This window comes from Psychrobacillus sp. Z16_25 (assembly GCF_056856695.1).
In genome coordinates, this window is sequence record NZ_JBXEOV010000006.1 from 1 (window position 1) to 57,671 (window position 57,671).

The following is a 57,671-nucleotide window of genomic DNA, read 5'->3' on the forward strand; positions in this document are numbered from 1 at the left end:
TGGCAAAAGAAATAGGACAGCTAAGTGGGAGATCAACTGTCCCTAAAAGCCCGATTGGTTCAACTAATGATTGGTGGATGAAAGTAAACCTCCACCAATCAAAGTTTCACTTTATAGTAGAATAACTTCTTCTGTGTTAGAATTTCATCTGATATGAAATAAATAGAGAAGAAAGAATAAAGTTGAATGTACGTAAGAATAAAGTTTTGGGAGAGAAGTTAAGTCTATTTCATTTAACTTGGCCAATCTTTTTAGAAGTTTTTTTGTTTATGTTAATGGGTATTGCGGATACGTTTATGCTAAGCGCAGTTTCGGATGTGGCAGTATCAGGTGTAGGAGCAGCAAATCAATACATCCATATTGCGATCTTAGTGCTCGAGGTTGTTGGGAATGGAGCGGCAATCGTCGTATCACAATATCTTGGTTCCAAAAGATTTATAGAGGTCTCTAAAATTTCAGGTCTTGCTATTACACTAAACCTTTGTGTGGGAATTGTATTAAGTATTATCTTTGTTATATTCTCTAACTCAATGATGTCCGCTAGAGGAAATCATTGAGTTAGGTGCTTCTGTCCTTGTTTTAAGCTTTCTGTTGGAAACAGGAAGAACATTAAATATAGTAATCATAAATTCTTTGCGAGCTGCAGGAGATGCTAGTTTCCCAGTAGCAATGGGTGCATTGTCCATGGTTATGATGAGTCTACCTTTAGGCTATTTCTTTGTCTTCGTGCTGGATATGGGTCTTATAGGGATCTGGTTAGCAATAGCCGCAGATGAATGGACCCGTGGAATTATTATGTTCTTCCGGTGGAGGAGCAGAAAGTGGGAGCGATATTCATTAATTGAAAATCAGACCGAAAAAATAGGTCAAATTGAGAGCCAGACGATATAAGTCTAGGCTCTTTTTTCTATTTCCAACACTAGGGCATTATGTTTAAATTAAATCAAAGACAAGCAGGGGGTGAAGAGATGAATGAATCTCCTAATTTACCATTCATGCAGGTGTTGATGGAAGGGATTCAGGATATGGTGTTCATTGTCCAGATGGACGACGATAACCAATTTCGCTATCAATTTGTAAATAGTGCGGTTCTCTCCCATTTTCGTTCACAAGTAAATCCTATTAATAAAACCTTTCGTGAATTATTCTCTCAAGAACTTTCCGAGGAATTAGAAAGACAATATAACAAAGCCTTTAACCAAAAGGAAATAATTTCATTTCAATCTGTGATTTATGATCCAAAGGGCAAAGGGCATCAATATACAGAAACAAAATTGACTCCTATTATAGAACAAGACGGAAGCTGCAGGTATATAGTTGGAATAGCTAAGGATATTACAAAGGAAAAAAAGGCACATAAACTGTTGGAGGAAAAAAATCTTCAACAGCTTTCCTTGTATGAGAATAATCCGGATGCAATTTTTACTATAGATTTAGCTGGTTTTATTCAGAATGTAAATGAGATGGCAAGTCAGCTATCTGGTTATATGAAGAAGAATTTGCTCGGCTCTTTCTTTTTTGATTATATAGACAAAGAAAATAGAGAGGAAGCTTATTCGTGCTTTAAGGAGACCTTTCATAAACCTACCAAAAGCTTTCGATTTAACTTTTTGAACTCTAAAAATGTAAAAATCGGATCTCTTATACAATTTGTGCCTATTAAAAGCGCAAATAGAATACTTGGTTTTTTTGTAATGGTAAAAGATATGCGTGAGATGGACAAGCTGGCAGATCAATACATCGAAGTAGAGAAGAACTTTCGAGTAATAGCCGAAAATGTTCAAGAGGTAATTGTGTTAATGAACGACCAAAAGGAATGTCTATATATCTCTCCATCTAGTAAAAAAATGTTAGGTTTGACTGAAGATGAAATAAGAAATAGGTATCTCCCTATTAATGTTCACCCTCAGTATAAACAGAAGGTAGAAACTGAATTTGCAACATCTATTATGGATGGGAAGCCATATAGCATGCAGCTACAGTTGAAACATAGGGACAAAGGGTGGATTTGGACTGAATTGACAGGAACTCCTGTGTTCAATGAGCAACATATATTTCGACATATGGTCCTTGTAATCCGTGACATCACCTCTCAAAAGAAAAATGAAGATCAGTTGCAGTATTTTGCCTATCATGACTCGTTGACAGGTCTAGCAAATAGAAGATACTTGCAGGATAAATTAACGGAAATGATTGGAAGAAAGGAAAAAGAGGGAATCAATTATGCTGTCATCTTGTTAGATATCGATGACTTTAAATCTATTAATGATACATATGGGCATGAGGCTGGTGATTCTGTCATCTTAGAATTTGGGAAAAGACTTAAAGAAATTGCACCGGAACGAGGACTAGTTGCAAGACTTGGCGGCGATGAATTTATTATATGTGTTGAGCAAATGGAGAGAGCGGAGCTAGAGGATTTAGTGGAACTGATTGTGAGTTCCATCGGTGCTCCTTGGGAAATAGGTGGAGACACACATACGATCACTACGAGCATAGGCATTGCTGTAGCAGAGGAAGAAAATCTTTCGTCCACCGAGATATTAAAAATGGCAGACGAGGCTATGTACGAAGCTAAAAATGCAGGGAAAAATGTGTATCAAATTTATTATGCATAATAAATATGCTATATGGAGGCATTCCGCTCGAACGAATAGTAACAAACAAAGGGGGTGTCCTATAAGTGAAAGCTTATGGGACACCCCTTCCTTCTTTAATAGATATCGACTATGTATTATTCCTCCTGTGGCGATCGTATCAAAGTGCCACCATCCTCGTTGCGAAAGTGCCGTCTCAGAATGACTTTTCAGACGACCCCATTGTCTGTAAAGCTGTGGTTTGTTGAATTAGATCTCACTTTACTTAAAGACTTAGAGAGTCAGTTCTTCGAGAAAGAGGTTAAATCGGTGAAAGCTCTGTATCTCTAATTTGAAGCTTACTTAGCTGTTCCAAAGCTTTCTGAAGTACTGGAATATCTTGAACTAAAGCTATTCGTACATGTCCTTCACCAGCAGAACCGAATACAGTCCCAGGAACCAGAACAACACCTGCTTGTTTAATTACCTCGAAAGCAAAATCTTTATCGTTTAGAGAGTAAGGATACTTAGCCCAAACGAACATGCCCCCTTCTGAAGGTGCAACTGTCCAGCCTAAGTCTCTCAAGCCGGTCATCAGCACATGATGCCTAGCCGCAAAGGTTTCTCTTAGTTTATCGGTAATAGCCTCTGCATTATTCAATGCAACAATCCCAGCTTCTTGTATAGGAGCGTATATACCGAAATCTAGGTTAGATTTCAGCTGCTTCATAATACTGATCATTTCTGCATTCCCGGCAATATAAGCGATTCTTGCGCCTGCTAAACTAAAGCTTTTAGAAAGGGAGTTAATCTCCATCCCTACTTCCATTGCTCCCGGCGTAGAGAGAAAGCTGAAAGGGCCGTCTCCGTTAAAATAAAATTCAGAGTATGCCGCATCATGTAACACAATAATATTATATGTCTTTGCAAAGGCTACCACTTGCTCAAAAAACTCTCGATTCGGCATTGCAGGAACCGGATTTCCCGGAAGATTTAAGATCAAAAGCTTTGCTTTCAAGGCGATTTCTTCTGGGATAGCCGCTAGGTCTGGTAAATAACCATTTTCTTCAACTAGATTCATAAAATAAGGGGTGGCTCCGGCTAGCTTTATCCCAGCATCGTACGCTACATAGCCGGGGTTGGTAGTGAGAATAATGTCTCCTTCATCACAAAAGGCTATTGGAAGATGTACTAAGCCTTCCTGTGAGCCCATCGTTTGAACGATTTCTGTTTGTGGATTAAGTTCAATTTGATAGCATCGTTTATAGTAATTGGCAACTGCCTCATAAAATCTACTTGTTCCAGATAATGTGTAGCCATAGGATGTTTCTAAATAGCTCTGTTCGGAAAGCACCTTTCTTATTTCCTCTGTGGGTGGTATATCTGGACTTCCTAAGCTTAAATCATATATATCATATCCAGCAGCTTTTTTCTTGGCAGCTGCAGCTTTTAAATCTCCAAAGATAGCAGGCTCAAATCGACTCATTTTAAGGGAAGGCTTAATAATCAACCTAGTCACTCCTTTTCCAACCGAATTTTTATGTACCATATTAGCATAAAAACTATCAATTTTGTGATAAATATATTAAAGGAATAAAAAAATGACCTGCCATCTACTTTATATTGGCAGGTCATCATATTATTGGGTGGCTAGAGGGTCCTTTTTTTCAATTTTCTTCTTTGTTTCTTCTTTTAAGACTCCATCTCTCATGACAAATACTTTGTCGCAAAAGTCGATGAGTCGAGTATCATGCGTAACGACAATAGTTGTAGTTTGGTTATTTTCTGTTTCTTTTTTTAGTAGCTTCATAACCTCATATGCTCTTTCCGAATCAAGAGAGGCTGTTGGCTCATCCGCTAACAGGATGGAAGGCTTGCTGTATAATGCCTTTGCAATGGCCACTCTTTGACGCTCTCCCCCGGATAAATCAGAAGGGTACTTCTTTCTTAGCTCAGTAATTCCAAGGTTATCGTAAAGCTTTTCTAATTCGCTCTTATTCATATTCTCATTCTTCACACGATCTAAAAGCTTCATCTGGTTATCAACAGTAAGGAATGGAACCAAATTGGAGGCTTGTAGAATAAAGCCGATTTCCTTAAGCCGAATTTTCGACCGCTTCTTTTCATTTAACTGTGATAAGTTATGACCGTTTATAATGATTTCCCCCTCCGAAGGAGTTTGAAGTCCTCCTGCTATGGTGAGAAAGGTACTCTTGCCAGAACCAGAGGGCCCAATTACGGCAATGAGCTCCCCTTTATTTGCGGTAAAATGAGTCTCCTTCAATGCCTCTACTTTTTTGTGATCGGTGCCAAAGGTTTTTTGGACACCCTCTAATTTTAAAATTGCCATACTGTTAACCTCCTATCGCTTTTAAGGGATCTACTTTCACAATGGTTAATACAGAAAATACAGCTCCAAGAATTGCAACAATAACTAATACCACTCCATATAAGATCATTGTTCCGAAGTCAAAAGAAACAGGGACTTCGTTTGGAAGGAATTTTCCTGTCAAAATAGTTAAGCCAAACCCAATTGTCACTCCGATGAAGGCTAGTAAAAACGTTTGTGCTATGACAGATATGGATAGGTAAGTATTCGATATCCCTTGTGCCTTCATAACACCGAACATACTAATTTTTTGTACGGTAAGTACGTACAAAAAGATGGCAACTATAATGGAGGAAATCGCAAATAAAAAGTAAATCATAAAATTCAAAGTGAGAGACTGTTCTGTATAACCGGGAAGACTTTCGATAAAGCTTTCAATCTCGATAATTTCTAATTGCTCATTAGAGGTAGAAACAGTCGAGAAGCTTTCATCTGACACAACAATGCCATTAATCATATCCTTGTTTGCCTCAGCTCCTTCACCAAACTTAACCTTTTGCAGCGTAACTAAATCTGTATACAAAACAGGTGCAGCATTGAAACGAGAGCTGTCTGTAAAACCGACTATGGTTAATACTTCGTCCGAGGTTGCTAACTCTAATTCATCACCAATAGAAAATCCTTCATCCTTTAAGGAGTCACTTGCTATTACTTCGTTCTCCTTAGTGAACTCTTCTCCATCTGTAACGTTAGGCATAATAAATTCTTCCTTGTCTATTCCGAAAATAGCTACATTCTGTTTGGAATCCCCATTGGAGGCAATGGCGTTTATCTGCCCGAGCACAGCTAATTCATTTGCTTCTACATTAGCTGTTTCTTCTTTGGAGAAAGAGGATTGCGGGAGACTCTTATCGGATTCTTCTGTAAGAATAATAGCGGTGGCATTCCATTTATCCACGGCTTCTCGATTCAAATTTGCTAAACCGGTGGCTAGACCGGACAAGAAAAAGACTAAGTAGGCTACTAGCATTAGGACTCCAATAATTAAAATAAATCGTAACTTGTTCTTCTTGATTTCATTCCATGCTAAAAACATAAAGGCTCACATCCATATAATTTATTTAAAGCTGAATGGCAGTTTGATACAGCTCATCAGCAGTAAAAGCCACATTATTCGTATCTGTTGAAATGCTATTGATGACTTGAACAAGCTCTGTGATTTTTCCTTCTATCTCATCTATATAGGTATTATTTTCTTCTATAGAGCTGAAAATTTGATTGAATCTTTTATTTGTTTCTTTTGAGCTTTCTAGCCCGACTTCTACACTCCTCTTCATAAAAGTAATAGTGGTTCCGGCATCATTGGTTAGTTTTGTGGAATTATGAACTAAGTTGGTAATTTGACTAACAGAGCTTTTAGACTGTTCTGCTAGCTTTCTTACCTCTTGGGCTACTACAGCAAAGCCTTTTCCATGTTCACCTGCCCTAGCAGCCTCTATAGAAGCGTTTAAGGCTAATAGATTTGTTTGCTCTGCTATTTGCTTTACAAGGCTAATAATTTGAGAAATCTCCTGAGAGGATTGCTGAAGGTCGCCGATCATATCCACCATCGAATCATTGTTGGATGAAACTGCCTCCATTTGAAGCTGTAAGTGTTCAATCAACTTAGTACCGTCAGTGGCATCAGCCTGAATTCCTTTACCTCTTAAAAGATTTTGTTTAACTGTTTCTCTAATGGTAGAAGCATTTATCTCTACTTGCTTGATAGAAGTCGTTGTTTCTTCTGTAAGGCTTGCAAGGTTTTCGCATATAGCAGAGATATTGCTTTTCAGCTCTGCTTTTACTAGATCATATTGCTGCTTCCTAAGCTTTTCATTTTCCTTTTCGTATTCTTCTAATACTATTTGCATTTCAAAGTTAATGAGCTTGGAGACAGTTTGGATTGTCTTCTCCTTCAAACGAAAGCTGGTAACTTCTTTGTTAATTAAAGAAATAATTATATGTTGGATTTGGTGGAAGGTTCCCATATACCACTTAGGCTCTAGCCCAATTTTAAAATGCATTTGGGCAATCTTTCTTTTTTTCTCAATAGTTTGTTCTGTGAGATTTCCACTAAACATGTCAATCATATAGGCACCGACAGTTTGTTTTAAACGCTCAATTTTGGTTCTTTCCTCAATGATTCTTTTTAAAGAGGGGACAGCTAATACTCTTTCGTAGAAAACAGACACAATGTCGTCGATACCCTTTTCCACATATGGCTGAAACGTTTGAATGCAGTGGAAATCCTCTTTCGTTAGACCAATCAGGCTCATTTGTAATTGGAGCTCAGGATATTTGCTAAGTTCAATAACCGGCTCCTTATCATTCTTGTTTGTTTGCAGTTCGTTTTCTTCTTGCATCCATCTTCTGAATAAAAGCGACACTTTCCATTCCCCTTTTGTTAAAAAATTTATATTCTTCTTTATATTATTAGCATGGTGTAGAATTATTGTCAAATGTTTGTATAAAGTTAAAATAGATTGTTTGTATATCCTTTTAGGGAATGCAAGGTAGCGGTAAATAAAATGGTGAATATACAGCCAGGGGAGAGGGCTTGGATATCAAGGATAAAGGAAAGGAAGAGTAGTTTTACATATTGGATTAATAAGTGCTACAAGAAATATTCCTGTAAAAAGTTAAGTTATATGTAGTAGTTATACTTGAATAAGTCAGTTTTTCTTTCTATAATTGTCAAATAGTTGTATAATGTTTTGGAGAATGATTCATTTTGGAATATACACCTAGTTGGTGCTGAAAGGATGGGCATTTATGCAAGCGGGCTCAAGTGGCAATTATAATATACAGCAGGTGTCTAGCGTTACAGGCTTGTCTAAGCAGGTAATACGGAAATGGGAAGAACGCTATAATCTTGTTCATCCTAAGAGGCTGGAAAATGGTTATAGAATATATAGCGAAGAAGATATCCGAAAGCTTTTAAAGGTAAAGGCTTTGTCAGAACAGGGCTACTCACTGAAGCAAGCTGCCATGCTTGTGGAGGAGGAACCTCCTGAAAGGGACGTGCAAGCTGAAACTGTTTCTTCTAAGTTGTTGCCAGACTTTAATGACTATGTTCTTCGTCTTCTAGAAAAGGGAACTACCTGCAATGAAATAGAATTAAATTATATTCTGCAACAGGCTTATCATCGATATGGCTTAGAGGATTTTTTAGCTCAAGTAGTACAGCCATTTCTCCTCGAAGTGGGAAATAGGTGGGAAAAGGATGAATGGGATGAATACCAAGAAGCTGTATCCAGTATGGTGGTCCGAGATTATTTAGTGCAGATTAGACGCAATTTTAAATATCGAGATGATGCTCCCATAGTGATTGGTAGCTGCCTACCACATGAGGAGCATGAGGTTCCCATTCATATCCTATTGCTACAATTCATGATGAAGGGCTGGAAATCGATTCTAATTGGAGCGTCTCCTGCTCCTGGTTCTATAGAATCGATGGTAGAAAAAATCAAGCCTCAGCTTGTCCTTCTATCTGCAACTACTACTATTCCATTCGAAAGGAATCCCAAGCTGTTAGCTGGTTTGGATCAGTTTGCAGAACAGCACCCGCATATTGAATTTTATATTGGTGGGGCTGGAGCCATACAATACTTTGCTTGTAAGAATTTGAAGCATATCCGTTTGGCCAACTCTATGGAGGAAGTATTAGAGAATAGAAAGAAATATTTATGAGCTAAGGGCCGTTCTGAAAAGTCATTTTTAGAGGGACCTTTGCGACTCCTACGGGAGCAAGGTGGTAGGCAAGACAGTACGACCACACGCGTAAGCGTTGTGTGCTGGCTTGCCACGCCCCCGTGGAAAGTGTCCGACGCAGCAGATAACCTGAGTCTCCAGAATAGTTTTAGCACTTATGATAGCATCGTAAGTGCTAATTTTTATTTATCGCAACTACTTTTTATTATCTATGGCATTACATCTCTAGATCAATTGAATACTGACTTACGGAGAATGAGTAATCCGGTTATTTCCTCCTTATATGTTAAAGTAGCTATTGATACCTGCACAGTTCTTAGAGGGTTAAAAAGATAGTAGAATATTAGAAAAAATGTGGTATGATTAAATTAGTAACAGGTGCTAATAACAGGTATGAAAATAGGGGGATTCATGATGAAGGATCTTATTCAGTTAAAGGATAAAAATATAGTAGTGATGGGTGTGGCAAACGAGCGCAGCCTTGCATGGGGAGTCGCGAAATCTCTTGTAGGGGTCGGGGCAAACGTTATTTTTACATACCGTAAAGAAAGATCTCTGGGAAAAATAGAAAAGCTAGTGAAGGATCACGAGCTTGGAGATGTCTTAGTGGTTGAGTGTGATGTGAATAGTGATGAAAGCATGAAAGCTGCCTTTGAAAAAATTGGGGCAGAAGTTGGGGTCATCCACGGAGTTGTTCATTCTGTTGCCTTTGCCCATGCAGAGGATTTAAAGGGAGACTTTGTACAAACGAGCAGAGAAGGCTATGCGTTTGCTCAAGATACAAGTGCTTATTCTTTAATAGCAACAGCACGAGAGGCGGCACCGTTCATGACAGAGGGTGGCTCCATTGTTACAATGAGCTACCTTGGAGCAGAAAGAGTACTAGAAGGCTATAATGTAATGGGAGTGGCTAAAGCCGCATTAGAATCAGCGGTAAAATATTTAGCTTTTGACTTGGGTAAGCAGAATATCCGAGTGAATGCTATTTCTGCTGGTGCTGTTAGAACATTGGCTGCTAAAGGAGTTCCTTCGTTTAATACAATTCTGAAGAAGATTGAAGAAACCTCTCCATTAAAAAGAAATGTTACACAAGAAGAAGTTGGAGACATGACAGTTGGTCTGCTCGGACATTTATCACGAGGAGTCACTGGAGAAATTGTGTATGTAGATTCTGGATATCATATTATGGGTTAAAGTATTGGCTGTCCTCTATTGCTTAGAGGATGGCTTTTTCTATTTAAGAGAGCTATTTCTTGGAATTATGATAAAAAAAGTTTTAGGAGTACGGAGGAGGGTATTTGAACAACAAATGATTCTGTAGGAGGTATATATAGTGGACAAGCATGTAAATGAAAATAGCAAAAATGAACAGTTAGAGAAATTTAGAGTCGTTGATAAGGATCAGGCGATGACAACGAACCAAGGATTGAAGGTTTCAGAGGATGAATTCTCCTTGAAGGCTGGGGAGCGAGGTCCAACCTTGATGGAGGATTTTCATTTTCGTGAAAAAATGACGCACTTCGACCATGAGCGTATACCTGAGAGAATCGTTCATGCAAGAGGCTTTGCAGCTCATGGAGTATTCGAGGTTTATGAGTCGATGAAGCCATATACGAAAGCAAAGTTCTTGCAAAATCCAGGTTCTAAAACGCCAGTTTTCGTTAGATTTTCCACGGTAGCTGGATCTAGAGGCTCAGGAGAGCTGGCACGCGATGCTCGTGGCTTTGCAACAAAGTTTTACACGGAGGAAGGGAACTATGACTTAGTAGGAAATAACATACCGGTTTTCTTTATACAAGACGCTATCAAGTTTCCAGATTTAATTCATGCCCTTAAACCAGAGCCGCATAACGAAATACCACAGGCTGCATCCGCGCATGATACATTCTGGGATTTTGTGGCCAATAATCAGGAAACAGCGCATATGATTATGTGGGCGATGTCAGACCGTGCAATCCCTCGTAGCTTCCGTATGATGGAGGGCTTTGGTGTGAACACCTTCCGTTTTGTAAATGAAGAAGGAAAGTCTCACTTTGTGAAATTCCATTGGAAGCCTCTCTTAGGAACACATTCTGTTGTTTGGGATGAAGCACAGAAGATAAACGGAAAGGATCCTGACTTCCATAGACGAGATCTATATGAATCGATTGAGAATGGAGACTTTCCAGAATATGAATTAGGTGTACAGCTAATCGCAGAAGAGGACGAGTTCGCATTTGATTTCGATCTTCTAGACACTACGAAAATATGGCCGGAGGAAGACGTGCCGGTGAAAATTATTGGGAAAATGACATTAAATCGAAATGTGGACAATGTATTCGCAGAAACGGAGCAAGTAGCATTTCATCCAGGGCACGTAGTACCTGGTATTGATTTTACTAACGATCCGCTACTGCAAGGTAGATTGTTCTCTTACACAGATACACAGCTTCTCCGTCTTGGGGGCCCTAACTTCCATGAAATCCCGATTAACCGTCCGGTTTGTCCTTTCCATAACAACCAAAGAGACGGATTTAGTAGACAGACGATTAATGTAGGACGAGTAAGCTACCATAAAAACTCCCTAGCAGGGAATACGCCTACACCAGTAAGTGCTGAAGAGGGCGGTTACACACACTACCAAGAAAAAATAGATGCTCGCAAGGTAAGGGCAAGAAGCGAAAGCTTTAAAGATCATTTCTCCCAAGCGACTTTGTTCTGGAATAGTATGAGTAAGCCGGAGAAAGAGCATATCATAGAGGCATTTAGCTTCGAGCTAGGAAAGTGTAAGGAAAAGTCTATAAGAGTTCAAGTAATTGAAATGATTGCAAATATAGACTTTGATCTTGCTAGTAAGGTGGCAGAAAATTTAGGTCTTGTGGTACAAGGCACTGTTGAAAAATCCAATACGAAAACCTCTCCAGCATTAAGTCAGTTAAATACTGTGATGAAGCCAGATACTAGAAAAATAGCAGTCTTAGTAGGGGATGGATTCGATGAAGGGTTATTGGAGGTATTAGACGGACTCAAAGCAAAAGGAACAATGCCAGAGGTAGTAAGTGATCATGCTGGTACAGTTAAAGGTGTGGGTGGCTCTACACTAGAAGTTGACCATACTTTCCTTACGGCAGATTCTGTGTTGTTTGATGCTGTCTATATCGTTAGTGATAAGGGAATGACCCCGATGTTTAAGAAGCAAGCCATGCTATTCATTCAAGAGGCGTATACTCACTACAAGCCGATAGGCTCCTCCTTTAGCGGAGATCAAGTCATAACAGATCTTCATTTAGATGGACAAGTGGGTGTATTTACGAGCGAAAAAGGAATTACCTTTGTAGATACTTTTATCCAAGCGATAGCGAAGCACCGCTTCTGGGATAGAGCGGTATAGAAAGAAATAGATTGCTAAACAAAGAGATAGGAATAGGGTGTCTAAAGTTATTACTTTTGGGCACCCTTTTGGGTTAGGCGAGGTGTTCAAGTATATTCATTTTAACAATGGGAGAATAATGAATAAGGAATGGGGGAAATCATGTGCGATATGTAATTATTGGTGGGGATGCAGCAGGAATGAGTGCGGCAATGGAAATTGTCCGTAATGATCCTACGGCGGAAATTACTACACTTGAAAGAGGCCAAATCTATTCTTATGGACAGTGTGGTCTACCATACGTAGTAGGTGGTCTTATTCCAGATACCGGGGACTTAATTGCCAGAACGGTAGAAACTTTTCGAGAGAAATATGGAATAGATGCAAGGGTTAGACATAAGGTGACAGGCGTAAATCCTGATAAGAAGACCGTTGAAGGGACAAATTTACTTACAGGAGAGAGCTTTGAATACTCTTATGATCGATTGTTAATTGCAACAGGGGCAAGGCCAGTAATTCCCCATTGGAGTGGCTACCAGCTTGAGGGTGTACATACGATTAAAACAATCCCGAGTGCGGAAGCCATTATAAAGGATTTAGAATTAGTAAAGCAGGTTACCATTATTGGTGGTGGATATGTAGGATTAGAAATGGCAGAGAACTTTGTGAGCGCAGGGAAAAAGGTCCGCATTATACAGCGTGGAGACCAGCTTGCGGATATCTTTGATTCTGATATGGCAGAGTTTGTTTATCAAGAGGCTATCAAGAATAAAATAGAGGTTATATTAGAGGAAGAAGTAGAAGCCTTTCAAGGAAATAAAAGAGTGGAAAAGGTAGTAACGGACAAAGGGGAATACGATACAGACATGGTGCTGGTAGCCGTTGGAGTAAAGCCTAACACAGGCTTTTTAAAGGATACAGGCATTACGCTACATTCGAATGGAGCAATTATTGTTAATCCATTCTTGGAAACAAATATTACCGATATATTTGCTGCTGGAGACTGTGCTACTCATTACCACAGAATCAAGCATTTAAATGACTATATACCACTAGGCACTACCGCTAATAAGCAAGGAAGACTAGCAGGGTTGAATATGATAGGAGTAAGTAAGGAGTTTAAGGGAGTGCTTGGTACATCCATTATGAAATTTTATGATTTAAACCTGGGAAGAACGGGATTATCTGAAAAAGAGGCAGAACGAATAGGTATTGCTTACGAAGTGTATACCTTACAAGCAAATGACATAGCTGGTTATTATCCTGGGAAGGAATTGATGCAAATCAAGCTACTCTGTCAGAAGGAATCTAAGCTCCTACTGGGAGGGCAAATCATTGGCGGTAATGGTGTTGATAAAAGGACAGACGTGCTAGCAATGGCTTTATTTCATGAAATGTCCTTGTACGATTTAGTTGATATGGACCTTTCTTATTCTCCGCCTTTCAATGGTGTTTGGGACCCCCTTCAGCAATTGGCTAGAAAGGAATCAAAAAATTTAAGTATTGACTAAATTTAACATAATGGCATATACTATAAAAAATTTAATTGGACATAATCAGCAAGGAAAAGGACAAGAATCATTTCTTCGCTTTCTGGAAAGAGAACAGGGTCATCGGCTGAAAGCCCTTCAGAAATAAGAGTGATTTACCACCTTGGAGCTATTACGGGAAAATGATAACCGTAATCGGGAAACCGTTATCTTATTTGAGTGCAGCTACTTTACGCTGCGAAATTAGGGTGGAACCACGACCACATTCGTCCCTTATATGGGATGGGTGTGGTCTTTTTTTATCCCGCATTAAGGGACAGTAAGACTCCCACTTCCAGATGGTAAAAGAAAGGCGACAGCGAAGTGGGAGATCAACTGTCCCTAAAAGCCCGATTGGTTCAACTAATGATTGGTGGGGAAGAAAGAACCCCCCACCAATCAAAGTTTCACTTTATTTAAATATGAAATGCAACGATAAGGATATGAGTAAATCATACTTTTCTTTACAGAGACCAGGGACACAGGCTGAAATCCCTGAGGAAAGTAGACTAACTTACCACCTTGGAGCAGTTGCAGGGAAAGCTTACTGGCGATTATCTGTAACCGGGAAACCGTTATCTTACTTGAGTGCAGCCTTCATTATGCTGCAAAATTAGGGTGGAACCACGACCACATTCGTCCCTTGTACGGGATGAGTGTGGTCTTTTATTATTCATAAATCGGGAGGAATTAACAATGTCAGTAAAAGCAGTGGAAAGGCTAAGTCATCAAAAGCTAGGCCAACAATTAGAATTATTTATGTCTATGGAAGAGGCACCAGGAATGCCGTTTTATCTTCCAAATGGGATGGTTTTGCGAAATCAATTAGAGAGTTTTTGGAAAGAAAAGCATAGGAAAGCGGGCTACCAGGAGATAAAAACACCGATTATGATGAAACAGGAGTTGTGGGAGAAATCAGGGCATTGGGATCATTACCATAAAAATATGTACTTTTCAGATGTGGATGACCAAAAGTATGCGATCAAACCTATGAATTGCCCTGGTGCAGTGCTGATTTTTAACAGTAAGCGAAGAGGTTATCGTGAGTTGCCACTTCGTTATGCAGAGCTTGGTCTGGTTCACCGCCATGAGCTGTCCGGGTCATTGAATGGATTGCTGAGAGTCCGTGCTTTTACTCAGGATGATGCACATCTCTTTGTACTAGAGAGTCAAATAGAAGAGGAAATCGCAAAGGTACTAGAGTTAGTGGATGAGTTCTATTCAGCATTTGGTTTTAGCTACAAAGTTGAGTTGTCTACACGACCTGAAGATTACATGGGATCATTAGATAATTGGAATCGAGCAGAGCAGGCATTAGAAAACGTTTTGCAACAACGACATGTGGAGTATCAAGTAAATGAAGGAGATGGAGCCTTTTATGGACCGAAGATTGACTTTCATATCTACGACTGGGTGGGAAGAAGCTGGCAATGTGGAACAATACAGCTAGATTTTCAAATGCCAGAAAAGTTTGACTGTAAGTACGTAGATGAGCATAATGAATTAAAACAGCCAATCATGATTCATAGGGCAATTTACGGCTCTATTGAACGGTTCATGGCGATTCTTTTAGAGCATTATCAAGGAAGCTTTCCACTTTGGCTCGCTCCTGTACAGGTAAAACTACTACCGATTTCAGACCACCAAATCAACTATGCTAGAGAGATTAAGCAGCAGCTGGAGGATAAAGGTTATCGTGTAGAAATGGATGATCGTGTAGAAAAAATTGGACTGAAAATAAGAGAGGCGTCTCTTCAAAAGCACCCGTATATGCTGATTATTGGGGACCAAGAAGTAGAAAAGAATGTGGTTTCTGTGCGGAAGCATAAGGTGGGTAGTATAGGGGAGATGGGGTTACATGAATTTCTATCACTTTTAAGAGGATAAGGAGATGTGAAAGGGATGAGGCTGGGACAAAATCTATTTCTTTCTTGATGGATTATGTCCTTTTTCAAATTTATTAATCAAAAATTATTTTTAGTAAGAAACTCTATTGGTTCGAAGCAGCGTAGGTGACTCCTGTGGGAACAGCAAATTTATTTGCGACGAAAGCGGAGCGACAGGAGCACCGAGGGAGAGTTAAGGAAGGAAAACTAAAAGCGTCACATTGTGTGACAACGTTTTCCTGACCAACATCCTGTTGGCCTCAATCCGTGCCCACGGAAAGCGTCCGACGTAGCGGAGAACCTGTGTCTCAAAATTCAAGAAAGCACTTATGATTCTAATCATATATAGAATCATAAGTCTTTCTTCGATCTATCCTAGACTCACTTTAATATCGCACCCAGCTAAGTCCTATAGTTCCTTCTCCGGCATGAACGCCGACACAAGCGCTTAGGGGTATGACAATTACGTTTAGCTCTGGAAGCTCAGCTTGCAATTCTTCTTTCCAAGCTTGAGCATCTTTTAAGTTGTTGCAGTTAATCACAGCCACCTCAGGTACTTTGGCTATTTCCATGTCTTTTCTAAGTAGATCCGTTACATAGTTTTTCGCTCGTTTGGTTGAACGGACCTTTTCCTTCATGACAACCTTTCCGTTATCAAAGGAGATGACAAGCTTGATATTTAGTAGATTACTTAGAAAAGCAGCTGTTCCTGAAACACGACCACTTTTATGGAGCTGTGAAAGGCTGGATGGAATAAAGGAAAGCTCTGAGTTACGTGTCATACCCTCCAATGTAGAGAGCACTTCCTCCATAGAGCTTCCCTTTTCTATCATGCTTTGACCAGTCTCTAGCATTTTCACCATAGGATAAGAGCCTATCTTCGAATCTATAGCATATACCGGGAAGTTTGCTAGTTTAGATGCTGTTTGGGAACTATGAAATGTTCCTGATAGATCACTAGATACGTGAATTGCTATTGCGCAATCATAGCCTTGTGCCTTTAAATCCTCGTAAAGCTTCACCATCTCTCCGATGGGTGGCTGTGAGGTTTTAGGGTGAACTTTGGCAGTTCTCAATTTATGATAAAACTCATCACTAGTAAGGTCGATTGTTTCGCGATAAGCTTTTTCTTCAAAAATAATATTTAAGGGTAAGACATGAATTTGGTGTTTAGTGATGAACTCTTCGTCTAATAATGCTGCAGTATCAGTGATCCAAGCAATTTTTTTGGCATTAGTTGTCATTATGTCACCTCGGTGTAGAATAGTCTTATCCGCAATGTATAACAGAAATGTTCGAAGTCATAGTGTTACTTGTCATGTTTTGTCGAAATTTCGGAGTCTGAAACATAATTTGAACATAATTTGAACAAATTTTGGAGGGATTGACCATGAAGATACGGTTATTAGAAGTGCAAGATGCAGCGACATATTGGGAATTAAGGCTGGAAGCACTACAACAGAATCCGGAAGCATTTGGAAGCAGCTATGAGGAGGCTGTTCAGCAAAAAGAACCAATTGAGAGAGTGAAAGCTAGATTTCAGACCGAAGGTAACTATAATTTCGGGGCATTTATAGATGAAAGGCTAATAGGTAATGTGACGCTTGTTCAAGAAAGTACCTTGAAGATGAAGCATCGAGCCAATATATTTGCTATGTATGTAACGCCTTCCGCCCGTGGTACGGGTGTAGGAAAGGCTCTTTTGTTAAGAGCAATAGAGCAGGCCAAGCAGAATGAAGAAATTGAACAAATTAATTTATCAGTCGTCACAAGCAATGAAACAGCAAAGAATCTCTATAAAAGTCTAGGATTTGAGGTTTTTGGAGAAGAAAAAAGAGCGCTGAAGGTAGGAAATCAATATTACGATGAACAGCATAGGGTGTTGAGAATCAGATAACCTAAGTGGCGAGGATGCTTGCAAAATGACTAGAGACAGAATCATAAATTTGTGATTCTGTTTTTTACATAGGAATGATTTTGTGTATTTTGCAACCAATCTTGTTCTACATTCGACTTTAATACATAACAGAAAGGGGAGTAGAAATGGATGTAGTAAAATTAGTACATAAAGCAAAGAAGGGAAATGACGAAGCATTCGAAGAGTTGATTAGTTCGGTTCGTGAAAAGCTGTATAGAACAGCTTATTCTTATGTGAAAAATGAACAGGATGCTTTAGATGTTTATCAGGAAACGATCTATACAGCCTATATTTCTATTAAAAAATTGAAGAAGGCAGAAAGCTTTTCAAGCTGGATTACGAAAATAATTGTTTTTAAATCCATTGACTTTATTCGAAAAGAATCTCGACATTTTACAACAGAGGATGAGGAGATGTTTGCTCGATTAATTGCGCCAGAGAAAAACGATGCAATCACCACTTCAATGGATGTTTCAGAAGCCATCAAAACCTTAAATCCATCAGCGAAGACAATTATCTTGTTGCGGTATTATCATTACTTATCTATTAAGGAAATTGCCGAGATTATGAATTATCCTGAAGGAACTGTAAAATCCCACTTAAATAGAGCTAAGAAAGAGCTTAGACCCATTTTAAAGGAGGACTATATGCTATGAGCGGTCAATCTAACGACAATATCATCATCCCTATAGATCAGTTAAAGGCAAGAGAAAAAAAGGCAATGTTGCAGGCGAAGAAAAAAAGAAAGACACGAAATACCATTAAGCGTTCCTTCCTAGTTGCATGTGGTCTATGTCTTTCGCTGCTTGGCTCAGGCTTCGTCTCTACAGGTATGGCGGAAGCCTTGAACAATATTCCACTCATCGGCTCTATTTACAAGGATTTTAGAGATATTGCCTCGGAAAAGGTGGAACGAGATAATTTAGCTACCTTGATTAATAAAAGTGACAGTCAGAACGGGATAACGATGACAGTAAAAGAGGCAGCCTATGACGGTTCTCGCCTAATGGTCTCTGTCATCTATACAGGGGATAAGGAGCTTGATATGAGTGGAGTAAATAGCTTTGGATATGTCACGATCAATGGCCAGCCTGTTCAAGTAGCAAGTGGGCAAGGAGGGCAAGATGATATAGACTCACATACCGTTATTGAGCATCGTCAATTGACGTTCGCTAACTATGACCAATATGGTGATGAAATAGAAGTAACAGTTCATGGTGAAGATTTATTTGGATATGAGACTAATTTAGAAGTATCCTTTGACCTTCAAAAAGTATCTGCAGAGGTTTCTGCTTTTTATCCAGAGGTATCTGCTACGACAGATGATGGATTATATACGTTGAAAACTGAAAAGGTGATATTTACACCTCTAGCTACAAGGATAGATTTGAGTGCAGATTATCCGTTGGAGTTGAATGAAAATGATAAATGGCCAGCATTTGAATATTATGTACAGGATTCAGAAGGGCGAATATATGACGGTCTGACTTTACAGCAGGGAATGGTTCCGGGAAACTATGGTCATCAAATCGTTCTTACATTGCCGCCTTTTGATGTAATCCCAACTTCATTGACTTTTGTTCCCCTGCGTACGAATAAGGAAGGGGAAAGAGAGGAAATAACAGAATTAAAACTAGTAGTGCCGTTACTGGAAACTGAATAATCACTGAATAGTCTAAGGTGATAAAATGAACGTATATTTTAAGTATACGTTCATTTTGTCTATTCTTTTTCAATTTTAGTTTGTTTTTTTCTCCAACTGATAAAGAAAATGATCAGCATAGCTGTTGCGGCTCCACTGGTATCCAGCAATACATCCTGCATACTAGCAGTTCTCCCTGGAGTCATAGATTGACGTAATTCATCTGCTATGGCCAAAAAGAATAAGATGATGATAGTGATTCCTTTGCGATATTTCCATTTAGGTAAAGCATAATATACAGCCAAGCTGAGAATACCGAAGAAAACAAAGTGAGTCCCTTTTCGAATTAAAAATTCTACAAAGGCATAATAGCCTCTTTCTTCTATAGATACTTGAGTACCCCAATAGGGAATGGAGAAATGAGAAAGAAATCCAGCAAGCGGCTTATCTGGAAGCCATTTTTGCAAAAGCATCTCCAAAGACTGCTGCTCAGCCGATTGACCAGAAGAAATAAAAACAATGATTAATAAACAGATAAGTGGTATTAGTCTTTTCATGTATCTAATAATACAGCTTTGTTTCGCATAAATGTAGGGATAAATAAGTATCGGTATGTATCTCTAGTGTGAGCAACCAGTTTCTTCATGGGCAAGTAAATAAAAGGCAATCGCAAGTTATCTAGGTCAAACGGGAAGTGAATCGCTGGGTATTGAAAATATTTCCTTTTTATTTACACTAAACAATTCCTCCACCACAAACAACTATCTGAATAATTTAAGTATTTTTTATCTAGTACCTTGCATAATACAATAGCGTTATGCTATTGTATATTAAACAGTACCGTGTAAAAAAGGAGAGTTGAAGATGAGTGTAGAGTTATACTTGCAACAGTTAGAAAAAGCTTTGTCTAGACTTAACGCCCCTGAAAGGAACCGTGTAATGAGAGATTTTCATCATTATTTTTTCGCAGGTAGAAAAGAAGGGAAAAATGATCAAGAAATAATGGATTCATTGGGGCCGGCAGATTATATTGCCGAAGAATTGTTGAAGGCATATAGCGAGGAAGAAATGATTCAGCCTGAAGCGTCTCCTATTCATATACAGGTGAAGATTAATGAACCTGATCTGACGAATAAAATCACTTCAGCTGTTGAAAAAGTCACAGTGGCTGCTTTGGAACGAGCATTCCGATGGAGCTGACATAAAAGGAGATGTTCTCTGTATATTGAACATCTCCTTTAACTTTTGTTATTTAAGGAGAATCAAATCTCCAAGTGATTAGCATGTAAACTGTCTATTAATACTCAGCTTGTACAGTTTTCCATTATGATTTTTACTAATTCCTTTGGTCGGAGATCGTAATTAGAAATGTCTGAAATAGATATCCACATTGGTTCATAGGTTCCTTTATCTAATGTCTGATTTAGATATTCTTCTCCTTTACCAGTCCCAAATTCTCCTGCTTTCATAGTGGCAAGGAAATAATATTGAAAGCCGTTATAGGGAAAGGTATGTAAGAGGCTATCGATTTCCACCGTAACCCCAAGCTCCTCTTGTGTCTCACGAATAGCTGCTTCTTCTGGCGTTTCATTCTCCTCTATTCCTCCTCCTGGGAAGACATAGTACACTTTTCCGGACCTTGTTCTTTTAATTACTGCAACTTTTCCATCTTGCAATATGATCGTACCGCTTCGATCTCTCATTACTCTCCACCTTTTTTCCTTATAGTATAGCAATAAAAGACTCAATACAACGTATGTTAGGGTTGAGCCTGGTGGCATGGCTTCTGAACAACAGGATGTTGGTCAGGAAAAGCTATCAAACGATGTGATGTTTTTGTTTTCCTTCCTTTACGAGACCCCGAAACAATTGGATTTTGGTATGAGTTACTTCTCTTATGCTGCAATCGTTAAAAAAATGCTGATTCTCAAGGAGTCACCAGCTGTCACTCCAACCAACTCGTTCTATCAAGGTCATCCTTGGCTTTTTGGTGAAAGTCCAATAAATGAAGAACATGGATATTGGATGTAAAGAATTCTTTACATAACTAGAGTAGTCTCCTATAATTATATGTAAAGATATATTTACATCCTGGAGGTTCAAATGACCAAGGTTATCAATCATATTAAGAAAATTCGAATGCAAAAAGGTATAACACAAGTAAAAATGGCAGAAGATCTCCAAATTACAAGACAAACTATTACAGCTATCGAAAATCACAAATATAATCCAAGCTTAGAGCTTGCTCTAAAGCTTGTGAAATACTTTGAAGTGGATATAGGGGAATTATTTTACTTGGAGGAGGAGAAAGAATGAAAAAAACAGTCTATGGATTTATCGTTGCTTGTATAATTGGGGGAGCATTACTTGGAAGCTACTACACGGGAGAATCTCAACTGCTTATTCCTATTTCCATTGGTGCACTTGTAGGATTTTTAATTTTTTTCCTATACTCAAACCGAAAAAATAGAAACATACCAGAAACGGATGAGAGGACTGTACATCTATTGCAAAAGTACTTTACAAGGGTGTTGTATGCCCTCCTTCTTGGAAGTGGAGTCGTCTTATTAGTCTTATATATAATGGAAATTAAAGCGATATCAGTAGAAATTCTTATCGTATATATGATGCTTCTTTATTTTGTTGTAGCTTTGGGAGCTGTTATCACTAAAAGGGTGTAATGAAATTATTTTAAAGGAAGGTAATATACATGATAAATGTGTTATTTGTATGCCTAGGGAACATTTGTCGTTCTCCAATGGCTGAAGCTGTATTAAAGGACATGATTCAAAAGGAAGGTTTGCTAGATTCAATATCTGTTGACTCCGCAGCCACTAGCGCTTGGCACATTGGCGATCCGCCGCATAAGGGGACGACTTCAAAGCTGATGGAGTATAATATCTCTACCAAAGGGTTGAAGGGACGTCAGCTTCAAGCAGAGGACTTTGAACAATTCGATTATATAATTGGAATGGATGAAAGCAATATTCGGGATATACGTCAAATGCTCGGGCAACCGGATCATCCCAAAATTCTTCGTTTTTTAGATTTGACTCATCATAAAAAAGATGTTCCGGATCCGTATTACACAGGTGATTTTCAGGAAACGTATGATTTAGTTGTGGAGGGTTGTAAAGCATTATTAGATAAAATAAAAAGAGAACATTTATAAGGTGGGGATTTAGTGATTGAGTACAGCTATTTTCAAGGTTTGCCAGATTCGGAAACGCTAAAAGGTGTTCTAGCTCTTCATAAACATGTATTTGATGAATCAGAGCTACCTGTTCAAAAGCTTCATGACAAGGACCATCCTATCATTTTTGTAGCAGTGTCAGAAGGGGAGGTAGTGGGCTTTAAAATAGGCTATCGTTACGCAGAAGATACTTTTTATAGTTGGCTAGGCGGAGTTCACACCTCATACCGTGGACAAGGTATTGCAAAAGAATTGATGGCCCGACAGCATGAATTAATTAAAGAACTGGGGTATCAAAAGGTGAGAACTATTTCACGAAACGTGCGTAGAGAAATGCTACTATTAAATATTAAGACAGGATTTGATGTAGTTGAAACCTTTGTGAGTGACAAAGGCAAGCATAAAATCGTTTTGGAAAAAGCGCTTTAATTGTCTATGAAATAATGGAAGTTACTGTATTTACTTTGCCTCCACCTATACCTGTAATGTATAATAGCACAGTATGAAAACAATGAACCAAAACTTAGTCGAAAGAGAGTGGGACTTTTATGGGTCGTAAATGGAATAATATTAAGGAAAAGAAAGCCTCTAAAGACGCAAATACTAGTCGTATCTATGCAAAATTTGGGCGTGAAATATATGTAGCTGCAAAGCAAGGAGAACCTGATCCAGTTTCCAACCAAGCGTTAAAGGTTGTATTAGAAAGAGCAAAGACTTACAGTGTGCCACGTCACATTATCGATAAAGCAATTGAAAAAGCGAAGGGCGGAACAGAAGAGAATTACGACGAGCTACGCTATGAGGGCTTTGGTCCAAGTGGTTCCATGGTAATCGTAGACGCTCTTACCAATAACGTAAATCGTACGGCATCTGATGTTCGTGCTGCCTTTGGGAAAAATGGCGGTAACATGGGAGTAAGTGGATCTGTTTCTTATATGTTTGATGCTACTGCAGTAATCGGGTTAGAGGGTAAAACTGCGGATGAAGTATTAGAGATTTTGATGGAAGCAGACGTAGATGCTCGTGACATCCTAGAGGAAGATGATTCTGTCATTGTATATGCAGAGCCAGATCAATTCCATCTTGTACAGGAAGCACTAAGAGGAGCAGGAGTGGAAGACTTTACAGTAGCAGAACTCACAATGCTTGCTCAAAACGATATTACGTTAGATGAAGCTGCTCAAGCACAGTTTGAAAAAATGATTGATGCCTTGGAAGATTTAGAGGACGTACAACAGGTATATCATAACGTTGATCTAGGAGAATAAGTTTTAGAAACCTCGGGTAATTTATCCGAGGTTTTTTGTGTTTTATTAGGTTAAATTTGCTATAATGATATGATGTTTAGTCTGAATATTTAGATATAAAGTTAGGGGGAAAAGGATGTTCAAAAAAATAGCTGGTTCATTTGCAATATGGATCATTGCTTTTGGGGCGTTGGTAACGATATTGCTTTTGCCAACAGAAACGCAGTTTGAAGTCGGTCAAGGAGGAAGTTTTCAAGGAGCGACGTACGACTATAGCATAGAGGCACATATACATAACTTTCAAATGTTGTGGAATCATCTTCGTGAACAAGGGGGGCTTGGACTAGATCAATATAATCGGCCCATAATAGGCAATTTGATGGAGTTATTCGGAAGAAGTATGAAAATAGTGCTGCCAGCTATCATTCTTGGTTTCTTTTTAGGTATCGCCAAAGGTGTTATTGATTTTCGGTTAAGGGGGTCAAAGGGAAAGGTATTCGGACATTCCTCTACAATAGGGCTATTATCTATCCCGGATTTTTCAATGATTGTACTTATTCAAGTTGGACTACTTACATTGATGAGCAAAGGCTGGCTTTTTCATATCGACCTATTTGGCTATGAGAAGCCCGAAAATGTCTTGATGAATATACTCTTTCTAACTATTTATCCAACAATCTATATTTCCAATATCACTTATCAAGCGCTAGCTTCAGAAGAGGGGGCAGATTACATCCGAACTGCTAGATCGAAGGGAATAAATAAGCTAGCTATTTTATATAAACATATACTGAAGAATAGTATTCCGCGAATTTTATCGCATTTTAATACGATGATTCTTTATATATTATCAAATCTTTTCTTAATAGAGGTTTTTACACAATATAAAGGAGCAGCTTACTATATGTATGAAACGCTAGGAAGCTCGACTAGTTTTTTTGTAGGAACAATCTTTTCTGCGGAGATCATTTCTTTAATTGGCTTTGTATTTTTATTTACGGTCATTATGCTGATTGCCAATATGGTTACTAGTATCTCAAAGGCTTTCTTAATAACAAAGAAGGGGGAGGCCTTTGAATGAATAAAACACTTTTGGCTGGTATTTGTATGACGCTAGTCCTTGCAATCGTAGTTATTTTTGGACCTTTTTTCCCAAAGGTAGATCCTAACTTAGAAGCTACTGTGGTATATCGTGATGCTGAAGGAAAGCTGATGGCTCCTCCTTACCCACCATCATCTGATTTTTTATTAGGGTCGGATAGGAAGGGGCAGGATTTGTATTCAAAAATTATTATAGGAGCAAGGGAAACCTTTTTAATACTTGGTGTAATCCTATTGATTAGAATTGTTGTATCTTTGTTATTAGCAGTGTTTTCGTTTTATATAAAACCTATAAGGCGATTCATGTTTTTTTGGAATGCACTTTTCTCTTTTATTCCACCTATATTTTTCATTCTTATTCTATTAGCAGTACCTGCGATTATGTTTTCTGGGACGAGATCACTTTGGGCTATACTAATCATTTCCTTGCTTGATGTAGGTAGGCTTTCTAAGATTTTTTACGATTTATTAAGAGACGAAACTCAAAAGCTTTACATAGAAGCAGCTATCGCGAGCGGCTGCAGCAAGTGGAAGCTATTTAAAAATCATTATTGGAAAGTGATGCAGACAGAGTTATTTATTACGACCTCTGGAGAAGCTGCGAAGGTCATGTTCCTTTTGGCACAGCTTGGGGTTATAGGGGTTTTTATCAATCAAGAATTTATGTCTCAGCTGACAAGAGGACTGTATCAAGCAGTGAACACCTCTCTTTACTGGCCAGTTCTTCTCGAATCTATTAGAGGTGATATATATACATATCATTGGATTCCATTCTCCGTATTAGGGGTAATCACCTTTACGATGATTGCTTTTTATTTACTTGGAGAAGGTCTTCGCAAACGGCAAAACAGCAAATTGAGAAGGTCCGTAACCTAAGAAACCAGCCTAAAGGGCTGGTTTTTATTTTACAATTGATTTTTGCTTACGACGATATTGCCACTGCTGAAACTGGAAACGCATAAAACAACCGATACAAAAGCCCATGAGAGCAATGGATGCTGCAAGCCCTACCATAGTGGTTGCTGCATTAAATAAGAGAGTCCAGTTCAGTAAATCACTAATACAGCCTATTATTAAGAAACTAACAGCCAACCATTGGTTAAAGCGGAGCTGTCCGTAGTCCTCTTGAATATATTGAGACATTGGCTTTCTTAAGAAAAACCTTTTTATAAGAAACAAAATAGGATGGAATCTAAATAGTAAACTAGATAGATTGGCTAGTAAAGGAATGAAAAGAATCCATGCTGATTGTGTAATTAAGGCAATCACGACAGCTAATACAATGGTCCACTGATTAGCTATCACTAATGGTTTTGCTATTGTTTTCAATTGGAAAACCTACTTTTCTTATTGGTTATTATGTATTATATTACACTATTTCATAGAGTATGCCAAAAAGAACGGTTTAAAAAACAGGAGCACGAGTGCTCCTGTTTTATACTAATAGAGTGGCTGACTGGATGCTCCTAAATTGGCATCTTCTTCTGGTCTTTTTTTCTGAATAAACCAGATAAGGGTTACTACAACCAAACCAATGAGACTGCTCAGTATCTCCGGAACAATTAAGAGAAGTCCTGCTAGAAACAGCACAATTCTTTCCCACATCTTTGAATTTTTAATTAGAAATCCAATTAGAGAGCTACTTACAGCAGCCATTCCTAATAATGCGCCTAGCACAGAAATGACCATGGAAACAGGTTCAACATCTACCATTACGAGAATGGGGTTATAAACAAAGACATATGGAACGATGAAGGCGGCGACCGCCAATTTCACTGCATTCATTCCTGTCTTAAAAGGATTTGCACCGGCTATACCTGCACCAGCATATGCGGCTAAACAAACTGGAGGAGTAATATCAGCAGCAATACCAAAATAGAACACAAACATATGGGCAGCTATCGGTGCAACACCAAATTCGTTAATTAATATAGGAGCAGCAATTGTTGCCGTCACTACATAGTTAGCTGTAGTTGGCAGCCCCATACCTAATACTAAACAAGCAATCATCGTAAAGAATAAAGCTAGGATTAAATGGCCGTTAGATAGAGAGATAACTCCAGCAGCAAACTTCCCGCCTAGTCCTGTCATACTTACTACCCCTGCAATGATACCTGCTGTTGCCACCGCGGCTATTACAGGTACAGCAACTCTCGTTCCTTGTTCAAGCACATATAAAACTTTTTTGAAAGACATTCTGGTTTCTTTTCGAATGAAGCTAATCAGAAAAGCGGAAAGTATACCAAAGAGAGCAGCACGCTGTGGTGTGAACCCTATCATTATCGTCACTATAATTACAACTAACGGAAGCAGCATGAACCAATTTTTCTTCAAAAGCTTCGGAAAGGATGGTAGCTGTGATTTTGGCAGTCCATGAATTTTTAACTTTTTAGCCTCAAAATGAGTGCCTATAAAGATACCTGTAAAATATAAAATAGCTGGGATAATGGCAGCTAGCATAATGACGCCATAAGAAACCCCTAAGTATTCCATCATGATAAAGGCTGCAGCACCCATCATTGGAGGCATTAGTTGCCCTCCCGTAGAAGCCGCGGCTTCAGTTGCTCCTGCAAACTCAGGCTTGAATCCTGCTTTTTTCATCATTGGAATCGTAAAGGACCCTGTGGCTACTGTATTTCCAACTGAGCTTCCAGAAACTGTGCCCTGAAGAGCGCTTGCCACGACAGCTGTTTTTGCCGTTCCTCCGGTAAAACGCCCGGTCAAGGAGAAGGCCAAATCATTAAAGAATTTCCCGATATTCGTTTGTACTAGCATGACACCGAAAAACAAAAAGAGGAATATAAACTTTGCAGATATTTGGACAGGTGTTCCGAAAATACCTCTCTCCTGAAACCAAAGATTATTAGTGGTTCGATCAATGGAAAAGCCAGGGTGAGATAAAATTTGTGTAGGGATATACTTACCAAATACAGCGTAAAGAATCGCTACACTAGCTACGATTACTATCGGAAGTCCAACTGTTCTTCTAGTAGCTTCTAGTACGAGTAGAATTCCTAAAATAGAAATGATTGTATCAAAGGTGCTATAACCTGAAATTCTACTTTGTAGGATAGACTCGTAGAAAAATATTTTGTGATAGGCAACGTACATGGCAGTAAAAGCTAGTAAAATATCATACCAAGGAACTCTCTTCTGAGTCTTTAACATTCCTTTTTTGAAAGGATACAGTAGGAAGATAACACCCACTGCTGTGCCGACATGAACAGCCCCTTGAATCTGTGATGGCAATATCCCAAAGTAGGCAGTATATAAGTGAAAAACGGTTAGAGCGATACCTAAAAAAGCTACTACATATGCCCATCTGCCGAGGGATGTTCGAAATTGATTTTCTTTATCATATTTCTCTAGTATTTCCTGTGCATCAATCGGTTTTTGCTCATTCATTTTTTCACCTCTGTAATTCCTATTTTATGTCTTCAAAGCTAGTAATCTCCGTTGTTTCTCTCGTAACTATTTGGATTACCTCTGGATAAATATGTCCTATAAAAGCAGCATTAGATACTCCATGACCATCAAACGGTCCACTTCCTTCAACAGCTTGTATAGCTGGTACGTGAACAGTCATTCCTAGATCCATGTTGCCATCTCGAATGCTTGATAGGTTCTCTACAGAAGCACTTGTTTCTGTATTTGTTAAGTTAAAATTATCTATATACTTATTCCAAATACTTGTCATCTCACCACCTAGAGGATAATAAGTTCCTCCTTGGCTTCCTGTCCCTAGGATAAACTCACTTTTCTCTTCCTCTACAGAAACCTCTGCTACAGGATTATCCACGGTAAGTCCTTGTTCTTCATAGTATCTTTTTGCCCCAGGGTGAATAGGCAATCCATCAGAGCCCCTTAGAGCATTTTCAAGAATCATTTCCCTTGCTTGGGCATGTGTATTTTCGCTTGCCTTTTCAATCATTACTTTTGTTATTTCGTAGCCTAGTTCCTCGCTTATCGTGTTGGTATTCGCCATTAATATTGCATAAGCAGTAACAGTATTAATGTCAGACTCTAAAAATTCATAAGTATCCTTAGGAATAACATGCTTCTTATAATTACTATGCTCTTCGATGTATGCTATCGCCTCATTGGACAGGTCAAGCATAACAATATCTCCTACGGATGCTTGTAAATTCTCGATGCTTGCCGCCGGAAGTCCCAATATTCCTATTGATACATCGATGTTTCCATCCTGTACTCCATCTGCAGCATCCCCAAAACCTTCTTTATAAGCCTTGTAATCACCCTCTTTAATTCCGTATGCCTCTAAGATTAATGTAGAAATTGCATTCGTTTCACTTGCTGGTGGTCCAATAGCTATATTTGTCCCTCCGCCGCTACAAGCTGCTAAGAAAATCACAGCGATCAAAAGATATACCCAGCTTACAAATTTCCTCTTTTTCCCCTTTTGCACATAAACATCCCCTTTTTTGTATTCCTCTATTTGTTAGCGCTTACATTTTAGAATATTTAAAATAAAACAAAAATAGAGGTTATCAATATTATACTTTTTCTGTTAATTATTACAATGTTAATAGAGATATTTCTGATAATTTTTTTGTGGAGAAGCAGGAAATCCAGAAATATTTAACCATTCCTGGTTAACTGTTCATTTCTTTATTTGTTTAATTGAATTAGTAAGTTGCATAAAAGTATAAAAGTGATCTATACGTCGCTTTAACATACAGACTAGTAAAAGTATTCGAAACTTAACAATAAGTAAGTGATTTTTTATAGAAATTCCTGTACAATTATACATATTTTGAGGAGGTTAGAGGAATGAAGCAATTAGACGCTTACGAAATTATTTCGTATATTCAGCATGCAAAAAAATCCACTCAGGTTAAGGTTTACATAAAGGGAAAGGGCATTGACAAGCTTTCTTTTGGGGAAAATACTAAGGTTTTCGGAGAAGGAAGCTCTTTCATTCTTTTTGGTGAATGGGCAGAGATTGAGCCTACACTCAACACATTTAAAGATCAAATTGAAGATGTGGTAGTTGAAAATGCAAGCAGAAACTCCGCTATTCCATTGTTGGATTTAAAAGGGATTAATGCTCGAATTGAACCGGGTGCAATAATACGTGACCAAGTGAGCATTGGAGACAATGCTGTTATTATGCTTGGCGCTGTCATCAATATTGGAGCTGTCATTGGAAAGGGAACGATGATCGATATGGGAGCGATTCTTGGTGGTCGTGCTACAGTAGGAGACAACTGTCATATTGGAGCAGGAGCAGTGCTTGCAGGCGTTATTGAGCCACCTTCCGCTACGCCAGTAATTATCGAGGACGACGTATTAATTGGTGCGAACGCTGTAGTTTTAGAAGGATGCCGTGTAGGAAAAGGCTCTGTAGTAGCTGCTGGTGCAGTAGTTACGAAGGATGTTCCACCGTATACAGTAGTGGCGGGAACACCGGCTAAGGTTATAAAAGAAATTGATGACCAAACTCGTTCTAAAACGGAAATTATGCAAGAGCTGCGCCAGCTTTAAGAGGACAAATCATTGAAAACGTTGATTGATATTCGTCGAGATCTTCATCGTATCCCAGAGCTTGGCTTTGCAGAGCATAAGACACAAGCCTATTTACTAGAGCAAATTAAATCGTTGTCACAGGAACGATTAGAAATCTACACCTGGAAAACAGGGATTGTGGTTAAAGTATACGGGTTAGCTCCTATAAAAACGATTGGATGGAGAACAGACATAGATGGACTGCCAATTGTAGAAGCAACAGAGTTATCCTTTGCTTCCAATCATCCTGGTAAGATGCATGCTTGTGGGCATGACATTCATATGACAGTCGCTTTGGGGCTTCTGAAAAGCTTAGTTGAAAATCCGATAAATGATGATGTCGTGATACTATTTCAGCCGGCAGAGGAGAATCCAGGTGGGGCACTTCCGATGAGAGAGTGGTTAAAAGCTGAGCATCCAGACTTATTGCCTGATCAGATATATGCCTTTCATGTGGCTCCAGAATATCCAGTAGGCACAGTAGCAACTCGTCCAGGTCTTTTATTTGCTAATACCTCCGAGTTATATATTGACTTATACGGGAAGGAGGGGCATGCTGCCTTTCCTCATAATGCTTCTGATATGTCAGTGGCTGCAGCAACGCTACTGTTGCAGCTACAAACCATTGTAAGTCGTTCCGTCAATCCAATGAAACCAGCCGTCGTAACTATTGGAAAAATGACATCTGGGAGCGTCCAAAATATTATATCTGGTCATGCCCGTCTAGAGGGGACGATACGTACGATGGATGCCGAGACAATGGTACTAATAAAACAGAAGATAGAAACCTTCTGTCGAGCAATGGAAACTGGTTTTGATTGTAGATTGGAGATAGATTACGGTTCCTCCTACTATCAGGTTTATAACACAGAGAATATTACAGAGGAATTTCTGGCCTTTACGGAGGGGCAGGAGGGAGCACATGCCATAAGATGTGATGCCGCTATGACAGGAGAGGACTTCGGATATTTTCTAGAGGAGATACCCGGGATGCTATTCTGGGCAGGTGTGAACTCTCCATATGGACTTCATCATGCAAAGCTTAATCCAGATGAGGGTGTAATCAATTTTCTTGTGCCATTTGTAGATGCCTATTTTCGAAAAATAAGTAAGTAAAGAGTCGCTTAGGCGACTCTTTTTCTATGGAAGGGAGGATGTTCGAAAACTTCTGCTAAATTAAGAACTGCTGAGACATACTCTCGTTCAGGGTAAGTTTACTCTCGGATAGGAAGGGTTTACTCTCGTATAGAGTAGGTTTACTCTCGGATAGCAAGACTTTACTCTCGTTTAGATGGAATACTCTCAAGTTACATTTACTCTCACATAGCCAGCTATTGCTCCCAGTCAAGCTTGTCTTAGCCAAAAATAAGAAGGGATGATCCCTTCTTGTTAGTCGACCAACTGAACCTGATAATCCTTAAACCAAATATGCATTTGCGCCAAATAGGCAAGAAGCTGCGGACCGGTCATTAGCTGGCCATACCATGGAACTTTGAAGGCTTCTCCGTTGGAATTGATTAAATCATGTAGCTTCGAAGGCTGGAAAAGTTCATGAAGCATGGAATGTTTGTCGAGTAGCATTTCCTTCAACATTAACTGCATTTTTGCAGAGTATACCGGGTTATGAGTTTTTGGATAGGGACTTTTCTTTCTATATAGCACCTCATTTGGGAGAACGCCCTCTAATGCTTTACGGAGGATTCCTTTTTCTTGATTGCCATACATTTTATATTCCCATGGAATATTCCAAGCGTACTCTACGATGCGATGATCGGCAAAAGGAACGCGCACCTCTAGACTAGCACCCATACTCATGCGATCCTTCCGGTCTAATAGAGTAGTCATGAACCAGGTCATGTTCATATAAAAAAGTTCACGTCTTTTTGCTTCCTCGCTGCTTTCACCAAATAACAACGGAGTTTCTGCTGCCGTTGTATCATATGCCTGTAAGATATAATCTTGGATATCTAACTTCTGTTGCCAGCTATCATTTAATAGAGAATTTCGTTCATCCTTGGAACGTATCCAAGGAAATGCCCTGTCTGCATTACCTATATTGTGAAACCAAGGGTATCCCCCGAAAATCTCATCTGCACATTCTCCGGAAAGACCCACTGTAAAGTCTTTTTTGATTTCTTCACAGAACCAGAGAAGAGAGGAGTCGATATCAGCCATTCCTGGAAGATCCCGAGCGTGTACTGCTGCTGTTAAATATTCTGCTAATGTATCCTGAGAAATGATAGAGAAATGGTGAGTTGTATTTAAATGCTTAGATACCATTTGAATGAAGGGGAAATCCTCCGTAGGCTGAAAGGTGTTTCCTTGAAAGTGTTGGTTATTATTTTCGTAATCAATGGAGTAAGTATGGAGGGGGCTTTTGCCGTCTCTTTTATAAGCACTAGCCGCAATGGCAGAAATTGCGCTTGAGTCAATGCCTCCTGATAAAAATGTACAAAGCGGTACATCGGAAACCAGCTGTCTTTCTATGGCATCTGTTACAAGAAAACGAACCTGCTCAATCGTATTTTCTAAGGAATCGGTATGCTCCTTACTTTCTACATTCCAATATCTCCAAACATGTAACCCATCCTTTGTAAAGGTAAGTGCATGCCCTGGACGTAGCTCATCAATGCCTCGATACACGCCATTCCCTGGCGTTCTAGATGGCCCAAGACCTATAATTTCTGAAAGACCCTGACGATTAATCTCGATAGGTACTTCGGGATGCTTTAGGATAGCTTTTAATTCAGAGCCAAAAATGAATCCATCATTTCTAACGGTATAGAATAAAGGCTTTACCCCTAGTCGATCTCTTGCCATAAATAGCTTTTGTTCTTCCTCGTCCCAGATAGCAAAAGCGTATATGCCATTAAAGTAATCAATACAATTCTCTTTCCATTCTATATAAGAAGTCAATAACACTTCTGTATCTGAATGTCCTGTGAATGTATGACCTAGCTTTAATAATTCCTTTCGTAAATCCTCTGTGTTATAAAGCTCCCCATTATAGCAAAGTGTATATTGCTTTGAATTAAAGCTCTTCACCATAGGCTGCTTACCGCCAATTGGGTCTACTACTGTCAGTCGACGATGACCAAAAAGAACGTGAGGAGAAGACCAAACATTATGGTCATCGGGGCCCCTTTTCTTTAATGTCTCTGTCATTTGTTGAACAACTGCCATATCTTCTCTTAAATCTCTTTTAAAATGTATCCATCCGGTTATCCCGCACATGTATGCATCCCCTCTTTCACCAATTAGTATATGCAAAAAAGTGCAGATTTGGTGACACATGCCTAGGATACGGACAATTAGAAAACGTGAAGGATTGCACCTTCACGTTCAACTACTCTATTAAGTTGTCATTTTCAATACAGTCTTAATTTTTTCGATTAACCCACCAGAGCTATAAGTTAATACACTTCGCTTGTAGAAGGAGAAGCTAACTGCAAAGGAAACTAGAATGGTCGCAACTAAGATGATGACAGAGAGCATTGGTTCCCAGCCTGCAATGTCAGTTGCTCCAATACGTAAAGGCATGACCATTCCCGATGTGAACGGGATATAAGAAAATACTTTAATGAGCATTGTATCAGGACTGGACATCCCGAAAAGTAGAACATAAAAACCTGCAAGTCCTAAAAACATCATTGGCATGATAGCCTGCCCAGCTTCCTCCACCTTAGACACAAGAGAACCTAGAAGAGCCCCGATAATTAAGTAAAGTATAATGGATAAAAAGAGGTAAAGGACAGCATAGATTAAATAGGAAGCAGACACTTCCTGTAAAATCTCTTGAACCATCTCTAGCTTAGAGCCGCCATCTAGCGTGCTAAACAAAATACCTAATGCCACAAAAAGTATTCCCATTTGAATTAATGCCAGCAGGAAAGTACCTGTTAGCTTTGCAAGATAATGAGTGGATGGTTTTACACTAGCCAGTAATACTTCTAATACTCGAGATCCTTTTTCAGAGGCTACATCTGTTGTAATCATGGATAGAAAAGTCATAAGAAAGCTGTAAATCAAACCTCCTACTAACAGTGAAATTCCTATTCCGGCTGCTTTTTCTCCCTCGCTCTTTCCGAGCTCAGACTGCTCATTTAAATTCTTCATTGTTATTAATGGTTCTGCCTGTAAAATTTTCTCTGCTTGTTCTGTAGTTAAATTCATTTGCTGTACTTCATAAAGCTTCCCAGCATATTGCAAGGCCGAAGATATGCTCGTCTGGTCATTAAATGTTAATGGTTCAAAGGTTGCTATTTCAGCAGTTAAAGATTGATCTAAATCTTTGATAAAAATGGCTGCTGCAAAATCTCCATCGATAACCTGCTTTTCAATTTCCTTTGCATCTTCCTTAGGGAACAAGTACTCAATTTCCTCGTTGGATTTAAATAACTCTTCCATTTCTAAATTAGTTTCATTTATAAGTGCAACTTTTATAGCTTCACTTTCAAAAAATGCAGCCTTGATATTTGGCCAAAACACAATAGCTGTTATAACAAGAAGATAAAGGCCTAGTGAAGTCCAAAATGATTTTGCACGAATTTTTTGGTCCAATACTTGTTTAACGAGAACCCAAAATTTAGACATTCTTTCCACCAACCTTATCCTTAAATATTTCATCAAGAGATAAGTAGTCTAAGCTAAATTTCTCTATATATTTTCCTTGTGAAATAAGTTCAAAAATAGCTTGAGCATAGGATTCGTCTTCTAAGGTTAATGTATATTGCTCTTTCCCGATTAATACTTCTCTTACTCCTGGAAGCTCTTTTAGTGTTTCCACTGGAATATCTGTACGTAAGGAAAGCTTTGTTTTCCCGTACTGTTTTTTCAAATCTAGTAAGCTACCTGCAAACAAAGATACTCCTCGCTTCAATAGACATAGATGGTCACAAAGCTCTTCTACGTTTTCCATTTGATGACTAGAGAAAAGAATAGTCGTTCCTTTTTCTTTTAACTCCCAGATAGCGCTTTTTAAAAGATCTTTGTTTACTGGATCCAGTCCACTGAATGGCTCATCCAGGATAAGAAACTCTGGTTGATGAATAAAGCTGGCAATCAGCTGTACTTTTTGCTGGTTTCCCTTAGAAAGTGTTTCAGCCTTTGCTTTTCTCTTATCCTCTAACTCAAAGCGATTAATCCAATAATCAACTTCCTTCTGTAAATCTTTTTTGTCCTTCCCGCGCAACTCTCCGAAGAAGTAGAGCTGCTTCTCTACTGTCATAGTTGGAAAAATTCCGCGTTCTTCCGGTAAATACCCAATAAGGTCACGATTAAGTGAATTGATAGGAATACCATTCCAAGTGATGGTTCCTTTAGTGGTCTCCTGTAAGTCCAATATCATCCGAAAGGTTGTTGTTTTACCTGCACCATTTTGGCCAATCAGGCCGAAAATTTCTCCCTTTTCAATCGTAAAGGACAAATTGTCTACGGCAACAAAGTCTTGATATCTCTTTGTCACTTGATCAATAACTAACGTCATATGTATCCCCCATCTTCTTTTATCTGTATAATATACGGTCTTATTTACCAAAAGTTCCGAAAAATAATGTACTATTTATCACATATTTCAAGAAGTTGTAACATTTTGTTTGTCTTCTCGTCCAATCCATTGAATGGTAAAAAAGGAAAGGATGGGAGAAAAATGAAAAAAATATTTTCACTAGTTACTGCTCTACTTATGATGTGCTTTTTGTTTCCTTCTTTATTAGCGGGGGCTGAAGGAGAGAGGTCTAGCGTAAGTGAAAAAACTAAATTTTCTCGTTTTTCAGGGGTAATAAAAGAGGTAAAGAAAACAAAGGGCCAAGTCAATATAACTGTAGAAACAGAAGGGAAAGATCCGCTGGTTTCCGTTTTCATGCTTACCGATGAGCCAAAGTTCTTTAACAGCAATGGAGAAGCAATTAAGAAAGACGCTCTTACGGCTGGAAAAAAAGTAGACGTGTTCTATGATGGTGGCGTCCCAAGAATAGCGATTTATCCAGTGCAAATTGTTCCTGAGGCAGTAGTATTGCGCGACGAGAAGCAGTCAGGACGGGTGTATGCTGGAGTATTTAATGAAGCACTACAAAGTTTGGATGGTACGCTAAAATTAAATATATCGAACACCACAGCTGTAGTGAACAAAAAAGGGGAAAAGGTAAGCTTACATGCTGAAGGGGAAAAACACCTTCTGGTATTTTATCAAAACACAACAAGAAGTATACCGGCACATACAACTCCTATAAAGGTAGTTGTATGGTCAGAAGCAGTCCCTAGTACCGATGCTTCTAACTATCTAAGGGTATCTGGTAAGATTCAATCCATTGAAAAGAAAAACGATATAACAACAGTTACTTTAGAAACTGGCGAAGTATTGAGGTTAAACAAAGAATCTAGGTTGTTTAACAGTGGGAATACGAAGGAAATAAAGGCTAGCAGTCTCCAAAAAGGACAACAGGTGGACGCATACTACGATAAGAATAGACCAATGATTCTTATCTATCCTCCACAAATAACTCCAGATTTTGTTGTACTAAATGACGATAAGAACATTGGCTTCGTAAAAATAGGAAAATTTGATGACAAGCTGGTTAGTCAGGATGGACAGCTAAAGCTTTCATTGGCTAAAAAGACGATGATTGTGAATGAAAATGGCAAAAAGATTAAGACAGAGAACTTAAAGGGCAAGGAGCTAATCGTTTTTTATAACTTTACAGCTAGAAATAAAAACGGTTATCCAGAGCAAACTACGCCAACAAAAATTATTGCAATTTCTTATTTGTCACCTGAAATGAAAGAGCTTGAAAAAATAATCGGAAAAGATTTTATAACGGTAGATGGTGTAAGAATGGTTCCACTTCGTAAGGTAGCAGAATATTTAGGGTTTGAGGTCATCTCTCTTCCAAAGCAAAAGGCAGTGCTACTGAAGAAAGGAAATAGCTCTGTCATTATTACTCGTGGAGAGCTGATGTATAGCTACAATAAGAGTTTGCGGAAACTTGGCGCTAAGCCTAGATTAAAAGGAAATACAACCTATATTTCAGAAGACTTCTTAGAAGAGTTCCTGAACAAATAACGTGGTTGGGACATAAACCTATAGCTTTCTTAATGAACTATATCCTTTTGGGATTTGTTTATTTTTAGTAGGCACACTATTGGTTCGGAGTAGGATGAGAGCTTGCCTTGGGGAAGTGTGTTACAACGTTTTCCTGACCAACCTCCTGTTGGCCCGCCGAAAGCAGCCATTAATAATCGTTACTAGCAAAGCGTCCAATGTGCGGAAAGTGTTGAGAACCTGAGACCTAAAAATAAGAAAGCAGTTATGATTCTAATCGTAATATAGAATCATAACTGCTTCTCATTTGATTTGTACCTCCCACGTTTTGCTAAGATTTAAAAAGGAGAGATAGCATGGACATAGTGAAAATAGAGGACAATTATCCTATGGAATTATTACTATTAGCAGATCCATCTGAAAGGCTGGTAAAGGCTTATCTTCAAAAAGGACTGTGCTACATATTGGAAGAAGATGATCAAATAATTGGTGTCTATGTACTGCTGCCATTAAACGATCAGGCTGTAGAAATTATCAACATTGCTGTCCATGGAGCACACCAAGGGAAAGGGAAAGGAAAAGTAATGTTGTTAGACGCCATTGAACGAGCTAGAAAACAAGGATACCAAAGGATGGAGATAGGGACTGGTAACTCAAGTATAGGCCAGCTCGCTCTTTATCAAAAATGTGGCTTTCGTATTTCAGAGATTCGTAAGGATTTCTTTGCTCTTCACTACGAGGAAGAAATAATAGAGAATGGTATCCCTTGCTTGGATATGATTCGTTTAACAAGAGAGCTTTAATGGAGTAGGTGAAGTATCTCTCTTAACTCTCCAGCCGGAATTTGACCTGGTGCTGATATTTGTAAGCCCGCCCCGAAGGTAGCAGCTGAACCAAACACTTCTCCTGCAAGGCGACTAATAATTCCATCCTTGCTCATGGACATGGTGATAATTGGTCGGTCTGCGTGCTTCGCAGACATGATATAGGTTGCTTCTAATAACGCTAGTACGTCTAATGGGCTCTGTGGCATTACTGCTATTTTGGGAATACTCGCTCCAAGCTCTTGCATTTTAAGAAGACGCTCTATTATTACTTCTTTAGAAGGAGTTCCTTCAAAATCATGGTTAGACATAACTATTGGGATCCCTTTCTTTTGAGCTGCTTCTACAATCCTACTAACGCAGGAGGAAAATAGCTCGACATCTAGGAGGTCAACATAGTTACTTTTTATTGCTTCATTCAGTAATTCCTCATAATAACTATCCTCGATTATTTTATTTCCCCCTTCGCGGTGAGTCCGAAAGGTAAATAGTAATGGGATAGACGAAAGCTCTTTGGTAATAAAGGAAAGGGCTTTTTTCATTTCCTCGATATCCTCTATTCCTTCTAGCATATCAGCCCGCCATTCCACGATGTCAGGATTGGCTTTTTTTACTTCAGATATTTCCTTTATTAGTTGTTCGATGTTTTCTCCCACAAGAGGAATAATGATTTTAGGTAAGCCTTCCCCTATCTTTATATTTTTAATAGAAATAATTTTCATAAAAAACACTCCCATCGAACTAGTTATATGTTATATTATCATATAAAAATCAAAAGGGGATGTAAGGGTGGAATTTAAACGTTATGAAAGGGCAGAGGAATTTGCACAAGTGGTAACACCATTTTTGTTAGAAAACGAAGATAAGTTCAGTTTGTTTTTCGGGGTATTAGAAAGAATAAAAGAGGGCTTTTATCAAAATCCATACATGGCAACTATTGAAGAGGACGGAGAGCTACTAGCTTTATTTCAAATGACACCTCCTCATCCGTTAAATATCATTTTCACTTTAGAGAACAAGCTAGATGAATGCATCGAGTTGAGTATCAAAGAGTTACTCAAAGAAAATATACATATCGAGTCTATTATTAGTGTGAAGGAATGGGCAACGCGCTTTGCAGAAAAGTGGAAGGAAAAAACAGGAGAAGGAACAACGTTGTTAATGGACCAAGGACTTTACCGTTTAGATATGATTGATAAAACGCTAGAGCATAGTCCAGGCTCATGGAGATACGCTACCCATACGGACGCTCCACTCATAGAAAAATGGTATGCAGAATTCGAGGGAGATACCGGATTAGAGAAAACAGAATCAGTTGAGATAGCAAAGCGTGTAAAGCTCATGCTTGATCAACAGGAGGCATTCCTTTGGGAAGATAAAGGGAAAGTAGTATCCATGATGAAAAAGGCAAGGCCCACGACAAACGGGGTGACCGTATCCCTTGTTTATACACCAAGGGAGGAGCGCAGAAAGGGTTATGCAAGAACACTAGTGGCTGCTGTCAGTAAAGAGCTGCTCAAGAATTTTCGCTTCTGTGTACTTTATACAGATATGTTGAATCCGACGTCGAATAAAATATATCAGGAGATTGGATACTATAAGCTAACTGACTCCATCCACTTACAATTTAATAAATAAGAGGACTTTCTCTATTGACAAAATTTAGTGCAATTATTAATATAATGAAAATAACAAAAATTCGATGAAAAAGAGAGTAGCCTACTACAAAAGGAAAGCGAGTCAGGGATGGTGTAAGCCTGATGCTGGAGTAGAAGGGGAAACGCACTTTGGAGAAGCTTTTTGAACGTGAGTAGAAAAGATCGGGGAAGGCACCTCGTTAACAACAGAAAGAGGTCACAGTTAGTGGCAACTAGAGTGGTACCACGGGAATTTATGCTCTCGTCTCTTCATAGAGACGAGGGCTTTTTTATTTATAAATGGAGGGGTCATTGTATGTTTACAGAAATAGCAGAGGAAATCAAAAAGGCACTTTCTCACCAGTTAGAGTTAGAGGAGATTGAGAAATTGTTAGAAAAGCCGAAGTACGCAGATATGGGTGATATCTCTTTTCCGTGCTTTACACTAGCAAAGAAATTTAGAAAATCCCCACAAATCATTGCGGAGGAGCTAGCTGGTAACATAAGCAATGCAAGTGTTAAAAAGGTAGAGGTAGTAGGGGCATATGTGAATATCTTTTTAAATCAATAGTCTGTAGCTGCTAACGTGTTAGAGAAAATTATAGATATGCAGGAATCGTACGGTCAATATTCGAAGAGAGAAGAAACAATCGTCATTGATCTCTCTTCCCCTAATATTGCAAAGCCTTTTCATATGGGGCATTTACGTTCTACGGTCATAGGAAATGCCCTCGCGAATATAGCGGAAAAGAATGGATATGAGGTTGTCCGTATTAATCATTTGGGTGATTGGGGAACACAGTTTGGAAAGTTAATAGTCGCGTACAAGCGATGGGGAAACAAAGAAAAAATAGAAGCATCCCCGATTCAAGAGCTGTTAAAAATTTATGTTCATTTTCATGAAGCAGCAGAGCAGGATGACACATTACTTGAAGAGGCAAGAGCTGCCTTTAAGCGACTAGAGGAGGGGGATGAGGAGGCACTTTCCCTATGGAAATGGTTTCGAGAGGTTTCCTTGCACGAATTCCAACAAATATACGATTTACTTGGTATCTCCTTTGATTCATTGAATGGCGAGGCATTTTATAACGATAAAATGGGAGTAGTAGTAGATGAGCTTCAGCAGAAGGGTTTACTAGTTGAGTCTGAAGGAGCGATGGTGGTAGAGCTAAAGAACATGCCGCCGTGTCTAGTGACTAAGACAGACGGCTCCACTCTTTACGCAACACGTGACTTGGCAGCAGCACTTTATCGTCAGCAGGAGTATGCTTTCAGCAAGGCGTTCTATGTGGTGGGAAATGAACAAAGTCTACATTTTAAACAGCTTTTCTCCGTTCTAGAGAAGATGGGATATGATTGGGCAAAGGAAATGAAGCACGTTCCCTTTGGATTAATTTTAAAGGATGGTAAAAAGCTATCTACACGTAAAGGGAAGATTATTTTTCTCAAGGATGTGTTAGAAGAAGCTATCCAAGCAGCCAAGCAAAATATAGAAGCGAAGAACCCTAGCCTTTTAAATAAGCATGAAGTGGCAAAAGCAGTAGGTGTGGGAGCAGTTATATTCCATGACTTAAAAAATGACCGAATGAATGACGTGGAGTTTTCTCTGGAGCAGATGCTGAGCTTTGAAGGGGAAACAGGACCTTATTTACAATATACACATGCTCGTATTTGTTCGTTGCTTAAAAAGGGGAGCTTTGATATTTCTCAGCCATCTGTAAATGGCTTAGAGGAGGAGGCATGGGAAACAGTAAAGGCACTTCAGGAGTTTCAAACGGTCGTAGGGAAGGCTTTTGACCATGCAGATCCCTCGCAAATTGCAAAGTATGCGTTAGGGCTAGCTCGTCATTTTAATAAATTTTACGCAAACACGAAGGTGTTAGTGGAGGATGGATTTAAAAATGCAAAGTTGACGCTATGCCATGCTGTTGCTGTAGTACTGAAGGAATGCTTACGGTTATTAGGAATGGAGGCACCAGTGGAAATGTAAGGTCTTTAAGAAGAAAGAACAGCATGGAAGAATCCTTGCTGTTCTAATATCTAGTATGTGATTATTTTAATTTAACATCAACTGTATCCATTTCAAATTCTTTGTATGTTTCCCCTGTTGATTTATTGCTCAATACAACGAAAAGTTTCATTGTTAACTCACTAGCAGAGGGATGTAGCTTTTCTAGCACAGAGCTCCAGTTAGTCTCCCAGGTAGAGGAACCATATCCAACTCCATCGGTAGTCGCATACTTATTCCCTAAGTCGTCTGTCACTTCCATAGAGACTATTACATGAAGTGGTATTGCTTTCAGCTCTTGAGAAACCGTATGCGAATAGTTAACTAAAAAAGAATTAGGAGCAATAGTAATTTTATCAACTGAAACGGTAACACCTTCCTTTGTGACCTGCTGTCCTACAGGGAGGACTTCAATAGCTTCTGTTTTATCCAATGAAAAAGCAAAGTTCCAATTACCTCTAGTGCTTTCTTCCGTTGTTAGGTTAGGGATGATAGATTTTATGTTCCACTCTACATTTATTGATTCGGCAGGCAAATCGATTGGTGTAGTTGCAATCCCGATGTATTTGTTCCCTTCTGTTCGAACAATTTTATGACTTCCGTTATTTTCGTTATTTTCAATACTAGGAACCGAAGCGATAAATAGTGATTCCCCCATATATTTATTAGTTTCAATTGTGTAGGTAACGGAAAGAGCATCTCCATCATACACGGCGTCGTCAACAGTTACTTTAATTCCATTACTTTCGATTGTTTGCTGGATACTATTTAGACTTTCTTCATATTCTAAATAAAAATTGTTGTTCGTAAAATCTTGGAAATACCGATAAATGCCACCAATCCAAGGTAGCTCTGTTGCATTGGCTGTAAAGGAAAGACCTACTAAAGCAGAAGTAGCTAATCCAGCAGCCATTGCTGATGCTAAAAGAGGCTTTTTCCACATTTTTGACTTAGATGGACTGATATTCGACAGAATAGATTGTTTTAGTTTAACTTTCTCAAATTCTGATACTTCCATTTCTTCAAACTCGTCCATATCCACTTCTATTTTATTGAAATGCTTATAGAGATTTTTCATATCAAATTCCCTCCCATTTTATAAAGCTGTAACTTTCCATTCAATTTTTTTCGAGCTCGGTAAATCCTGTTATCAATAGATGCCTTTGTTTTGCCAAGCTTTTTGGCGATGGCTTCTGTATCCTCGTCTAGAAAGAATCGAAGGATAAAGATTTGTTGATCAATCGGGTCGAGCTTATTAATTAAGCGTAAGAGCTCAGAGTGAGACTCTCTTCTTACATAGTCCTCCTCAGGAGTTGAAGAGGTTGCTAGCTCCATATAATCAGATGAGATTTCCAGATTGTTTGTGACCTTCCTGTAGTAATCTATTGCTTTAAATTTTGCTACAACACAGAGCCACTTGGGAAAGTCTGGAGCATCACCTTGAAAATCTTTAGCATGACTCCAGATGGATAGAAAAACGTCGTTGATACATTCCTCAATCATGCTTTCTTTGTTGAGTGGAGAAAGTATTTTATAAACAATCCCTTTCACAAGGGGTAAGTATTGATCAATAACATATTCAAGAGCATCCTCTTTACCTGATTGAAGACGTCGAACAAAATTACTAGAAGTTGTTTTCATGAGTTTTCTCCTTCGGTCTTTTGTAAAAGCTTTTACACTTTATATAACGAAGTAAGTTTGCGATTTTCTCAATTTTTTAATTTTATGTAATCTTTCTTCATATTTTAAAGGAAATAAATAAAAAAGGTAGAAATAATTGTAAAGGAAAAAGAGAGAGGGGTTTGCATTATCCGTAAACACATTGAGGAAGTTCTGATTTTCTTTTTAGTCTTCTTTACTATTTGGACTGTGAAAGAGCTATGGTTGGCCTCGTATTTAGATATATTAGCACCGCAAAATAAGGCATTTTTATCTGGACTAATTAAAACCGTTATTTGGGTTATACCTGTTTTTGTATTGGTTCGTCGAATAGAAAAGCAACCGGTACTTTCCTTTCTGGGGCTTCGAGATGACGTTAGGAGAGGCTTTAAATGGGCTTTTATCATTATTGGCATTATGGGTGCATATTTTTATTTGGTCCACATTGTAATGATGAATAAAGATATTCATGTGAGCTTAAGCCTTCATACATTGTTAAATACCGTGATTTTAGCAGGGCTGTTAGAAGAAATTGTTTTTAGAGGATATATTTTAAACAAATGGATCAATGGGCTATCCTCCCATACAACTGATAAGTCTGATAGCTTTTGGTCTGCTAATATGTATACATCTATCTTTTTCGTGCTCATTCACTTTCCTATTTGGCTGCGTACAGGACAAATGGTGTTTCCGAGTGTGATAGGAAGTATGGCAAATATATTCTTGCTTAGTCTTTTATTTGGCTATTTGTATAAGAAAACAAACTCACTTTGGACAGTCATTATTATCCATGCGGCCTATAACTTATTTGTAGTGATGTTTAGCTAAATAAAAAAATTCCGTCTGTTGAGGACGGAACCATTCTCTACTATTAGATAGATACGCCAGTTTTTCTAGCTACAGTAATTCTACCGTTATCAGTAGTAAGGTGAACTTTATTTTGTCCTTCTCCAAAAACTGTTCTAGAGTTATTTTCGCCAAAAACATCTATTTTGCCCAAGTCAGTTTTCGTGTGGATGGAAACGTTTTGTGGTGCTCTTTCTGTTTCCACTTGGATACTCCCATTATCCGTTTCTAAATCAATCATGCAATCTAGGGAAGAGGTAAGAAGAATGATTCTGCCGTTGTCAGTTTTCCCTTTAATTTTTCCATTTACATATTCCATTATTATACGACCATTATCGGTTTCCGCCTCTACGTCTGCAGCATCAATATTACGGAGCTCAATACGACCATTGTCCGTTAGAGCAGTCAGCCTTTCCGTTTCGACCTTGTCTATTTCGATTCGACCATTATCTGTTTCTGCTTTTAGTGTAGTTGTAGCAAGCTCTTTTAAATTTACGGCACCATTTTCGGAAATTACTTGAACGTCTTTTCCTAGAAGCTTTTCTGCTCGTATTCTACCGTTATCGCTTTTCAGAACAATAGATTGATAAAGCTTTTTAGGAAGAGCAACATTTACCTTTAGCTCTTTGATCATAAAGATAAAGGAGAAGAAGCCAAGCTTTTTCATCTTTAATCGAACATGTAATGTATCGTGAATTACTTCCGCAGTCAGCACCATCTTATCATTTTCTCCGACAAGCTCTATATATGTTTCATCGTTAGAGGAAGGGTACACATTTAAAGCTCCATGATCGATATCCATACTCACATGGGAAAAATTTGCGTGTGGAATATGAATAAGCTGATTATTTGATTGGGCTCTACTAGGCACTGGTACATAGTTCTCTAATAAGTCTTTAGCGATATCCTGTGGAGAGCCTAGAGATGCTGCAATTTCACTATCGGTTTTCCCATCCTCACGACCGCTTATGAAATATTCTCTAATATCAGCTAAAATATCATCTCTTTCTTCAGAAGACATTTGATTTAACTCGTTTTCTAATTCACGTATAAATTGCTGTTCAGTCATTCTTTACACCCTCTTCAATTAGATTGTTCACACCATCCGTGAAGCTCTTCCATTCCCTTAATTGCTCGTGTAAATAAGTACGTCCTAAATCTGTTAACTTATAATATTTTCTCGGTGGCCCCTCAGAAGACTCTTGCAAGTAGGTGGTAAAATACCCTTCCTTTGTTAGTCTTCTAAGAAGTGGATAGACAGAACCCTCGGAGATAGCTATCTGATCTGATATCTTCTGAACGAGCTCATATCCATATCGGTCTTGTTTATCTAATAAAACAAGCACACAAAGATTGAGAACCCCTTTTTTAAATTGTATATTCATATTGCTTTCACTCCCTTCGCTACTATTCAATAAATAGTACCGTAAAAATAATATATCACAAGGTATTATACATTGCAAGGTACTATAAGAAACTTTATATTGTTATTTGCCGTTTGATATATAATAAATCTAAAAAAGGCGGGAAATGGATGTTTAGTTGGAAGGGCGCTGCAGGTATATGTGTAAATGACAAAAAAGAAGTTCTAATGGTGCTTCAAGGAGCACCTGGAGAAGAGAGAAAGTGGACAGTGCCATCAGGTACATTAGAGGAAGGCGAAACATTTGAGGGTTGCTGTGAGAGGGAGTTTTTTGAAGAGACTGGCTACAAAGTAAAAGCTAGACAACGTTGCCATGTCAAAAATAGTTACCTAAATGACTATGGAATATCCGTTTACGTAGAGTACTTTCTTGTAGATATTATAGAAGGGAACGTTTCTTTGCAGGATCCTGATGAGCTTATCCATGAAATAAGCTGGAAGACACTAGAGGAAATAAAAGAATTACCTCTTGCTTATATCGATGATGTAGAAATTATGGAACAAATAATGGAGAGGACATCCATCAAGTAACTACGATGGATGCCTCTTTTACAATATCCGTCTAGCTTGTATACACGAGGATAGCATCTCGTAAAAATTCTGCGGCTCCGTTACCGGCTCTTGAATCATAATAGTTAGTGAAGCGTTCATCGGTTACATACATATGTGCTACTCCTACATGTGCTTCTTTTGAGTAGCTGTTCCAATAGAAGCTGATCCATTCCTTGTGAAGAGCAGCAGCTTTTTGTCCTGCCTCACAAGCCGGATCTCCTGCTTCTATGGCTGTTTTTAGCTGTTTAATAATAGCCTCTTCTAGTTTTGTTATCTCTTCGTATTGTTCCTTGCTCATATTTTTTAACTTAGCATTGGAAGCATTTACTTCTTGGTCACTATACTTTTCTCTTATTTCTTCCCCGTACTGCTTTTCATTTTCTTCAATAAGCTTCTCTTTGAACCCTTCAAATTTTTCTTTATCACTCATTGGAATTCCCCTTTCTACCTTTAATATAGTTCTCTCTACATTGTGTATAAGCTTGTCAATTTGCGCTCTCTTCTCCAGGAGTCTCTGATGATGCTCTTTCAGTGCAACGGTACTGTCAAAGTCCTTAGAATCTAGTATATTTTTTATAGAATCCAGACTGACACCTAGCTCTCGGTAAAAAAGTATCTGTTGGAGTCTGTTTACTTCTTCATTTCCATATATTCGATAACCTGAGTTATTCTTATTGGCTGGCTTTAATAACCCGATTTCATCGTAATAACGTAATGTTCTCGTGCTCACTCCTGCTAATTCCCCTAGCTTCTGAATGGTATATTCCATGTCTCCACCTCCACATAAGCTTACTTTAAACGTTTCCGTTGCGTTAAGGTCAAGTGTTTTATTTAAATGTCAAAAAATTCTTGGAAAAAATTTTAAATAAGCTTACTCTTATTAGAGAGACAGGTAAAGGAGAGGGAGAAATGACTACATTTGGTTTTGTCAGACATGGAGTAACAGAATGGAATAAAATTGGTCGAGCACAGGGGAAAACGGATGTTCCTTTAGATGAAGAAGGAATAGAAATGGCAAGGCTTGTTAGCGATAGACTTAAAAAAGAGCACTGGGATGTTATCTATACAAGCCCTCTAATCCGCGCAAAGCGTACAGCTGAAATTATTGCAGAAAATCAAAAGGAATTACCATTTATCATCGATGGAAGACTTGGAGAAATAGGTGGAGGTCTCGTTGAAGGAACTACGGAGGAAGAAAGAGTCGAGAGATGGGGCTCGAATTGGAGAACTTTAGACATGGGCTTCGAGTCGGCAGAAGACATCATTGGACGTGGGCTTGGCTTTATAGAGGAAGTAAAAAAAGAATATCCTGATAAGCGTGTTCTGGTAGTAAGTCATGGAGGGCTGATTAGTCGATTGCTAGGGGCTTTGATGCCTGAAGAAGATTTCGATAATGATATTGGAAATACTTCTATTACGATTGTGGAAATAGAAGAGCAGCAGAGTAAATGCACCTTGTTCAATTGTATGAAACATTTGCAACTTGAGAAAGTGGAATAAGCAAATTAGTCTCTTAGACCAAATAAGAATCTAATAAATATAATAGAATAGATTAGGACAGTTCTTCGGGTGCAGATTAGTTGAATAAGAATGGTTAGTAATTTCGTTTGTATAACTGACAGGAAGTTAAGGAATGCTATTGCTAAAATGTTTATGCATCGAATAACATAAATAAAAAGGAGTTGAGGAATATGAAAAAAGTAATATTAGTTCCACTCACTTTGTTGCTAATCGTATTTAATAACAAGGAATTAGAACATGATGTAAGTGAAGAACAACGAAAATTCATAATAATTGACTCTGTTAATGAACCACTTCCTCCAGAAGCTAAAAATGTTGAATATATGCCAAATGATATTGCTGGACCTCAATTAATTCCCAATGCTAAATTCAGTGACCCAATTATTATTACAAAAATGCCTTATTCAGATAAGAAAAGAAATGCAAGAAGTAAATAGCTTTAATATCCTTCTGAACAACAAGATTTTTTCATTGCTAATCAATTTCCAACAACTTTTTAGAGCTTTATTACATCTCAAATGTAATAAGGCTCTTGTTCATTGTAGGAAATTCAACAACTTTCATATCTCTTTATAGTAATTGCTTTCAATTAATCATGCCTCCCAACTGGTAGAAGTTTTCTTTGTTAGTTAAATATTTCTGAATATTGTCTATTTATAGTCATAGTGGCTATACTTGTAGAAATAGAATAAGTAATCAGAGTTGTTCGGGGGCCTTAAAAATGATTAAAAAAGTTGGATTGTTATTATTTATACTTCTAGCTTTAGGGGTCGCAGAGGTTTTTTTTACAATGCAGACAGAAGAACCTGAAAGGAATACAGTAATAGAAGATGAAAATCAAGAAGCTGAAATTCAATCATTAGTTTCTTTGCTCTTTGAAACTGCTGAAAAAGGACAAGTCGTAAATATCCCTTTTACAGTGAGAGAAACAGATATTCAACAGCTTTACGAGCAATGGGGAGAATCGGATAATAAAAGCAATCATTCATCGGATATTTATGAGACGTATGAGAAGAGAAATGCTACCATTGGTCATCGTTTAGGAACCATTTTTGATATTAGATCAGACGCTTCTTTTATACAGGACATTCGCTTGAATGATATAAAAAGCATAGGTGGGGAGCCTGATTACGTTAGAAGTTATAAAGATGAAAAAGTAGATCAAACTATTTTAGTTTACGATGTGGCGCAAAACTTTCAGCTTAAATGGATTCTACCTGTACCTACCCCTACGGAACCAAATCCGTTTGTTCATCATATTTCTGTCTACACGGATTTCAAAGAGGTCGGTGGAGAGGTTGATCCCTTGTCAGAAATGACGTTAGAAGAAAAGGTAGGACAAATGATTATCTCGGGGATAGAAGGAGATAGTTATTCAACGGAGATAGAGCAGCTTATTTCACAGGAAAAAGTAGGAGGTATCATCTTCTTTAAGGAAAACTTACTTAATCCCCAACGCTCGGTGGCGCTTGTAAATGCGATTAAGGAACAAAGTAATTTAGAAAGATATCCTTTGTTTTTGAGTGTAGACCAAGAAGGAGGTAGAGTGACTAGACTTCCTGGTTTATTAAAGCAACCTACTAACTTGGAGATTGGCTTAAAGAATGATGAGGTACTCGCTTTTGGGATTGGTGCACTGCTTGCCAAGCAAGTAAAGGCTTTTGGTATGAATGTAGATTATGCTCCAGTTTTAGATGTGAATAATAATCCTGATAATCCTGTAATAGGTGATAGGGCTTTTGGTGACGATGTTCAAATAGTTAGCAGCCTTGGTGTCGAAACTATGCAAGGAATACAAAGTGAAAATATTATCTCCGTCATTAAACATTTTCCCGGTCATGGAGATACGGATGTAGATTCCCATATGGAATTACCAGTGATATATAAAACGATAGAAGATTTAGAACAAGTAGAGCTAATTCCTTTTGAAGATGCAATAACAAATGGAGCCGATGTTGTGATGGTTGCCCATATTTTGATGCCTAATATAGACAATCATTATCCAAGCTCCCTGTCAGAGGAAATAATTACTGGTATTCTGAGAAATAGGCTTGGCTTTGAAGGAGTAATTGTGACAGATGATATGACGATGGATGCCATTGAGGATAATTATGAAATGGGCGAGGCGGCGGTTCAGGCAATAATAGCTGGAAACGATATTTTATTGATTGCTCATGAATACAATAATATCCAAAGAGCGATAGAAGCAGTGATCCAAGCGGTAAAGGATGGAAAAATAACGGTAGAGCGCATTAATGAAAGTGTGGAACGGATTATAAGCTTAAAAGAGAAGTACAAGCTAAATAATGAGCTAATAGAAAACGTGGAAACAGCTACCCTAAACCAGTCTATCCAGCTTTTAAAAAACAAGTTAAATTAAACATAGTGCAAAAGTAATCACTATGTTTAATTTACTTCTTCTTTTAAATAAAGAAATAGTGAGCCGTTTGACTGGACTTGTGCATAATATACTTCTGTAGGTGACTGAACATGTTGTTTCCGTAGCTTCTTCATTAACCACTCCTCATCTAGGTAAAGGTCTTCTAGGTTTTTGTGTATTATATCTCCATTAAAAATAACTTCAGTTGGGATAAATTTCGGAGGAGTTGCATTTGCTTTTACATCTTGCTTTGTAGCACTCTGCTGTTCGGTTTTTTTGATTACACTCAATTGACCATTAGTTTCTAGTATAGCAAAATAGACATCCGCTAAAGCGAAGATAGACTGCTCTCGTAGTAACATTTGTAAATCATCCATGTTTAATCGAGCTTTTTTCAAGGCTTTTTCTGAAAGAATTCCATCTTTAATTAAAATAGTTGGTTTATCGTCAATCCATACTCTTATTTTTGGGGATTTTAAGGAAATATAACTCATAATGAGGGTGAGGAATGTCCACCACACAAGAGAAATTAATCCATCGACGAACGGCGTTTCCTTTTGGGAAGCTAGTTCAGCTGCTATAGAACCAACAGTTATACCAGTGATATAATGGAAGAAGGTCAATTGACTGACCTGCTTTTTCCCCATAATCCTTGCTAAAATAAGAAGAATGATAAAGGAAAGAGTAGTCCGGAGAATCATCTCCCAAAAATTCATTTCTCCATTAAAAATCTCCATTGGAATGACCCCTTTTTGTTCGCTCTCAGGTCTATTATTCCCAAATTCACTAGGTCTATGTAAGATTTTTTATGATAATAGTTTGAAGTGGGCTATAATGGTGCGTTTGTACTTGTTCCACTAGGGCAAAGAGGAGTTGCATTGTTTTTGATTGTTGCTGCCATAGGGATTATCTTGCTTTCTAGGATATCAACTTGGTATAAAAAACAACTGATTTTAAATGCTGCTAATACGAAGAAAAAATCATTAAATCCTCTTTTCTAAGACTTACGAAAAAGCAGTTGGGAATGGCACTAGGGTAATTAATGGCTGTCATTTTTGTGCGATCTTTCTATGTGACCAACGTCATTGGGGTTTTTAGTACGATGATTGTTATGTCTTACTTACCTGTTCTAAGTGTTGTTGCATTTTGGCTTCCGAAGGATCGTTGCACAAAGCTCTGTCTGAAAATGTATCAATCTAATTATTTTATATCGAAGTGGCTCGTATAAGTCGAGAAACTAGGTTTAAAAACCAAGAAAGCACTTACGATTCTTGTCGAGATTTAGAATCATAAGTGCTTCATTTGTTTTGCTACTGATGTAAAGACAGAGTGATTATTGTCCGTTTAGCTTACATTCCACAGGTATTTGGGATGGGTCTGTAACTAAATTATCCTGTATATGAACCTGGTGCATTTTATTATTGTACATGAATTTGAATATCCCATTATCGAAATCCGTGCCGATTTCTTTAAAGAAAATCCCTTCTTGGCATATGTTTTTGGAACAAGTAAAGGAAACTTTAAAAGTATCCCCTTCTGAGACAAGATAAGCTCTTACTCCTTTTTCAAACATCCCATCTTCTTCGTCTTTTACTACACGCTCTACTGATACCACGTGGAAGTCAACGAAAGGAATTTCTTTTAGTAGTACATTCATAAAGGAACCTTTTGTGATTTCTTCCCATCTACTTTGAGCAGTTTGTCCGATGATTATCTGTGTGATATTTAACTGATGTGCAACTTCTTTTATTACCTTTGGAGAAGGGCGTTTTTCATTGTCTTTTATGATAAAATCCTCAATTTCTAACTCTTCCGCCAAAGACTTCCATTGCTCAATGTATCTAGATTTTTCAGCATCGAATGCATCGTATGGTAGAGGGTCCACTGTAAGAATATATAAAGGGCAATCCAACATGCTTGCCATCTTATGCCCTCTTCTAATTAATCTTTCTCCATTGGGACCATAGTATACACATACCAGTATACTTTCATCCATCCTACCCTTTGCGTGTTTCACGATCCTTTACACCTCATTTATCTTATTTTCTTCTATAGTAATGGTTCATTTATTGCATGCGTATGCTACACAAGTGCGGTGTATAGTAATTTAGTGTATACTTAATGTAGTATATTCATTCGTTTAACACGGTTAGACGTAAGTATAACCTATAAAGTTACGTTTATAGTGGCGAACATAAACACCCCATGTCTATATAACCCCATATGGAATCCTATTATGCAACTACTCAATGGGATAGTCAAGTCCCCAATATAAAATCACATAAAAACGTTTACAGATAGGAGGTAGCCCCTTGTTTGCAATCTTATTTCCATTCATAATAGCAGCTTTTGTCCCTTTGCTCTATAGATGGCTGAAAAACTTACATATTGGCTGGGTGGTGCTTTTAGTACCTTTTAGTCTATTCATCTATTTTTCAAGCTTTATTCCCTCGGTTGCTAAGGGTAAAACATTTACTAACACCTACAATTGGATTTCCACTTATAACATCGATTTCACCACTTATTTAGATGGGCTAAGTCTTATTCTGGGTCTCTTGATTACTGGAGTAGGTACTTTAGTCATTTTATATTCAATATTTTATCTTTCTAAAAAAGAGGCGCTCCATCAATTTTATTGCTACTTACTTATCTTTATGGGAGCCATGCTAGGAGTAGTGTTATCAGATAACCTAGTAGTCCTTTATGTTTTTTGGGAACTTACCAGTGTTTCATCTTTTCTGCTTATTGCATTCTGGAGTCATCGTAATGCTTCTAGACAAGGTGCAAAGAAAGCGATGCTTATTACGGTAAGTGGTGGAATCGCTATGTTAATCGGTTTTATCATGCTCCATTCCATGACTGGCTCCCTTAGTATCCGACAAATTCTTTCAGATGGGTTAGAGCTAACGGAGGAAACCCTATTTATACCGGCAATGATTTTAATTCTGCTCGGCGCATTTACGAAATCTGCTCAATTCCCATTTCATATATGGCTTCCAGACGCCATGGAAGCCCCTACTCCTGTAAGTGCCTATCTACACTCTGCAACGATGGTCAAGGCGGGAATTTATCTTGTGGCTCGTATGACCCCAATCTTTGGAGTAGATCAAGTATGGTTCTGGACGGTTAGTAGTGTGGGAATGGTAACTTTATTCTGGGGATCCTTCAATGCAGTAAAACAGACAGACTTGAAAGCATTGTTAGCATTTTCAACTATTAGTCAACTCGGCTTGATTATGAGTTTGCTAGGTTTAGGGTCTGTTGCTTTGCAGTATGGCTATTCGGAAGAGACAGTCATCTTTACTCAAGCAACCTTTGCTGCGTTATTCCACCTTATTAATCATTCTACCTTCAAAGGAGCCTTGTTCATGGTAGTGGGTATATTAGACCACGAGCTAGGTACAAGGGATATTAGAAGGTTAGGTGGCTTAATGACATTTATGCCGGCTACATTTACAGTTGCCACTATCGGCAGTCTTTCTATGGCTGGGTTACCACCTTTCAACGGATTCTTGAGTAAGGAAATGTTCTTTACTGCAACTCTAAAAATTATGGAGGCCGATGTGTTTTCACTCCAGAGCTTAGGGGTAATTTTCCCTGTTGTTGCTTGGGTAGGCAGTGTCTTTACCTTTGTGTATTGTATGATTTTTATATATAAAACCTTTCTTGGAAGACCTCAGCCAGAAAAGCTTGATAAGCCTATACATGAAGCACCGATTGGTATGCTTGTTTCTCCTATCATTCTAGGAGCTCTGGTTGTAGGAATATTCTTTTTCCCGAACTTGCTAGGACAATATATTTTAAAGCCAGCGATGGCAAGTGTCTATCCAAGCTTTGGAGACCCGGGAAAGCTAAATCCAAATATAAAGGCGTGGCATGGCTTTCTTCCCGAGCTTTGGATGACTGTTGGAGTGGTCGTTATAGGGTTTCTCCTCTTTAGAACGATTAAGGCATGGAGACCTATTTATGGACTTTTCTCCCCGAAATATTCTTTTAATTCATACTATACTCGTTTTCTAGAATGGTCAGAGGAGATAGCCGGAAAAGTTACTAGACTTTATATGACGGGTTTTCTGAGAGATTATCTAGCTTATTTATATGCCTTTTTTATAGTTGCTGTTGGAGGATTTTTGTTTGTTTTAGGTGCGTTTTCCTTTAATCCTTCCACCAATGCTACGTTTAGACTTTTTGAAGTAATCCTCGTGTTAGTAATGGCGGTAGCAAGCATAGCGATGTTATTTGCAAAATCAAGGATAACGGCAACCTTATTAAATGGGGTGTTGGGCTATTCCGTAGCTATTTTCTTTGTAGTGTTTCGAGCACCAGATTTAGCTCTTACTCAGCTTGTTATAGAGTCAGTAACAACAGCATTGTTTTTACTTGCGTTTTCTCATCTCCCTGAATGGACGCCCGAGAAAGTGTCAAATAGAACGAAGTGGACTAATGCCATCATTTCTATCTTAACAGGGACAGTTGTAACCTTAGTTGGTCTAGCAGTCTTGAACTATCAGCATTTCCCAACTATCTCAGGGTACTTTGAGGATTCTTATAATCTGACTGGTGGAAAGAATATTGTGAATGCTATTCTGGGTGATTTCCGCGCCTTTGATACGATGTTAGAAGTGGTTGTACTATTTATAGCTGGTCTAGGAGTTTACTCGATGATTAAGCTAAGGACAAAAAAGGAGGATACGGACATTGAAAATTAACGATGTAATCCTTCGTACGGCAACAAAGATTGTTGTATTTATAGTTTTTACGTTTGGGGTGTATTTATTTTTCTCGGGTCACAATAGTCCGGGAGGAGGATTTATAGGCGGTCTGGTACTTGCGTCAGCATTCGTTCTTCTCTATTTATCGAATGGTATAGAAAGGGTTCAGAAGAGTTTGCCTTTGGATTACAAGCTTGTTGCTGCCATCGGAGTCCTGCTGGCCACAGGAACCGGATTTGGGTCTTTATTCTTTGGGGAGCCTTTTATCTCCCAGACCTTTGCTTATTTTGATCTTCCGTTGCTAGGAAAGAGGGAATTGACGACAGTTACTATATTTGAAGCTGGGGTTGCTTTAGCTGTCATTGGAGTTGTCGTTACGATTATCTTAAGTATAAGTGAGGATGAGTAGACCGTGGAAACTTTAATTATCATATTAATAGGGATACTAGTCTCTGTGGCTACCTATTTAGTCCTTTCGCGTAATATAATCCGTGTTATTTTAGGGACTGCAGTGCTATCTCATGCAGTACATTTGCTTATATTGACTATGGGATATTTGAAGGAAGGAAACGTACCTTTACTGGTTGATTCGGAAGGTCCCTATACGGATGCATTGCCACAAGCATTAATATTGACTGCAATCGTTATTAGCTTTGCAGTTACTGCATTTATATTAGTGCTTGCTTACAGATCTTATAAAGAAAATAAGACAGACGATCTTCATGCATTGCGAGGAACGAATGATGAATAATATTATTGTTTTACCTTTAATTATTCCTATCCTAGTAGGAGTTGTCCTTGTATTTCTTAGGTCCTATTTGCGCATACAGCGAATATTGAGCTTCTTAACGATGATAGGTATAGCTGGCTTAAGTGTCTATACGTTATTGCAGATACAAGCCGAGGGGATTATTAGGTTGGATTTCGGAGGTTGGAAGCCTCCATTTGGCATTCTTTTTGTTGCAGATTCCTTTGCAATGCTTTTAGTGTTGACAGCTAGTATCGTAACAGCAGTTTGTCTTCTTTATGCATTTTACTCTATTGGAACAGCTCACGAAAAAATGTATTTTTACCCGATGGTATTATTTTTAGTCGCTGGGGTAAATGGTTCCTTTTTGACAGGTGATATGTTCAACTTGTTTGTTTGTTTTGAGGTAATGCTACTAGCATCCTATGTTTTACTAACTTTAGGTGGAACAAAACGACAGCTGAGGGAATCTATTACGTATGTTGTAATCAATATTGTGGCATCCTGGTTTTTCTTGGTAGGACTTGCTTATTTATATGGTTCACTTGGTACGTTAAATATGGCGCATCTGTCAGAGCGAGTTGCTGAAGTGGGGCAAGATCCGCTACTAACTGTAGTTAGTATCCTGTTTCTGCTTGTGTTTGCTATCAAGGCAGGCTTACTACTATTCTTTTGGCTGCCTGGTTCGTATAGCGTAGCTCCTACTGCTGTTGCCGCATTATTTGGTGCGCTGTTAACAAAGGTTGGGATTTATGCTCTATTCCGTACATTTACTCTGATTTTCTACCATAATCCTGCGATAACGCATAATCTAATAGGAATCATGGCTGGAATTACGCTCATATTGGGCTGTATGGGTGCTATTGCATACAAGGATATTCGGTTAATTGTTTGCTACAATGTTGTAATTACAATTGGTTTTATGCTTGTGGGATTATCTGTTGGCTCTGATATAGCAATTGAAGGGTCCATTTATTATATAATCCATGACATGCTTGCTAAGGCTATGCTCTTTTTATTGGCAGGGACAATTATCACCTTAACTGGAAAGACGAAAATTGATGAGATGAGTGGGTTAATTAAAAACTATCCGCTGCTTGGCTGGATGTTCTTTATTGTCACTTGCTCATTAGCCGGTATTCCGCCATTGAGTGGCTTTATAGGGAAATTGCTTGTTGGTATGGGAGCGCTTGATTCTGGCTCCTATGTGCTAATGGCATTGGCGTTTCTATCCAGTATAGTAGTTCTCTATTCCTTATTAAAAATTTTCCTACAAGCTATTTTTGGAGAAACTATTATTAGCTTAGAAGATGAAACTCCTTTACGTGTAGGTCTGAGCATTCCGATTTTCCTTCTGGGAATGGGGACAATTGCTCTTGGATTAGGAACTGAAGTTATAGCTGATTTTGTGAAAGATGCAGCACTTACTCTATCTAATCCCTCTATCTATATAGAAGCAATTCTAGGTGATAATAAATAATGGGAGAGGTGAGGACAATGCCAGCACAATTTTTGCTGAATCTATTTATAGCATTTTTATGGACCTTGTTAAATGATGAAGACGAATTAAGAATTTCTACCTTTTTCGCTGGATTTCTAGTTGGAATAGGCATTGTCTTTATGATGCACCGGTTTTTTGGAACCCAGTTTTATCTACGAAGATTATTTTCTATCATAAAGCTTATTTTTATATTTATCAGAGAGCTTGCAACTTCTAGTATTCTCATTAGTAAACAAATATTAAGCCCCAAGCTAGGGATTAAGCCTGGAATTTTTACATATAGAACAGAGCTAAGAGGAGACTGGGAGATAACGACCCTTGCTTTATTACTAACGTTAACTCCGGGATCAGTAGTAATGGAAGTTAATCCGGAAGGGGATACTTTTTTCATACATGCCATGGATATTGAGGTCTCCAAGGCTGAAATATTAAGGTCGTTATCAAAGTTCGAAAAAGCAATTATGGAGGTGACTAGGTAATGGTTCAAATAATCTTATTGATTTCCCTTGCGTTATTCACCATCTCCATTGCTATTGCTCTCCTTCGGATGATTAAAGGACCGACAGCTCCTGATAGAGCGGTAGCATTGGATATGGTCGGAGTTAATTTAATTTCCATTATAGCCGTCGTTTCTATTGTGTTAAAAACAAAAGCGTTTCTAGAGGCTATTCTGATCTTGGGAATACTTGCCTTTATTAGTACCATTGCAGTTGCGAGGTATATAGAAAGGGGAGTTATCATTGAACGTAAGTCAGATACTTGAATTGATAGCTGC

General features: G+C 38.4%; 56 protein-coding genes, 2 pseudogenes and 2 other annotated features (1 of these 60 running past the window's edge). Of the genes and pseudogenes, 37 read left to right on the forward strand and 21 right to left on the reverse strand.

The window, feature by feature from the left end; genetic code table 11:
- The first annotated feature begins 182 nt into the window (after positions 1 to 182).
- Positions 183 to 891 (forward strand): annotated as a pseudogene (locus AC1VU3_RS08110) (MATE family efflux transporter).
- Between the two features lie 77 nt (positions 892 to 968).
- Positions 969 to 2,618, forward strand: coding sequence for a diguanylate cyclase domain-containing protein (locus tag AC1VU3_RS08115; RefSeq protein WP_482983239.1), 1,650 nt, complete (start codon positions 969 to 971; stop codon positions 2,616 to 2,618).
- Between the two features lie 280 nt (positions 2,619 to 2,898).
- Here the strand turns inward: AC1VU3_RS08115 and AC1VU3_RS08120 are convergent, their stop codons facing one another.
- The 4 genes from AC1VU3_RS08120 to AC1VU3_RS08135 all read right to left on the reverse strand — a co-directional run bounded on the left by AC1VU3_RS08120 (position 2,899) and on the right by AC1VU3_RS08135 (position 7,331).
- The gene (locus AC1VU3_RS08120) at positions 2,899 to 4,062 is read right to left on the reverse strand and encodes an aminotransferase class I/II-fold pyridoxal phosphate-dependent enzyme (protein WP_482983322.1); all 1,164 of its coding nucleotides are present in this window, start codon (positions 4,060 to 4,062) and stop codon (positions 2,899 to 2,901) included.
- Positions 4,063 to 4,215: 153 nt separating this feature from the next.
- The gene (locus AC1VU3_RS08125) at positions 4,216 to 4,926 is read right to left on the reverse strand and encodes an ABC transporter ATP-binding protein (RefSeq protein WP_482983240.1); all 711 of its coding nucleotides are present in this window, start codon (positions 4,924 to 4,926) and stop codon (positions 4,216 to 4,218) included.
- 4 nt (positions 4,927 to 4,930) lie between these two features.
- Positions 4,931 to 6,001 carry an ABC transporter permease gene (locus AC1VU3_RS08130; protein WP_482983241.1) on the reverse strand — a complete coding sequence of 357 codons (1,071 nt, stop codon included), beginning with the start codon at positions 5,999 to 6,001 and terminating at the stop codon, positions 4,931 to 4,933.
- 25 nt (positions 6,002 to 6,026) lie between these two features.
- A complete protein-coding gene (locus tag AC1VU3_RS08135; protein ID WP_482983242.1) occupies positions 6,027 to 7,331 on the reverse strand; it encodes a globin-coupled sensor protein in 1,305 nt (434 codons plus the stop codon).
- A gap of 385 nt (positions 7,332 to 7,716) precedes the next feature.
- Here AC1VU3_RS08135 and AC1VU3_RS08140 point away from each other — a divergent pair, with 385 nt between their 5' ends.
- The 5 genes from AC1VU3_RS08140 to thrS all read left to right on the forward strand — a co-directional run bounded on the left by AC1VU3_RS08140 (position 7,717) and on the right by thrS (position 15,420).
- Complete coding sequence (locus AC1VU3_RS08140) at positions 7,717 to 8,634, forward strand: MerR family transcriptional regulator (RefSeq protein ID WP_482983243.1); 918 nt, start codon at positions 7,717 to 7,719, stop codon at positions 8,632 to 8,634.
- A 435-nt stretch (positions 8,635 to 9,069) separates the two neighbouring features.
- Complete coding sequence (gene fabI / locus AC1VU3_RS08145) at positions 9,070 to 9,849, forward strand: enoyl-ACP reductase FabI (RefSeq protein ID WP_480389285.1); 780 nt, start codon at positions 9,070 to 9,072, stop codon at positions 9,847 to 9,849.
- A 136-nt stretch (positions 9,850 to 9,985) separates the two neighbouring features.
- Positions 9,986 to 12,025, forward strand: a complete 2,040-nt coding sequence (locus tag AC1VU3_RS08150) for a catalase (RefSeq protein ID WP_482983323.1) — start codon at positions 9,986 to 9,988, stop codon at positions 12,023 to 12,025.
- 143 nt (positions 12,026 to 12,168) lie between these two features.
- Positions 12,169 to 13,515, forward strand: a complete 1,347-nt coding sequence (locus tag AC1VU3_RS08155; protein ID WP_482983244.1) for a CoA-disulfide reductase — start codon at positions 12,169 to 12,171, stop codon at positions 13,513 to 13,515.
- 441 nt (positions 13,516 to 13,956) lie between these two features.
- Positions 13,957 to 14,180, forward strand: a binding site (T-box leader).
- Positions 14,181 to 14,229: 49 nt separating this feature from the next.
- Positions 14,230 to 15,420, forward strand: a complete 1,191-nt coding sequence (thrS, locus tag AC1VU3_RS08160) for a threonine--tRNA ligase (RefSeq protein WP_482983245.1) — start codon at positions 14,230 to 14,232, stop codon at positions 15,418 to 15,420.
- 385 nt (positions 15,421 to 15,805) lie between these two features.
- Here thrS and AC1VU3_RS08165 read toward each other — a convergent pair whose 3' ends face one another.
- A complete protein-coding gene (locus tag AC1VU3_RS08165) occupies positions 15,806 to 16,663 on the reverse strand; it encodes a DegV family protein (protein ID WP_480389288.1) in 858 nt (285 codons plus the stop codon).
- Between the two features lie 146 nt (positions 16,664 to 16,809).
- On the opposite strand from AC1VU3_RS08165, the gene AC1VU3_RS08170 reads away from it, so the two are divergent.
- From AC1VU3_RS08170 to AC1VU3_RS08180, 3 genes are all read left to right on the forward strand, one after another.
- Positions 16,810 to 17,316: a GNAT family N-acetyltransferase gene (locus AC1VU3_RS08170; protein ID WP_482983246.1), complete on the forward strand. Its 507-nt coding sequence runs from the start codon at positions 16,810 to 16,812 to the stop codon at positions 17,314 to 17,316.
- A 146-nt stretch (positions 17,317 to 17,462) separates the two neighbouring features.
- Complete coding sequence (locus AC1VU3_RS08175; RefSeq protein ID WP_482983247.1) at positions 17,463 to 17,993, forward strand: sigma-70 family RNA polymerase sigma factor; 531 nt, start codon at positions 17,463 to 17,465, stop codon at positions 17,991 to 17,993.
- Positions 17,990 to 19,000: a DUF4179 domain-containing protein gene (locus AC1VU3_RS08180; protein WP_482983248.1), complete on the forward strand. Its 1,011-nt coding sequence runs from the start codon at positions 17,990 to 17,992 to the stop codon at positions 18,998 to 19,000. The genes AC1VU3_RS08175 and AC1VU3_RS08180 overlap by 4 nt, the downstream gene beginning before the upstream one ends.
- A gap of 59 nt (positions 19,001 to 19,059) precedes the next feature.
- Here the strand turns inward: AC1VU3_RS08180 and AC1VU3_RS08185 are convergent, their stop codons facing one another.
- A complete protein-coding gene (locus AC1VU3_RS08185) occupies positions 19,060 to 19,536 on the reverse strand; it encodes a VanZ family protein (RefSeq protein ID WP_482983249.1) in 477 nt (158 codons plus the stop codon).
- Between the two features lie 307 nt (positions 19,537 to 19,843).
- On the opposite strand from AC1VU3_RS08185, the gene AC1VU3_RS08190 reads away from it, so the two are divergent.
- Complete coding sequence (locus AC1VU3_RS08190; RefSeq protein WP_482983250.1) at positions 19,844 to 20,179, forward strand: HAAS signaling domain-containing protein; 336 nt, start codon at positions 19,844 to 19,846, stop codon at positions 20,177 to 20,179.
- A 104-nt stretch (positions 20,180 to 20,283) separates the two neighbouring features.
- On the opposite strand, the gene AC1VU3_RS08195 is transcribed toward AC1VU3_RS08190, so the two are convergent.
- Positions 20,284 to 20,682 carry an NUDIX hydrolase gene (locus tag AC1VU3_RS08195; protein ID WP_482983251.1) on the reverse strand — a complete coding sequence of 133 codons (399 nt, stop codon included), beginning with the start codon at positions 20,680 to 20,682 and terminating at the stop codon, positions 20,284 to 20,286.
- Between the two features lie 76 nt (positions 20,683 to 20,758).
- On the opposite strand from AC1VU3_RS08195, the gene AC1VU3_RS08200 reads away from it, so the two are divergent.
- The 8 genes from AC1VU3_RS08200 to AC1VU3_RS08235 all read left to right on the forward strand — a co-directional run bounded on the left by AC1VU3_RS08200 (position 20,759) and on the right by AC1VU3_RS08235 (position 25,396).
- Complete coding sequence (locus AC1VU3_RS08200; RefSeq protein WP_482983252.1) at positions 20,759 to 21,010, forward strand: hypothetical protein; 252 nt, start codon at positions 20,759 to 20,761, stop codon at positions 21,008 to 21,010.
- A 72-nt stretch (positions 21,011 to 21,082) separates the two neighbouring features.
- On the forward strand, positions 21,083 to 21,295 hold the full coding sequence (locus AC1VU3_RS08205; protein ID WP_482983253.1) for a helix-turn-helix transcriptional regulator: 213 nt from the start codon (positions 21,083 to 21,085) through the stop codon (positions 21,293 to 21,295).
- Positions 21,292 to 21,660 (forward strand): hypothetical protein, encoded by a 369-nt coding sequence (locus tag AC1VU3_RS08210; protein WP_482983254.1) that lies wholly within the window; start codon positions 21,292 to 21,294, stop codon positions 21,658 to 21,660. The genes AC1VU3_RS08205 and AC1VU3_RS08210 overlap by 4 nt, the downstream gene beginning before the upstream one ends.
- A gap of 29 nt (positions 21,661 to 21,689) precedes the next feature.
- Positions 21,690 to 22,151, forward strand: coding sequence for a low molecular weight protein-tyrosine-phosphatase (locus AC1VU3_RS08215; protein ID WP_482983255.1), 462 nt, complete (start codon positions 21,690 to 21,692; stop codon positions 22,149 to 22,151).
- 12 nt (positions 22,152 to 22,163) lie between these two features.
- Complete coding sequence (locus AC1VU3_RS08220; protein WP_482983256.1) at positions 22,164 to 22,601, forward strand: GNAT family N-acetyltransferase; 438 nt, start codon at positions 22,164 to 22,166, stop codon at positions 22,599 to 22,601.
- A 119-nt stretch (positions 22,602 to 22,720) separates the two neighbouring features.
- Positions 22,721 to 23,440 (forward strand): YebC/PmpR family DNA-binding transcriptional regulator, encoded by a 720-nt coding sequence (locus AC1VU3_RS08225; protein WP_480389300.1) that lies wholly within the window; start codon positions 22,721 to 22,723, stop codon positions 23,438 to 23,440.
- Between the two features lie 115 nt (positions 23,441 to 23,555).
- Positions 23,556 to 24,500, forward strand: a complete 945-nt coding sequence (locus AC1VU3_RS08230) for an ABC transporter permease subunit (RefSeq protein WP_480389301.1) — start codon at positions 23,556 to 23,558, stop codon at positions 24,498 to 24,500.
- Positions 24,497 to 25,396, forward strand: coding sequence for a hypothetical protein (locus AC1VU3_RS08235; protein WP_480389302.1), 900 nt, complete (start codon positions 24,497 to 24,499; stop codon positions 25,394 to 25,396). Before AC1VU3_RS08230 ends, AC1VU3_RS08235 begins: the two co-directional genes overlap by 4 nt.
- Before the next feature lie 24 nt (positions 25,397 to 25,420).
- Here the strand turns inward: AC1VU3_RS08235 and AC1VU3_RS08240 are convergent, their stop codons facing one another.
- The 3 genes from AC1VU3_RS08240 to AC1VU3_RS08250 all read right to left on the reverse strand — a co-directional run bounded on the left by AC1VU3_RS08240 (position 25,421) and on the right by AC1VU3_RS08250 (position 28,946).
- Positions 25,421 to 25,849, reverse strand: coding sequence for a DUF4395 domain-containing protein (locus tag AC1VU3_RS08240; protein ID WP_480389303.1), 429 nt, complete (start codon positions 25,847 to 25,849; stop codon positions 25,421 to 25,423).
- A gap of 111 nt (positions 25,850 to 25,960) precedes the next feature.
- The gene (locus tag AC1VU3_RS08245; RefSeq protein WP_480389304.1) at positions 25,961 to 27,925 is read right to left on the reverse strand and encodes a TRAP transporter permease; all 1,965 of its coding nucleotides are present in this window, start codon (positions 27,923 to 27,925) and stop codon (positions 25,961 to 25,963) included.
- A 19-nt stretch (positions 27,926 to 27,944) separates the two neighbouring features.
- On the reverse strand, positions 27,945 to 28,946 hold the full coding sequence (locus tag AC1VU3_RS08250; RefSeq protein ID WP_480389305.1) for a TAXI family TRAP transporter solute-binding subunit: 1,002 nt from the start codon (positions 28,944 to 28,946) through the stop codon (positions 27,945 to 27,947).
- A 365-nt stretch (positions 28,947 to 29,311) separates the two neighbouring features.
- Here AC1VU3_RS08250 and dapD point away from each other — a divergent pair, with 365 nt between their 5' ends.
- Positions 29,312 to 30,025, forward strand: coding sequence for a 2,3,4,5-tetrahydropyridine-2,6-dicarboxylate N-acetyltransferase (gene dapD / locus AC1VU3_RS08255; protein ID WP_480389306.1), 714 nt, complete (start codon positions 29,312 to 29,314; stop codon positions 30,023 to 30,025).
- Positions 30,026 to 30,037: 12 nt separating this feature from the next.
- Complete coding sequence (locus AC1VU3_RS08260) at positions 30,038 to 31,162, forward strand: N-acetyldiaminopimelate deacetylase (protein ID WP_482983257.1); 1,125 nt, start codon at positions 30,038 to 30,040, stop codon at positions 31,160 to 31,162.
- A gap of 273 nt (positions 31,163 to 31,435) precedes the next feature.
- Here the strand turns inward: AC1VU3_RS08260 and asnB are convergent, their stop codons facing one another.
- The 3 genes from asnB to AC1VU3_RS08275 form a co-directional block, all read right to left on the reverse strand.
- On the reverse strand, positions 31,436 to 33,280 hold the full coding sequence (gene asnB / locus AC1VU3_RS08265; RefSeq protein ID WP_482983258.1) for an asparagine synthase (glutamine-hydrolyzing): 1,845 nt from the start codon (positions 33,278 to 33,280) through the stop codon (positions 31,436 to 31,438).
- 120 nt (positions 33,281 to 33,400) lie between these two features.
- Entirely contained in the window at positions 33,401 to 34,639 is a 1,239-nt protein-coding gene (locus AC1VU3_RS08270) for an ABC transporter permease (protein ID WP_482983259.1), read from the reverse strand.
- Positions 34,632 to 35,531: an ABC transporter ATP-binding protein gene (locus AC1VU3_RS08275; protein ID WP_480389310.1), complete on the reverse strand. Its 900-nt coding sequence runs from the start codon at positions 35,529 to 35,531 to the stop codon at positions 34,632 to 34,634. The genes AC1VU3_RS08270 and AC1VU3_RS08275 overlap by 8 nt, the downstream gene beginning before the upstream one ends.
- Positions 35,532 to 35,693: 162 nt before the next feature.
- Between AC1VU3_RS08275 and AC1VU3_RS08280 the strand changes: the two genes are divergently transcribed.
- Both AC1VU3_RS08280 and AC1VU3_RS08285 read left to right on the forward strand, forming a co-directional pair.
- The gene (locus AC1VU3_RS08280; protein ID WP_482983260.1) at positions 35,694 to 37,106 is read left to right on the forward strand and encodes a copper amine oxidase N-terminal domain-containing protein; all 1,413 of its coding nucleotides are present in this window, start codon (positions 35,694 to 35,696) and stop codon (positions 37,104 to 37,106) included.
- A 335-nt stretch (positions 37,107 to 37,441) separates the two neighbouring features.
- Complete coding sequence (locus tag AC1VU3_RS08285) at positions 37,442 to 37,888, forward strand: N-acetyltransferase family protein (RefSeq protein ID WP_480389312.1); 447 nt, start codon at positions 37,442 to 37,444, stop codon at positions 37,886 to 37,888.
- Here the strand turns inward: AC1VU3_RS08285 and aroD are convergent.
- Positions 37,885 to 38,631 carry a type I 3-dehydroquinate dehydratase gene (gene aroD, locus AC1VU3_RS08290; protein ID WP_480389313.1) on the reverse strand — a complete coding sequence of 249 codons (747 nt, stop codon included), beginning with the start codon at positions 38,629 to 38,631 and terminating at the stop codon, positions 37,885 to 37,887. The genes AC1VU3_RS08285 and aroD overlap by 4 nt on opposite strands.
- A gap of 67 nt (positions 38,632 to 38,698) precedes the next feature.
- Here aroD and AC1VU3_RS08295 point away from each other — a divergent pair, with 67 nt between their 5' ends.
- Both AC1VU3_RS08295 and argS read left to right on the forward strand, forming a co-directional pair.
- Positions 38,699 to 39,547, forward strand: a complete 849-nt coding sequence (locus tag AC1VU3_RS08295) for a GNAT family N-acetyltransferase (protein ID WP_480389314.1) — start codon at positions 38,699 to 38,701, stop codon at positions 39,545 to 39,547.
- A gap of 55 nt (positions 39,548 to 39,602) precedes the next feature.
- Positions 39,603 to 39,819, forward strand: a binding site (T-box leader).
- Positions 39,820 to 39,862: 43 nt separating this feature from the next.
- Positions 39,863 to 41,536: pseudogene (gene argS, locus AC1VU3_RS08300) on the forward strand (arginine--tRNA ligase).
- 61 nt (positions 41,537 to 41,597) lie between these two features.
- Here argS and AC1VU3_RS08305 read toward each other — a convergent pair.
- Both AC1VU3_RS08305 and AC1VU3_RS08310 read right to left on the reverse strand, forming a co-directional pair.
- Positions 41,598 to 42,632 carry a DUF4179 domain-containing protein gene (locus AC1VU3_RS08305; protein WP_480389316.1) on the reverse strand — a complete coding sequence of 345 codons (1,035 nt, stop codon included), beginning with the start codon at positions 42,630 to 42,632 and terminating at the stop codon, positions 41,598 to 41,600.
- The gene (locus AC1VU3_RS08310) at positions 42,629 to 43,195 is read right to left on the reverse strand and encodes a sigma-70 family RNA polymerase sigma factor (protein WP_480389317.1); all 567 of its coding nucleotides are present in this window, start codon (positions 43,193 to 43,195) and stop codon (positions 42,629 to 42,631) included. The genes AC1VU3_RS08305 and AC1VU3_RS08310 overlap by 4 nt, the downstream gene beginning before the upstream one ends.
- Positions 43,196 to 43,438: 243 nt before the next feature.
- Between AC1VU3_RS08310 and AC1VU3_RS08315 the strand changes: the two genes are divergently transcribed.
- Positions 43,439 to 44,041, forward strand: a complete 603-nt coding sequence (locus tag AC1VU3_RS08315; protein WP_480389318.1) for a CPBP family intramembrane glutamic endopeptidase — start codon at positions 43,439 to 43,441, stop codon at positions 44,039 to 44,041.
- Positions 44,042 to 44,084: 43 nt separating this feature from the next.
- Here the strand turns inward: AC1VU3_RS08315 and AC1VU3_RS08320 are convergent, their stop codons facing one another.
- Both AC1VU3_RS08320 and AC1VU3_RS08325 read right to left on the reverse strand, forming a co-directional pair.
- A complete protein-coding gene (locus AC1VU3_RS08320) occupies positions 44,085 to 45,128 on the reverse strand; it encodes a DUF4097 family beta strand repeat-containing protein (protein WP_480389319.1) in 1,044 nt (347 codons plus the stop codon).
- Positions 45,121 to 45,444 carry a PadR family transcriptional regulator gene (locus AC1VU3_RS08325; RefSeq protein WP_480389320.1) on the reverse strand — a complete coding sequence of 108 codons (324 nt, stop codon included), beginning with the start codon at positions 45,442 to 45,444 and terminating at the stop codon, positions 45,121 to 45,123. The genes AC1VU3_RS08320 and AC1VU3_RS08325 overlap by 8 nt, the downstream gene beginning before the upstream one ends.
- Positions 45,445 to 45,593: 149 nt before the next feature.
- On the opposite strand from AC1VU3_RS08325, the gene AC1VU3_RS08330 reads away from it, so the two are divergent.
- The gene (locus AC1VU3_RS08330; protein WP_482983261.1) at positions 45,594 to 46,013 is read left to right on the forward strand and encodes an NUDIX hydrolase; all 420 of its coding nucleotides are present in this window, start codon (positions 45,594 to 45,596) and stop codon (positions 46,011 to 46,013) included.
- Between the two features lie 31 nt (positions 46,014 to 46,044).
- On the opposite strand, the gene AC1VU3_RS08335 is transcribed toward AC1VU3_RS08330, so the two are convergent.
- Complete coding sequence (locus AC1VU3_RS08335) at positions 46,045 to 46,803, reverse strand: MerR family transcriptional regulator (protein ID WP_482983262.1); 759 nt, start codon at positions 46,801 to 46,803, stop codon at positions 46,045 to 46,047.
- A 140-nt stretch (positions 46,804 to 46,943) separates the two neighbouring features.
- Between AC1VU3_RS08335 and AC1VU3_RS08340 the strand changes: the two genes are divergently transcribed.
- The 3 genes from AC1VU3_RS08340 (at position 46,944) to nagZ (ending at position 49,935) form a co-directional block, all read left to right on the forward strand.
- On the forward strand, positions 46,944 to 47,534 hold the full coding sequence (locus tag AC1VU3_RS08340; RefSeq protein WP_482983263.1) for a histidine phosphatase family protein: 591 nt from the start codon (positions 46,944 to 46,946) through the stop codon (positions 47,532 to 47,534).
- A 191-nt stretch (positions 47,535 to 47,725) separates the two neighbouring features.
- Positions 47,726 to 47,992, forward strand: coding sequence for a hypothetical protein (locus AC1VU3_RS08345; RefSeq protein WP_482983264.1), 267 nt, complete (start codon positions 47,726 to 47,728; stop codon positions 47,990 to 47,992).
- A 284-nt stretch (positions 47,993 to 48,276) separates the two neighbouring features.
- Positions 48,277 to 49,935 carry a beta-N-acetylhexosaminidase gene (gene nagZ, locus AC1VU3_RS08350; RefSeq protein ID WP_480389324.1) on the forward strand — a complete coding sequence of 553 codons (1,659 nt, stop codon included), beginning with the start codon at positions 48,277 to 48,279 and terminating at the stop codon, positions 49,933 to 49,935.
- A 26-nt stretch (positions 49,936 to 49,961) separates the two neighbouring features.
- Here the strand turns inward: nagZ and AC1VU3_RS08355 are convergent, their stop codons facing one another.
- Positions 49,962 to 50,672 (reverse strand): DUF421 domain-containing protein, encoded by a 711-nt coding sequence (locus AC1VU3_RS08355; protein WP_480389325.1) that lies wholly within the window; start codon positions 50,670 to 50,672, stop codon positions 49,962 to 49,964.
- Positions 50,673 to 51,268: 596 nt separating this feature from the next.
- Positions 51,269 to 51,952, reverse strand: coding sequence for a histidine kinase (locus AC1VU3_RS08360; protein WP_480389327.1), 684 nt, complete (start codon positions 51,950 to 51,952; stop codon positions 51,269 to 51,271).
- A 295-nt stretch (positions 51,953 to 52,247) separates the two neighbouring features.
- Between AC1VU3_RS08360 and AC1VU3_RS08365 the strand changes: the two genes are divergently transcribed.
- The 7 genes in view from AC1VU3_RS08365 to AC1VU3_RS08395 are tightly spaced (at most 17 nt apart) and all read left to right on the forward strand, a layout consistent with a single transcriptional unit that may run on beyond the window.
- A complete protein-coding gene (locus tag AC1VU3_RS08365; protein WP_482983265.1) occupies positions 52,248 to 54,644 on the forward strand; it encodes a Na+/H+ antiporter subunit A in 2,397 nt (798 codons plus the stop codon).
- Positions 54,634 to 55,056 (forward strand): Na(+)/H(+) antiporter subunit B, encoded by a 423-nt coding sequence (locus AC1VU3_RS08370; RefSeq protein WP_480389329.1) that lies wholly within the window; start codon positions 54,634 to 54,636, stop codon positions 55,054 to 55,056. The genes AC1VU3_RS08365 and AC1VU3_RS08370 overlap by 11 nt, the downstream gene beginning before the upstream one ends.
- Positions 55,057 to 55,059: 3 nt before the next feature.
- The gene (locus AC1VU3_RS08375) at positions 55,060 to 55,398 is read left to right on the forward strand and encodes a Na(+)/H(+) antiporter subunit C (protein WP_480389330.1); all 339 of its coding nucleotides are present in this window, start codon (positions 55,060 to 55,062) and stop codon (positions 55,396 to 55,398) included.
- Positions 55,391 to 56,875, forward strand: coding sequence for a Na+/H+ antiporter subunit D (locus AC1VU3_RS08380; protein WP_480389331.1), 1,485 nt, complete (start codon positions 55,391 to 55,393; stop codon positions 56,873 to 56,875). Before AC1VU3_RS08375 ends, AC1VU3_RS08380 begins: the two co-directional genes overlap by 8 nt.
- A gap of 17 nt (positions 56,876 to 56,892) precedes the next feature.
- Complete coding sequence (locus AC1VU3_RS08385; protein WP_480389332.1) at positions 56,893 to 57,375, forward strand: Na+/H+ antiporter subunit E; 483 nt, start codon at positions 56,893 to 56,895, stop codon at positions 57,373 to 57,375.
- Positions 57,375 to 57,659 (forward strand): Na(+)/H(+) antiporter subunit F1, encoded by a 285-nt coding sequence (locus AC1VU3_RS08390; RefSeq protein WP_480389333.1) that lies wholly within the window; start codon positions 57,375 to 57,377, stop codon positions 57,657 to 57,659. The genes AC1VU3_RS08385 and AC1VU3_RS08390 overlap by 1 nt, the downstream gene beginning before the upstream one ends.
- On the forward strand, positions 57,637 to 57,671 hold the beginning of the coding sequence (locus AC1VU3_RS08395; RefSeq protein WP_482983266.1) for a Na+/H+ antiporter subunit G. 337 nt of this gene lie beyond the right edge of the window; only the first 35 of its 372 coding nucleotides appear in the window; it begins with the start codon at positions 57,637 to 57,639; its stop codon lies beyond the right edge, outside the window. The genes AC1VU3_RS08390 and AC1VU3_RS08395 overlap by 23 nt, the downstream gene beginning before the upstream one ends.

Coding starts and splice junctions, on each gene's coding strand:
- AC1VU3_RS08115 (WP_482983239.1), top strand. CDS start 969: ATGAATGAATCTCCTAATTTACCATTCATGCAGGTGTTGATGGAAGGG.
- AC1VU3_RS08120 (WP_482983322.1), bottom strand. CDS start 4,062: ATGAGTCGATTTGAGCCTGCTATCTTTGGAGATTTAAAAGCTGCAGCT.
- AC1VU3_RS08125 (WP_482983240.1), bottom strand. CDS start 4,926: ATGGCAATTTTAAAATTAGAGGGTGTCCAAAAAACCTTTGGCACCGAT.
- AC1VU3_RS08130 (WP_482983241.1), bottom strand. CDS start 6,001: ATGTTTTTAGCATGGAATGAAATCAAGAAGAACAAGTTACGATTTATT.
- AC1VU3_RS08140 (WP_482983243.1), top strand. CDS start 7,717: ATGCAAGCGGGCTCAAGTGGCAATTATAATATACAGCAGGTGTCTAGC.
- fabI (WP_480389285.1), top strand. CDS start 9,070: ATGAAGGATCTTATTCAGTTAAAGGATAAAAATATAGTAGTGATGGGT.
- thrS (WP_482983245.1), top strand. CDS start 14,230: ATGTCAGTAAAAGCAGTGGAAAGGCTAAGTCATCAAAAGCTAGGCCAA.
- AC1VU3_RS08165 (WP_480389288.1), bottom strand. CDS start 16,663: ATGACAACTAATGCCAAAAAAATTGCTTGGATCACTGATACTGCAGCA.
- AC1VU3_RS08170 (WP_482983246.1), top strand. CDS start 16,810: ATGAAGATACGGTTATTAGAAGTGCAAGATGCAGCGACATATTGGGAA.
- AC1VU3_RS08175 (WP_482983247.1), top strand. CDS start 17,463: ATGGATGTAGTAAAATTAGTACATAAAGCAAAGAAGGGAAATGACGAA.
- AC1VU3_RS08180 (WP_482983248.1), top strand. CDS start 17,990: ATGAGCGGTCAATCTAACGACAATATCATCATCCCTATAGATCAGTTA.
- AC1VU3_RS08185 (WP_482983249.1), bottom strand. CDS start 19,536: ATGAAAAGACTAATACCACTTATCTGTTTATTAATCATTGTTTTTATT.
- AC1VU3_RS08190 (WP_482983250.1), top strand. CDS start 19,844: ATGAGTGTAGAGTTATACTTGCAACAGTTAGAAAAAGCTTTGTCTAGA.
- AC1VU3_RS08195 (WP_482983251.1), bottom strand. CDS start 20,682: ATGAGAGATCGAAGCGGTACGATCATATTGCAAGATGGAAAAGTTGCA.
- AC1VU3_RS08200 (WP_482983252.1), top strand. CDS start 20,759: ATGGCTTCTGAACAACAGGATGTTGGTCAGGAAAAGCTATCAAACGAT.
- AC1VU3_RS08205 (WP_482983253.1), top strand. CDS start 21,083: ATGACCAAGGTTATCAATCATATTAAGAAAATTCGAATGCAAAAAGGT.
- AC1VU3_RS08210 (WP_482983254.1), top strand. CDS start 21,292: ATGAAAAAAACAGTCTATGGATTTATCGTTGCTTGTATAATTGGGGGA.
- AC1VU3_RS08215 (WP_482983255.1), top strand. CDS start 21,690: ATGATAAATGTGTTATTTGTATGCCTAGGGAACATTTGTCGTTCTCCA.
- AC1VU3_RS08225 (WP_480389300.1), top strand. CDS start 22,721: ATGGGTCGTAAATGGAATAATATTAAGGAAAAGAAAGCCTCTAAAGAC.
- AC1VU3_RS08230 (WP_480389301.1), top strand. CDS start 23,556: ATGTTCAAAAAAATAGCTGGTTCATTTGCAATATGGATCATTGCTTTT.
- AC1VU3_RS08235 (WP_480389302.1), top strand. CDS start 24,497: ATGAATAAAACACTTTTGGCTGGTATTTGTATGACGCTAGTCCTTGCA.
- AC1VU3_RS08245 (WP_480389304.1), bottom strand. CDS start 27,925: ATGAATGAGCAAAAACCGATTGATGCACAGGAAATACTAGAGAAATAT.
- dapD (WP_480389306.1), top strand. CDS start 29,312: ATGAAGCAATTAGACGCTTACGAAATTATTTCGTATATTCAGCATGCA.
- asnB (WP_482983258.1), bottom strand. CDS start 33,280: ATGTGCGGGATAACCGGATGGATACATTTTAAAAGAGATTTAAGAGAA.
- AC1VU3_RS08270 (WP_482983259.1), bottom strand. CDS start 34,639: ATGTCTAAATTTTGGGTTCTCGTTAAACAAGTATTGGACCAAAAAATT.
- AC1VU3_RS08275 (WP_480389310.1), bottom strand. CDS start 35,531: ATGACGTTAGTTATTGATCAAGTGACAAAGAGATATCAAGACTTTGTT.
- AC1VU3_RS08280 (WP_482983260.1), top strand. CDS start 35,694: ATGAAAAAAATATTTTCACTAGTTACTGCTCTACTTATGATGTGCTTT.
- AC1VU3_RS08285 (WP_480389312.1), top strand. CDS start 37,442: ATGGACATAGTGAAAATAGAGGACAATTATCCTATGGAATTATTACTA.
- aroD (WP_480389313.1), bottom strand. CDS start 38,631: ATGAAAATTATTTCTATTAAAAATATAAAGATAGGGGAAGGCTTACCT.
- AC1VU3_RS08305 (WP_480389316.1), bottom strand. CDS start 42,632: ATGAAAAATCTCTATAAGCATTTCAATAAAATAGAAGTGGATATGGAC.
- AC1VU3_RS08310 (WP_480389317.1), bottom strand. CDS start 43,195: ATGAAAACAACTTCTAGTAATTTTGTTCGACGTCTTCAATCAGGTAAA.
- AC1VU3_RS08320 (WP_480389319.1), bottom strand. CDS start 45,128: ATGACTGAACAGCAATTTATACGTGAATTAGAAAACGAGTTAAATCAA.
- AC1VU3_RS08325 (WP_480389320.1), bottom strand. CDS start 45,444: ATGAATATACAATTTAAAAAAGGGGTTCTCAATCTTTGTGTGCTTGTT.
- AC1VU3_RS08330 (WP_482983261.1), top strand. CDS start 45,594: ATGTTTAGTTGGAAGGGCGCTGCAGGTATATGTGTAAATGACAAAAAA.
- AC1VU3_RS08335 (WP_482983262.1), bottom strand. CDS start 46,803: ATGGAATATACCATTCAGAAGCTAGGGGAATTAGCAGGAGTGAGCACG.
- AC1VU3_RS08340 (WP_482983263.1), top strand. CDS start 46,944: ATGACTACATTTGGTTTTGTCAGACATGGAGTAACAGAATGGAATAAA.
- AC1VU3_RS08345 (WP_482983264.1), top strand. CDS start 47,726: ATGAAAAAAGTAATATTAGTTCCACTCACTTTGTTGCTAATCGTATTT.
- nagZ (WP_480389324.1), top strand. CDS start 48,277: ATGATTAAAAAAGTTGGATTGTTATTATTTATACTTCTAGCTTTAGGG.
- AC1VU3_RS08355 (WP_480389325.1), bottom strand. CDS start 50,672: ATGGAGATTTTTAATGGAGAAATGAATTTTTGGGAGATGATTCTCCGG.
- AC1VU3_RS08380 (WP_480389331.1), top strand. CDS start 55,391: ATGAATAATATTATTGTTTTACCTTTAATTATTCCTATCCTAGTAGGA.
- AC1VU3_RS08385 (WP_480389332.1), top strand. CDS start 56,893: ATGCCAGCACAATTTTTGCTGAATCTATTTATAGCATTTTTATGGACC.
- AC1VU3_RS08390 (WP_480389333.1), top strand. CDS start 57,375: ATGGTTCAAATAATCTTATTGATTTCCCTTGCGTTATTCACCATCTCC.